The sequence below is a fragment of the Pseudomonas syringae genome, assembly GCF_021606685.1.
Lineage (GTDB): Bacteria > Pseudomonadota > Gammaproteobacteria > Pseudomonadales > Pseudomonadaceae > Aquipseudomonas > Aquipseudomonas syringae_R.
This window is the reverse complement of record NZ_WKCB01000051.1, coordinates 1-41,138: the sequence shown is the minus strand read 5'-3', so window position 1 is coordinate 41,138 and position 41,138 is coordinate 1. Positions and strand designations below refer to the sequence as shown.

The 41,138-nt window shown below is 61.3% G+C and carries 41 protein-coding genes; 24 read left to right on the top strand and 17 right to left on the bottom strand.

From position 1 onward, the window contains the following. Positions 1-336 precede the first annotated feature (336 nt). The 8 genes from prfB (at position 337) to GIW02_RS18770 (ending at position 7,665) form a co-directional block, all read left to right on the top strand. Positions 337-1,432, top strand: a protein-coding gene (gene prfB, locus GIW02_RS18805; protein WP_095943132.1) for a peptide chain release factor 2 whose coding sequence is annotated in 2 segments (ribosomal slippage) — positions 337-408 and positions 410-1,432 — 1,095 coding nt in all. Because the reading frame shifts where the segments join, the coding sequence is not laid out codon by codon here. 95 nt (positions 1,433-1,527) lie between these two features. Then, positions 1,528-3,027, top strand: a complete 1,500-nt coding sequence (lysS, locus tag GIW02_RS18800; RefSeq protein WP_236411836.1) for a lysine--tRNA ligase — start codon at positions 1,528-1,530, stop codon at positions 3,025-3,027. 106 nt (positions 3,028-3,133) lie between these two features. Further along, positions 3,134-3,850, top strand: coding sequence for a TetR family transcriptional regulator (locus GIW02_RS18795; protein ID WP_236411837.1), 717 nt, complete (start codon positions 3,134-3,136; stop codon positions 3,848-3,850). Between the two features lie 128 nt (positions 3,851-3,978). Beyond that, positions 3,979-4,524 carry a hypothetical protein gene (locus GIW02_RS18790; protein ID WP_236411838.1) on the top strand — a complete coding sequence of 182 codons (546 nt, stop codon included), beginning with the start codon at positions 3,979-3,981 and terminating at the stop codon, positions 4,522-4,524. A 21-nt stretch (positions 4,525-4,545) separates the two neighbouring features. Next, positions 4,546-5,823: a flavohemoglobin expression-modulating QEGLA motif protein gene (locus tag GIW02_RS18785; protein ID WP_236411839.1), complete on the top strand. Its 1,278-nt coding sequence runs from the start codon at positions 4,546-4,548 to the stop codon at positions 5,821-5,823. A 177-nt stretch (positions 5,824-6,000) separates the two neighbouring features. Then, the gene (locus tag GIW02_RS18780) at positions 6,001-6,906 is read left to right on the top strand and encodes an alpha/beta hydrolase (protein ID WP_236411840.1); all 906 of its coding nucleotides are present in this window, start codon (positions 6,001-6,003) and stop codon (positions 6,904-6,906) included. Further along, positions 6,903-7,229 (top strand): hypothetical protein, encoded by a 327-nt coding sequence (locus tag GIW02_RS18775; protein WP_236411841.1) that lies wholly within the window; start codon positions 6,903-6,905, stop codon positions 7,227-7,229. Before GIW02_RS18780 ends, GIW02_RS18775 begins: the two co-directional genes overlap by 4 nt. A gap of 124 nt (positions 7,230-7,353) precedes the next feature. Continuing rightward, positions 7,354-7,665 carry a hypothetical protein gene (locus GIW02_RS18770; protein WP_236411842.1) on the top strand — a complete coding sequence of 104 codons (312 nt, stop codon included), beginning with the start codon at positions 7,354-7,356 and terminating at the stop codon, positions 7,663-7,665. A gap of 52 nt (positions 7,666-7,717) precedes the next feature. Here the strand turns inward: GIW02_RS18770 and GIW02_RS18765 are convergent, their stop codons facing one another. Continuing rightward, on the bottom strand, positions 7,718-8,503 hold the full coding sequence (locus GIW02_RS18765; protein ID WP_012722563.1) for an OmpA family protein: 786 nt from the start codon (positions 8,501-8,503) through the stop codon (positions 7,718-7,720). A gap of 55 nt (positions 8,504-8,558) precedes the next feature. Further along, positions 8,559-8,969, bottom strand: a complete 411-nt coding sequence (locus tag GIW02_RS18760) for a DUF4398 domain-containing protein (protein ID WP_173390380.1) — start codon at positions 8,967-8,969, stop codon at positions 8,559-8,561. Between GIW02_RS18760 and GIW02_RS18755 the strand changes: the two genes are divergently transcribed. After that, positions 8,956-9,123, top strand: a complete 168-nt coding sequence (locus tag GIW02_RS18755; protein WP_236411843.1) for a hypothetical protein — start codon at positions 8,956-8,958, stop codon at positions 9,121-9,123. The genes GIW02_RS18760 and GIW02_RS18755 overlap by 14 nt on opposite strands. A 145-nt stretch (positions 9,124-9,268) precedes the next feature. Here the strand turns inward: GIW02_RS18755 and GIW02_RS18750 are convergent, their stop codons facing one another. Continuing rightward, entirely contained in the window at positions 9,269-9,613 is a 345-nt protein-coding gene (locus GIW02_RS18750) for a pilin assembly protein (protein ID WP_236411844.1), read from the bottom strand. Positions 9,614-9,778: 165 nt separating this feature from the next. Between GIW02_RS18750 and ppc the strand changes: the two genes are divergently transcribed. From ppc to GIW02_RS18715, 7 genes are all read left to right on the top strand, one after another. Continuing rightward, complete coding sequence (gene ppc, locus GIW02_RS18745) at positions 9,779-12,424, top strand: phosphoenolpyruvate carboxylase (RefSeq protein ID WP_236411845.1); 2,646 nt, start codon at positions 9,779-9,781, stop codon at positions 12,422-12,424. Positions 12,425-12,723: 299 nt separating this feature from the next. Further along, entirely contained in the window at positions 12,724-13,371 is a 648-nt protein-coding gene (gene adk / locus GIW02_RS18740; protein WP_101267187.1) for an adenylate kinase, read from the top strand. 89 nt (positions 13,372-13,460) lie between these two features. Continuing rightward, complete coding sequence (gene tsaB / locus GIW02_RS18735) at positions 13,461-14,144, top strand: tRNA (adenosine(37)-N6)-threonylcarbamoyltransferase complex dimerization subunit type 1 TsaB (RefSeq protein WP_236411846.1); 684 nt, start codon at positions 13,461-13,463, stop codon at positions 14,142-14,144. 232 nt (positions 14,145-14,376) lie between these two features. Further along, a complete protein-coding gene (locus GIW02_RS18730) occupies positions 14,377-14,667 on the top strand; it encodes a hypothetical protein (protein ID WP_236411847.1) in 291 nt (96 codons plus the stop codon). After that, the gene (locus GIW02_RS18725; RefSeq protein WP_236411848.1) at positions 14,667-15,527 is read left to right on the top strand and encodes a DUF72 domain-containing protein; all 861 of its coding nucleotides are present in this window, start codon (positions 14,667-14,669) and stop codon (positions 15,525-15,527) included. The genes GIW02_RS18730 and GIW02_RS18725 overlap by 1 nt, the downstream gene beginning before the upstream one ends. 27 nt (positions 15,528-15,554) lie before the next feature. After that, complete coding sequence (locus GIW02_RS18720) at positions 15,555-16,382, top strand: isocitrate lyase/PEP mutase family protein (protein ID WP_236411849.1); 828 nt, start codon at positions 15,555-15,557, stop codon at positions 16,380-16,382. A 3-nt stretch (positions 16,383-16,385) separates the two neighbouring features. Beyond that, entirely contained in the window at positions 16,386-17,084 is a 699-nt protein-coding gene (locus GIW02_RS18715) for an extensin family protein (protein ID WP_236411850.1), read from the top strand. 2 nt (positions 17,085-17,086) lie between these two features. Here GIW02_RS18715 and GIW02_RS18710 read toward each other — a convergent pair whose 3' ends face one another. Next, positions 17,087-17,707: an energy transducer TonB gene (locus tag GIW02_RS18710; RefSeq protein WP_236411851.1), complete on the bottom strand. Its 621-nt coding sequence runs from the start codon at positions 17,705-17,707 to the stop codon at positions 17,087-17,089. A gap of 96 nt (positions 17,708-17,803) precedes the next feature. Between GIW02_RS18710 and GIW02_RS18705 the strand changes: the two genes are divergently transcribed. After that, positions 17,804-18,586 carry a class I SAM-dependent methyltransferase gene (locus tag GIW02_RS18705; protein ID WP_236411852.1) on the top strand — a complete coding sequence of 261 codons (783 nt, stop codon included), beginning with the start codon at positions 17,804-17,806 and terminating at the stop codon, positions 18,584-18,586. A gap of 218 nt (positions 18,587-18,804) precedes the next feature. On the opposite strand, the gene GIW02_RS18700 is transcribed toward GIW02_RS18705, so the two are convergent. Next, a complete protein-coding gene (locus GIW02_RS18700) occupies positions 18,805-19,440 on the bottom strand; it encodes a TetR/AcrR family transcriptional regulator (protein ID WP_236411853.1) in 636 nt (211 codons plus the stop codon). Between the two features lie 93 nt (positions 19,441-19,533). Here GIW02_RS18700 and GIW02_RS18695 point away from each other — a divergent pair, with 93 nt between their 5' ends. The 4 genes from GIW02_RS18695 (at position 19,534) to GIW02_RS18680 (ending at position 24,729) form a co-directional block, all read left to right on the top strand. Next, positions 19,534-20,634, top strand: coding sequence for an efflux RND transporter periplasmic adaptor subunit (locus GIW02_RS18695; protein WP_236411854.1), 1,101 nt, complete (start codon positions 19,534-19,536; stop codon positions 20,632-20,634). 6 nt (positions 20,635-20,640) lie between these two features. Then, a complete protein-coding gene (locus GIW02_RS18690) occupies positions 20,641-23,706 on the top strand; it encodes an efflux RND transporter permease subunit (RefSeq protein WP_236411855.1) in 3,066 nt (1,021 codons plus the stop codon). A 2-nt stretch (positions 23,707-23,708) separates the two neighbouring features. After that, positions 23,709-24,302: a threonine transporter RhtB gene (locus GIW02_RS18685; RefSeq protein ID WP_236411856.1), complete on the top strand. Its 594-nt coding sequence runs from the start codon at positions 23,709-23,711 to the stop codon at positions 24,300-24,302. 145 nt (positions 24,303-24,447) lie between these two features. Further along, positions 24,448-24,729, top strand: a complete 282-nt coding sequence (locus GIW02_RS18680; RefSeq protein ID WP_236411858.1) for a hypothetical protein — start codon at positions 24,448-24,450, stop codon at positions 24,727-24,729. Positions 24,730-24,787: 58 nt separating this feature from the next. On the opposite strand, the gene GIW02_RS18675 is transcribed toward GIW02_RS18680, so the two are convergent. The 3 genes from GIW02_RS18675 to plsB form a co-directional block, all read right to left on the bottom strand. Continuing rightward, entirely contained in the window at positions 24,788-25,477 is a 690-nt protein-coding gene (locus tag GIW02_RS18675; protein WP_236411860.1) for a DUF4197 domain-containing protein, read from the bottom strand. A 67-nt stretch (positions 25,478-25,544) separates the two neighbouring features. Further along, positions 25,545-25,946: a YbaY family lipoprotein gene (locus GIW02_RS18670; protein ID WP_236411863.1), complete on the bottom strand. Its 402-nt coding sequence runs from the start codon at positions 25,944-25,946 to the stop codon at positions 25,545-25,547. Between the two features lie 51 nt (positions 25,947-25,997). Then, positions 25,998-28,502: a glycerol-3-phosphate 1-O-acyltransferase PlsB gene (gene plsB, locus GIW02_RS18665; protein ID WP_236411864.1), complete on the bottom strand. Its 2,505-nt coding sequence runs from the start codon at positions 28,500-28,502 to the stop codon at positions 25,998-26,000. A 192-nt stretch (positions 28,503-28,694) separates the two neighbouring features. Here plsB and GIW02_RS18660 point away from each other — a divergent pair, with 192 nt between their 5' ends. After that, complete coding sequence (locus tag GIW02_RS18660) at positions 28,695-28,904, top strand: cold-shock protein (RefSeq protein WP_032891681.1); 210 nt, start codon at positions 28,695-28,697, stop codon at positions 28,902-28,904. Between the two features lie 146 nt (positions 28,905-29,050). Here GIW02_RS18660 and GIW02_RS18655 read toward each other — a convergent pair whose 3' ends face one another. The 4 genes from GIW02_RS18655 to GIW02_RS18640 form a co-directional block, all read right to left on the bottom strand. Continuing rightward, a complete protein-coding gene (locus tag GIW02_RS18655) occupies positions 29,051-29,428 on the bottom strand; it encodes a hypothetical protein (protein ID WP_078731861.1) in 378 nt (125 codons plus the stop codon). A 54-nt stretch (positions 29,429-29,482) separates the two neighbouring features. Continuing rightward, a complete protein-coding gene (locus tag GIW02_RS18650) occupies positions 29,483-30,292 on the bottom strand; it encodes a putative RNA methyltransferase (RefSeq protein ID WP_236411865.1) in 810 nt (269 codons plus the stop codon). Beyond that, positions 30,292-31,443 (bottom strand): succinyl-diaminopimelate desuccinylase, encoded by a 1,152-nt coding sequence (gene dapE / locus GIW02_RS18645; protein ID WP_177111036.1) that lies wholly within the window; start codon positions 31,441-31,443, stop codon positions 30,292-30,294. Before dapE ends, GIW02_RS18650 begins: the two co-directional genes overlap by 1 nt. 247 nt (positions 31,444-31,690) lie before the next feature. Next, positions 31,691-34,282, bottom strand: coding sequence for a glycosyltransferase (locus GIW02_RS18640; protein ID WP_236411866.1), 2,592 nt, complete (start codon positions 34,280-34,282; stop codon positions 31,691-31,693). A 217-nt stretch (positions 34,283-34,499) separates the two neighbouring features. Between GIW02_RS18640 and tcdA the strand changes: the two genes are divergently transcribed. Continuing rightward, the gene (tcdA, locus tag GIW02_RS18635) at positions 34,500-35,309 is read left to right on the top strand and encodes a tRNA cyclic N6-threonylcarbamoyladenosine(37) synthase TcdA (RefSeq protein ID WP_456361671.1); all 810 of its coding nucleotides are present in this window, start codon (positions 34,500-34,502) and stop codon (positions 35,307-35,309) included. A 67-nt stretch (positions 35,310-35,376) separates the two neighbouring features. Here tcdA and GIW02_RS18630 read toward each other — a convergent pair whose 3' ends face one another. The 4 genes from GIW02_RS18630 to GIW02_RS18615 form a co-directional block, all read right to left on the bottom strand. Beyond that, positions 35,377-35,820: a SufE family protein gene (locus GIW02_RS18630; protein WP_236411868.1), complete on the bottom strand. Its 444-nt coding sequence runs from the start codon at positions 35,818-35,820 to the stop codon at positions 35,377-35,379. Beyond that, complete coding sequence (locus GIW02_RS18625; RefSeq protein WP_236411869.1) at positions 35,817-37,022, bottom strand: cysteine desulfurase; 1,206 nt, start codon at positions 37,020-37,022, stop codon at positions 35,817-35,819. Before GIW02_RS18625 ends, GIW02_RS18630 begins: the two co-directional genes overlap by 4 nt. 64 nt (positions 37,023-37,086) lie before the next feature. Then, positions 37,087-38,121, bottom strand: coding sequence for a 2,3,4,5-tetrahydropyridine-2,6-dicarboxylate N-succinyltransferase (dapD, locus tag GIW02_RS18620; protein ID WP_236411870.1), 1,035 nt, complete (start codon positions 38,119-38,121; stop codon positions 37,087-37,089). A 32-nt stretch (positions 38,122-38,153) separates the two neighbouring features. Then, positions 38,154-38,462, bottom strand: a complete 309-nt coding sequence (locus tag GIW02_RS18615) for an arsenate reductase (RefSeq protein WP_229999207.1) — start codon at positions 38,460-38,462, stop codon at positions 38,154-38,156. 281 nt (positions 38,463-38,743) lie between these two features. On the opposite strand from GIW02_RS18615, the gene GIW02_RS18610 reads away from it, so the two are divergent. After that, a complete protein-coding gene (locus tag GIW02_RS18610; protein ID WP_236421976.1) occupies positions 38,744-40,408 on the top strand; it encodes a Na+/H+ antiporter in 1,665 nt (554 codons plus the stop codon). A 15-nt stretch (positions 40,409-40,423) separates the two neighbouring features. Here GIW02_RS18610 and GIW02_RS18605 read toward each other — a convergent pair. Continuing rightward, a partial coding sequence (locus GIW02_RS18605; RefSeq protein ID WP_236421975.1) for a M12 family metallopeptidase occupies positions 40,424-41,138 on the bottom strand: 715 nt, incomplete at its 5' end.

Below are 41,138 nucleotides of genomic sequence, written 5' to 3'. Positions count from 1 at the left end.
TAACCCGGCAGGACGCCGGGTTAGCCGCGCTGGGCCAAGGATGGCCCATCGCGGCGGCCCACGGATTCAAGGCTGCGTGCGGGCACACCGAGCCGGAGGCGAGGTGCCGAGTGGTGGGGCAAGAGCCCTTTTGGTTACTTTTGGGGCTCTTTTCCAAAAGTGACCCGCCGTAAGGGCGGAACCATACTCAGCCGTTACCCCAGCAACGGATATGCCCCCAATCCAATCCAATCCAACCTCCACCCTCGAGCCTTTTCGCCCAGCGGGCTGCCGCTCCCCCCCATTTGCCGTTATACTCGCCGGCTTTCAAAAGTTCGCCAACGAGTGCTGCCCGCCATGGAAATCAACCCGATCCTTAACACCATCAAGGACCTGTCCGAGCGCTCCGAAACTATTCGGGGGTATCTTTGACTACGATCAAAAGCACGAGCGTCTGACCGAAGTCAATCGCGAGCTTGAAGATCCTGCTGTCTGGAACAAACCTGAATACGCCCAAGAGTTGGGCCGCGAGCGCGCTGCGCTGGCACAGATCGTCGACACCCTCGACGAACTGAACACCGGTCTGGCCGATTGCCGTGACCTGCTGGACATGGCCGTCGAAGAAAACGACGAAGGCGCAGTGGGCGATGTCGTCGCCGAGCTGGCCCGTCTCGAGGAAAACCTCGCCAAGCTTGAATTCCGTCGCATGTTCAGCCACGAAATGGACCCGAACAACGCCTACCTGGACATCCAGGCCGGTTCCGGCGGCACCGAAGCTCAGGACTGGGCCAACATCCTGTTGCGCATGTACCTGCGCTGGGCCGACAAACGCGGTTTCGACGCCACCATCATGGAGCTGTCGGCCGGTGAAGTCGCCGGCATCAAAGGCGCGACCGTGCACATCAAGGGTGAATACGCCTTCGGTTGGCTGCGCACCGAGATCGGCGTGCACCGCCTGGTGCGCAAGAGCCCGTTCGACTCCGGCAACCGTCGCCACACCTCGTTCTCTGCAGTGTTCGTCTCGCCAGAGATCGACGACAAGGTGGAGATCGAGATCAACCCGGCCGACCTGCGTATCGACACCTACCGTTCCTCCGGTGCCGGTGGTCAGCACGTAAACACCACTGACTCGGCCGTACGTATCACCCACGTACCGACCAACACCGTGGTCAGCTGCCAGAACGAACGTTCCCAGCACGCCAACAAGGACACCGCCATGAAAATGCTGCGGGCCAAGTTGTACGAGCAGGAAATGCAGAAGCGCAACGCGGCTTCGCAGGCGCTGGAAGACACCAAGTCGGATATCGGCTGGGGTCACCAGATCCGTTCTTATGTGCTCGATGCGTCGCGGATCAAGGATCTGCGCACTAACATCGAACGCAGCGACTGTGACAAGGTACTCGACGGCGATATCGACGAATACCTGGAAGCCAGCCTGAAATCAGGCCTGTAACACCCTCTGTGGGAGCGGGGGGGACGCCTAGTCCTTGCCCCGCGATCCCCAGCCACAGGCTGGGGCAACGAACCTGTGATGGAAAATTTAAAGACATGAGCGACCAACAACTCGACCAGGCCCTGCAACAGGAAGAAAACTCCCTGATCGCCCTGCGCAAGGAAAAGCTTGCTGCCGAGCGCGCCAAGGGTAACGCCTTCCCCAACGACTTCCGCCGCGAAAACTACTGCGATGCCTTGCAGAAACAGTACGCGGACAAGACCAAGGAAGAGCTGGCAGAGGCTGCGATCCCGGTCAAGGTGGCAGGTCGCATCATGCTCAACCGTGGCTCGTTCATGGTGATCCAGGACATGACCGGGCGTATCCAGGTCTACGTCAACCGCAAAACCTTGCCTGAAGAAACCCTGGCCTCGGTGAAAACCTGGGACATGGGCGACATCATCGCCGCCGAAGGCACCCTGGCCCGTTCCGGCAAGGGCGACCTGTACGTCGAGATGACCAACGTGCGCCTGCTGACCAAGTCGCTGCGCCCGCTGCCGGACAAGCACCACGGCCTGACCGACACCGAGCAGCGCTACCGCCAGCGCTACGTTGACCTGATCGTCAACGAAGACGTGCGTCAGACCTTCCGCGTGCGTTCGCAGGTTATCGCGCACATCCGCAGCTTCCTGATGGCGCGGGACTTCCTCGAAGTGGAAACCCCAATGCTGCAAACCATCCCCGGTGGTGCTGCAGCCAAGCCGTTCGAAACCCACCACAACGCGCTGGACCTGGAAATGTTCCTGCGTATCGCGCCAGAGCTGTACCTCAAGCGCCTGGTAGTGGGTGGCTTTGAGAAAGTCTTCGAGATCAACCGCAACTTCCGTAACGAAGGCGTCTCGACCCGTCACAACCCGGAATTCACCATGTTGGAGTTCTACCAGGCCTACGCCGACTACGAAGACAACATGGACCTCACCGAAGAACTGTTCCGCGAATTGGCGCAGCTGGTTCTGGGCAGCACCGACGTGCCGTACGGCGACAAGGTGTTCCACTTCGGCGAGCCGTTCGTGCGTCTGTCGGTGTTCGATTCGATCCTCAAGTACAACCCTGAGCTGGCCGCCGACGACCTCAACGACATCGACAAGGCCCGCGCGATCGCCAAGAAAGCCGGCGCCAAGGTGCTGGGCTTCGAAGGCCTGGGCAAACTGCAGGTGATGATTTTCGAAGAGCTGGTGGAGCACAAGCTGGAACAGCCGCACTTCATCACCCAGTACCCGTTCGAAGTGTCGCCGCTGGCCCGTCGCAACGACGACAACCCGAACGTCACCGACCGTTTCGAGCTGTTTATCGGCGGTCGCGAAATCGCCAACGCCTACTCCGAGCTTAACGACGCGGAAGACCAGGCCGAGCGCTTCATGGCCCAGGTGGCCGACAAGGACGCCGGCGATGACGAAGCCATGCACTACGATGCCGACTTCGTCCGCGCTCTGGAATACGGCATGCCGCCAACGGCCGGTGAAGGTATCGGTATCGACCGCCTGGTGATGTTGCTGACCAACTCGCCGTCGATCCGCGATGTGATCTTGTTCCCGCACATGCGGCCACAAGCGTAACCGTAGCGATATCCCAAGCCGCCTTTTATAAGGCGGCTTTTTTATGCGGCGTTTATAAGCGTCAAGCAAACAGCGCCAGGTTTTGATCTATTCAAGGATGTGTGTGGTGAACCGCGTAATCGCTCAAGAAGGCGCCGCCGGCATTGCCGCTGCCGTGGCTGAAAGCGTCCAGTACCAGGGCCGCAAGGCCAGTCGTCGGGGCAGCGAGCAACGCAGGCAAGACATTCTCGATGCGGCCATGCGCATTGTGGTGCGCGAGGGCGTGCGCGCCGTGCGCCATCGCGCGGTGGCGGCGGAGGCGGGGGTGCCGTTGTCGGCCACCACCTACTATTTCAAGGATATCGATGACCTGCTCACCGATACCTTCGCTCAATACGTGGAACGCAGCGCCGCCTTCATGGGCAAGCTCTGGGTGCGCAATGAAGGCCTGCTGCGCGAGATGGTCGCCTACGGCGATGGCAGCGCGGCGTCGCGCTCGCAATTGGCCGACGATATTGCGCGGCTGACCGCCGATTACGTGCAGCGCCAACTGAGCAACCGTCGCGACCACCTGATGGCCGAGCAGGCCTTTCGCCAGGAAGCCTTGCTCAACCCGCGCCTCGCGGAGTTGGTGCGTTCCCATCAGCAGATCCTGTTGCAGGGCACCGGGCAGTTTTTCCAGGTATTGGGCTCGCGCGAGCCGCAACAGGATGCCAAAGTGTTGACGGCGATAATCGGTCGGATGGAATATCAGTGCCTGTTGGGCGGAGCAGAGCCTCTGACCGCTGACGAGATGCTTGAGATCCTCAAGCGTTACATGCATTTGGTGTTGGCCTCGGTCTAGCCAAGCCTATGCGCGATCTGCTTTATGTGGGAGCTGGCTTGCCTGCGATAGCATCACCTCGGTTTACCTGAAGTATCGAGGTGCCTGTATCGCAGGCAAGCCAGCTCCCACACCTGATGGGGTGTTCAATGAAAACCTGGCGTGTCGCGCTAATCGCCGTGTTCCTGCTGTTGAGCGGTTGCCTCGTGACCTTCAAGGACCCGCTGCCCGCGCGCGAGGCCGCGCCGGATGAACTGCTGGGCCAGTGGGCCAGCAAAAATGCCTGGGGCGAACCGCTGAACCTGCAGATCACCCGTGCGGGTAAACACCACTACAAAGCCGTGAGCTACCCTACAGCCAAGCCGGGCCAGCGTGATGAGTACCTGTTTACGGTGTCGCGCCATGGCAGTCGCTGGTATTTGTCGGCGCCGTTGCCCGCCAAGCTCGGCGGGCAGTTCATCCTGGCGGGATTTGAAATCGACGAAAAACACGAATTGGTGGTCTACAACCTGGACCTGGAGCAGGTCCACCAAGCCATAGGCCAGCAGGCGTTGCGCGGCCATACCGTGGAAACCGTCGAAGGCGACGGGGTGTTGATCGATAGCCCGATGAGCCAGGTATTTGCCTACCTGGATGACCCGGCCAACGCCGATGTGTTCGTTGAAGCCGTGCGCTACCGGCGCGCGGGCAAATAACGTTTTAAGAGGAAGCACCGGGTGGACGATTACCAGCAGACGATACGCACCTTGTCTGATCGCATTGTGCTGGCACAAACACCGATTCGCGTCCTCGACGCCGTGAAGTGGGACGAGAACATTCGCCAGGGATTCCTCAAGGGCAAGGGCAAGGAAATGCCCAAGGTGGACCGCGACTATTACCTGAACCGCCCGCTTGCCTTTGACTCCAGCGCAGTCAAGCTGGAGTTCCAGAACATCGAACGCGACATCACCCGCCGCCTCGGCCAGTTCAGCCCGGTGGGGCAGATCATGCGCCGCATGTGCCGTGAGTACCGCATGGTGGTGCGTATGCTCGAAGCGCGCGGCACCGAGGACTTCGGCCTGATCTCCCAGGAACTGTATGGCGCCGCCTCCGATGCCTTCCACGCGGGCGACCCGACCCTGGCTGACCTGGGCCTGATGCTCTCCGACTACCTGAACAATATCGACGGCCGTGGCGACCTCAAGGACGAAGCCAAGACTCTCACCGCCAAAGACGCCGTGGCGTTGCTGCAAACCCGACTGAACAAGGTATTTGGTGAGGCTGAAGAGACCATCCGCGTGTTCGAGTCCGACGGTATCGTCGCCGACGCCGCGGCGGGGGCCGACTACATCAAGATCCGCGCCGATGCGATGTTCAACGACCGCGACGTGCGCGCCCTCGAAGTGCACGAGGGCCTGGTGCACGTGGGCACCACGCTCAATGGCCAGAACCAGCCGATCTGCACCTTCCTGTCCAAGGGGCCGCCGTCGTCCACCGTGACCCAGGAGGGCCTGGCGATCTTGATGGAGATCATCACCTTTGCCTCCTACCCGAGCCGCCTGCGTAAATTGACCAACCGTACCCGCGCCATCCATATGGTGGAGGAGGGCGCGGATTTCCTGCAGGTGTTCGAGTTCTTCCGCGAGCAAGGCTTTGAAGTGGCCGAAAGCTACGGCAATGCCAGTCGGGTTTTCCGCGGCTCTGTGCCGAACGGCCTGCCGTTCACCAAGGACCTGTCCTACCTCAAGGGCTTTATCATGGTCTACAACTACATCCAGCTGGCCGTGCGCAAAGGCAAGCTGGAACAAGTGCCGCTGCTGTTCTGCGGCAAGACCACCCTGGAAGACATGCGCACCCTGCGCCAACTGGTGGACGAGGGCCTGGTGGTGCCGCCCAAGTACCTGCCGGAGCAGTTCCGTGACATGAACGCACTGGCGGCGTGGATGTGTTTCTCAAACTTCCTCAACCACCTGAGCCTGGACCGGATCGAGGCGGATTACTCGAATATTCTTTAAATGGATTTTCCGGGCGAAACCGGATCAAAAATGTGGGAGCGGGCTTGCTCGCGAATGCGGTGGGTCAGCGCCGAATATGTTCGCTGACACACAGCATTCGCGAGCAAGCCCGCTCCCACATTTGATCTCCACTAGCCTGTAAGATCGATTACCCACCCATTCACGAGGCTTCAACGGATGAGAATCCTCGGCATTCTGTGCCTGCTACTCACCTTGAACGGCTGCAGCTCGCTGCTGTTCTACCCCGAGCCCGGCCTGCCGTTCACGCCGGAAAAAGCCCACCTGCAGTACCGCGACGTCACCCTCACCACTGCCGACGGTGTGAAGCTGCACGCGTGGTGGCTGCCGGCCAAATCCGGCGTGCCGCTCAAGGGTACGGTGCTGCACCTGCATGGCAACGGCGGCAACCTGGCCTGGCACCTGGGCGGCAGTTGGTGGCTGCCGGAGCAGGGCTATCAGGTCTTGCTGCTGGACTATCGCGGTTATGGGCTGTCGGAAGGCAAACCCTCGTTGCCGGCGATTTACCAGGACATTGACGCCGCGTTCAGCTGGATCGACAAGGCCCCCGACACCCAGGGCCAACCGCTGATCGTCCTCGGCCAAAGCCTGGGCGGTGCGTTGGCGGTGCATTACCTGGCGGCCCACCCGGAGCGACAGGCGCAGCTCAAGGCGCTGGTGCTGGACGGCGTGCCGGCCAGTTACCGTGACGTAGGACAATTCGCGCTGAGTACCTCCTGGTTAACATGGCCCTTGCAGGTGCCGTTGTCCTGGCTGGTGCCGGACGCTGACAGTGCGATCCATGCGATGCCCCGCCTGACCGGCGTGCCCAAGCTGCTGTTTCACAGCCTGGATGACCCGATCGTGCCCGTGGCCAATGGCATCCGCCTGTACCAGGCCGCGCCGCCGCCACGGGTGTTGCAGTTGACCCGGGGTGGGCATGTGCAGACCTTTGCCGACAAGACCTGGCAAACCGTGATGCTGCGTTACCTGGATGACCCGCAGCACTTCAACGGCCTGCGCCGCCTGGGCGAAATCCCGAATTACCCACGTCCCAATGTTGATTCATCAGAGAACCCGCAATGAGTGAAGAACGCAACATGATCCCGCTGATCCTCACCGGCATCGGCACCATCATCGGTACCGTCGGTTGCCTCTGGTACTACGGCTACCTGCACTTCGCCAAACCCCAAGATGCGTTGCTGCTCAGCGACTTCACCCTGCTCAAGACCGTGCCGGGCGAGGACTACAAAATCTCGCTCACCCCGGCCGCCCAAGTGGCGCAGTGCGTGGATGGCGTGCTGGTGATGTTTGATACCGAGCAGAAGGGCTTGAGCGGTGTTCTGGTTAATAACAAGAAGCAGGCTGTGCGCTGCTTGGGTCAGGAAACCCCGCAATTGCAGCAGTAGCTCGCCCGTCAGCCACCACGCCTCATTGCGGAAATATCTGGAACCGTATCGCGTAAGAAGCCACTGACTGGTTTGTCAGTGTTGCTGATGGTTTCTTACGAATAACGAATCTTGGAGCGTAATGATGGACATTGGTGCTATCGGCAAAATGTTGGGCATGGCCAGGGGGCAAGAAAGCCTGGAGCAGGGCGGCGCGCAAGGCAAGCAAGGTGCTGAAGAGAAAGACAAACTGGACCCCATGAAGATGCTGATGGAGATGTTGTCGAAGGCTGCTGGCGGCGCTCTCGGCGGCGGTGGCGGTTCGCAAGGCTCTGGCGGTTCTGGCGGTTCTGAAGGTCAGATGGACCCAGAGATGCTCCAGAAGCTGATGGCCGGTCGTCAAGGCATGGAAGCCATGATGCCGGACGATGACACCGGCCGCAAAGTCGGCGGCTGACAGGCAAAAAAAACCCACCGTAAGGTGGGTTTTTTTATCCCGCGTCAATCCATCAGTTAGCGACGGAAGAACGTGGTTTAACCGGCTGGTTGTCGTTGGAGATGGTCACTTCAACGCGGCGGTTCATGGCGCGGCCCGACACGCTGCCGTTATCGGCAACCGGGTATTCCTTGCCATAGCCCTGGGTCACGATGCGCGAGATGTCCACGCCTTGCTGAGCCAGTGCACGTTGTACAGAGGCTGCACGACGCTCGGACAGGCTCTGGTTGTACGAATCGGAACCGGTGCTGTCGGTGTAGCCTTCGACGATCACTTTACGGTCCGGATTATCGCGCAGGAACTGCGCCAGCTTGGTGATGTTCACCAGGCCGCTGGATTTCAGGTCGGACTTGTTGGTGGCGAACAGCACGTCACCGAAGGTTACCAGCGTGCCGCGATCGGTCTGCTTGGCGTTCAGGCTGTCTTGCAGCTGCTTGATCTGCGCATCACGGGCGTCCAGCAGGGCGCGGGCACGTTCGTCGCCAGCGTTTTTCAGCTTGGCTTCGGATTCGCGCAGCACGATGGTGTCTTTGGCCACTTCAACACGCTGGTTGGTCAGGTAGGCCAGCTGGTCGACTTTCTTCTCGTCTTCCTTGTCGCGGTAGGCCTTGTCTGCCTTGTCCAGCCATTCGCTGGCGTCCTTGGTTTCAAGGGCGGCGAGCTTGGTGGCTTGCGGGTTGGTTTGCAGGGCCGAGAAGTTGGTCCGTGCGTTTTCCAGGTTCGCGTTCGGCGGGGTGGAGCAGGCCGCCAAGGCAACGCTCATCGCCAGCAGGGCAGGGATCATCAATTGTTTACGCATAGTCGTGTCGTCCTTTCAATTCGATATCAGGTGCGATGCAGTCAGGGCAAGCGGCTTATTTCTGCTGGATAGCAGCCGGGCGCATGCCTTCCTTACGCAGCTCGTCAACTGCCTTCTGGGAATCCTTCACAGCCTGTTCAGCCTTGGCGGCCTGGGATTTACGCTCTGCGACGCGAGCGTCCCACTCGGCTTGTTCAGCCAGGCGACGGGCTTCGTCGTAGTTCTTGTCGTGCATGGCAATCTCGGCTTGCTTGAGCTTGTCCTGAGCCGACTTCATTTCAACTGCTGCGTACTCGGTGCCGCCGGCGCTGACCGCGCTGTTTACAGCCGATTGAGTCACGGCGTATTGCTCGGTCGGTGGGTTGCCGGCGCAGCCAGCCAAAACGAAGCTGGTGCCGATTGCCAGCGCGGCCAATTTGAGCCCGCGCAGGTGGTTAAACGAGGATTTGGCAGTGCTGGTCTTCATCGTCTTCAACTCCATTGGATTACTCCTGAAAAACATCAAAATCCATCGTAAAGGGTCAGCGGCGGCGGGCCTGGCGGTTAAGCGTGGGGCACCTGTTCAAACGGCCGTTCCAAGTGATGGCTTACTGGCTGTGACCGGAGGCTTTTTTGAATAGTTCAGAGAAGATGGCGATTTGCCTAAAAAAATATCTGACTGAATGGTCAGCGTTTAAAAGTTGGAACTTTTACCACGCGCAACGGTACCCCGAGCCTGTGAAAGGCCCGGAATACAAGGGGATTACCAGGATGTAGAGCGGCGTGTCAGTGCTTGGATTCGTCGGCACTGGCCGCCAGATCGTGTAGATAACGACGTGACAGCGTCAGAAATCGTGGGGTAGGGCCGACGTCTTCGTACAACGGGTCGCCCTCTTCGTCGGTGGCGATTACCTGTTGGCCCTTGACGTAGGGGAAGCTCGCTTCCAGCTCTTCAAGGGCGGCGCCGATCAGCTCGCCGAGCAGTTCTTCGGTGTTGCGCTTGGGGTACATTTCGGCGATGGCCGCCAACCGCGCGGCAGCTTCGACATCCAAGTGGATCGCGTAGTCGGTTTTGGTCAGGCGACCCTTCGCGTTCTCTTCCCAATGCTGGGCCAGTTCTCGAATTTTCATGGCAACCTCAAGGGTGATGAGTGACCAGCCGCTTGCGTGGCTAAACGCGGCGACTCAGTGTTGAGACTAGCTGCAACTCACAAGGTTTAAAGTCTTGTCATAAAACGATGCTGGCGGCACTCTGGCAGACCTGCGCGTCCCGGATTTCTGGCTGGAGATTGGCTGATGAGTGATATCGATGCACGCTTGCGTGAGGATGTTCACCTGCTGGGTGAGCTGTTGGGCAACACCATTCGAGAGCAGTACGGCGATGATTTTCTCGACAAGATCGAGCAGATCCGCAAAGGCGCCAAGGCTGATCGACGCGGCGCCGCTGCGGAGAAAGCCGCTGGCGATGAACTGAGCGCCAGCCTCAACCAGTTGCAGGAAGACGAGCTGCTGCCCGTGGCCCGGGCGTTCAACCAGTTCCTCAACCTGGCCAATATCGCCGAGCAGTACCAGTTGATCCACCGGCGTGATGAGTCGCAACCGGCGCCATTCGAGTCGCGCGTGTTGCCGGAGTTGCTGGCCCGCCTGCAAAGCGAAGGTCACAGCAATGAGTCCCTGGCCCGTCAATTGGGGCGCCTGGAGATCGAACTGGTGCTCACCGCCCACCCCACTGAAGTGGCGCGCCGCACCCTGATCCAAAAGTACGATGCGATCGCCGCACAACTGGCGCTGCAGGATCACCGCGACCTCACCACCGCCGAGCGCGAGCAGATCCGCCAGCGCCTGCAACGGTTGATCGCCGAAGCCTGGCACACCGAAGAAATCCGCCGCACCCGGCCCACCCCCGTGGACGAAGCCAAATGGGGCTTTGCGGTGATCGAGCATTCGCTGTGGCATGCCATCCCCAACTACCTGCGCAAGGCTGACCAGGCCTTGCATGCCGCCACCGGCCTGCGCTTGCCGCTGGAAGCGGCGCCGATCCGATTTGCATCGTGGATGGGCGGCGACCGCGACGGCAACCCGAATGTCACCGCGCCGGTTACCCGCGAGGTGCTGTTGCTGGCGCGCTGGATGGCCGCCGATTTGTACCTGCGCGATATCGATCACCTGGCCTCTGAGCTGTCGATGCAGCATGCCAGCGCGGCGTTGCAGGCTCAGGTAGGCGACAGCGTCGAGCCTTATCGCGCGCTGCTCAAGCAGCTGCGCGAGCGCCTGCGTGCAACCCGCCAATGGGCACACACCTCGCTCACCGCCAGCACCCCGGCGCCTGCGGCGGTGTTGCAGAACAACCGCGACCTGCTGGACCCGCTGGAGCTGTGCTACCAATCGCTGCACGAATGCGGCATGGGCGTGATTGCCGATGGCCCGTTGCTCGATTGCCTGCGCCGCGCGGTGACGTTTGGTTTGTTCCTGGTGCGCCTGGATGTGCGCCAGGATTCCAGCCGTCACTCGGCGGCCATGACCGAAATCACCGATTACCTCGGCCTGGGGCGTTACGAGGATTGGGACGAAGACACCCGTATCAGCTTCTTGATGAAGGAACTGGCCAACCGTCGTCCGCTGCTGCCGGCCTATTTCAAGCCATCGGCCGATACCGCCGAAGTGCTCAACACCTGTAAGGAAGTGGCTGCCGCGCCAGCGGCGTCGCTCGGTTCCTATGTCATTTCCATGGCCGGTGCGGCGTCGGACGTGCTGGCGGTGCAACTGCTGCTTAAAGAGTCGGGCGTGCAACGGCCGATGCGCGTGGTGCCGTTGTTTGAAACCCTGGCCGACCTGGATAACGCAGGTCCGGTTATCGAACAACTGTTGCTGCTGCCCGGCTACCGTTCACGGTTGCAGGGCCCGCAGGAAGTGATGATCGGCTACTCCGACTCGGCCAAGGACGCCGGCACCACGGCCGCCGCCTGGGCACAGTACCGGGCTCAAGAACGCCTGGTGGATATCTGCCGCGAGCAGCAGGTGGAACTGTTGTTGTTCCACGGTCGCGGTGGCACCGTCGGGCGTGGCGGCGGCCCGGCCCACGCGGCGATCCTGTCGCAGCCGCCGGGTTCGGTGGCGGGGCGGTTCCGTACCACCGAACAGGGCGAGATGATCCGATTCAAGTTCGGCCTGCCGGACATCGCCGAGCAGAACCTCAACCTCTACCTGGCCGCAGTGCTGGAGGCGACCCTGTTGCCGCCGCCCCCTCCTGAACCGGCCTGGCGCCATTTGATGGACGAATTGGCGGCGGACGGTGTCAGCGCTTACCGCGCCGTGGTGCGGGAAAATCCGCAGTTCGTCGAGTACTTCCGCCAATCGACACCGGAGCAGGAATTGGGTCGCTTGCCCCTGGGCAGTCGCCCGGCCAAGCGCCGTGCGGGTGGGATTGAAAGCTTGCGGGCTATCCCGTGGATCTTCGGCTGGACCCAGACGCGCCTGATGCTGCCCGCCTGGCTTGGCTGGGAAGCCGCGCTGAGCAAGGCTTTGGAGCGTGGGGAAGGTGAGCTGCTGGGGCAGATGCGCGAGCAGTGGCCCTTCTTCCGCACCCGCATCGACATGTTGGAAATGGTGCTGGCCAAGGCTGACGCGGATATCGCGCGGCTGTATGACGAGCGCCTGGTGCAGCCGGACCTGCTGCCATTGGGTGCGCACTTACGCGACCTATTGTCGCAGGCATGCCGTGTGGTGCTTGGCTTGACTGGCCAGTCGCAACTGCTGGCGCATAGCCCGGACACGCTGGAGTTCATCCGCCTGCGTAATACCTACCTCGACCCACTGCACCTGTTGCAGGCCGAGTTGCTGGCGCGCTCGCGCCAACAAGACGCCGAGCAGGGCAGCCCTCTGGAACAGGCGCTGCTGGTGTCCGTGGCAGGTATTGCCGCCGGATTACGCAACACCGGTTAAGATTTTTTGCGTGTTCTCAACGGCTTGCAGAAGAACCACGACGGTCGCCCGGAAACGGGCGGTCGGCGTTTGCGCAGCCGGTTGCACTCAGGCACACCCAACCTGTGACGCATGCGCGGCGTGGGTTCCTGCGACTTTCGGCGGCTTGTGTGCTTTGGGCCCGCTGTGTATCTTGATCAGCCTTTGGCCGTTTGGGCGGCTTGGGCCCGTATGTTTTTACGAGCCACCTATTTATTACGAGATTGGCCCCACGCGGCGAATCCGAGCGTCATCTCTATAAAAAATTGAGGAGCACATCGATGCGCGTCATTCTGCTGGGAGCTCCCGGGGCCGGTAAAGGTACTCAGGCAAAGTTCATCACTGAAAAATTCGGCATTCCACAAATCTCCACCGGTGACATGCTGCGCGCTGCGGTAAAAGCCGGCACCGAGCTGGGCGTTCAAGCCAAAAGCATCATGGATGCCGGTGGCCTGGTGTCCGATGATCTGATCATCGCCCTGGTCCAGGACCGTATCGCGCAACCAGACTGCGCCAACGGCTTCCTGTTCGACGGCTTCCCGCGCACCATTCCCCAGGCTGAAGCCCTGGTGACGGCCGGTGTCGAGCTGGACGCCGTGGTCGAAATCGCCGTTGAAGACGAAGAAATCGTTCAGCGTATCGCCGGTCGTCGCGTTCACGAAGGCTCGGGCCGCGTGTACCACGTGGTCTACAACCCGCCTAAGGTTGAAGGCAAGGACGACATCACTGGTGAAGAACTGGTACAGCGCAAGGACGACACGGAAGAAACCGTGCGCCATCGCCTGTCGGTCTACCATTCCCAGACTAAGCCGCTGGTGGATTTCTACCAGAAGCTGTCCGCTGCCCAGGGCAAGCCCAAGTACAGCCACATCCCGGGCGTTGGCTCCGTAGAAGCCATCACCGCCAAGGTGTTGCAAGCACTGAGCTGATCAATGCCTCGGCTGCATGCTAACGGCCCGCTTGCGGGCCGTTGTTGTTTATACTGGCGCACTTTTTTTCAACTTGGACACCCACACCGATGAGCACCCTGCTGGCCCTGGACACCGCGACTGAAGCTTGCTCCGTTGCCTTGCTGCACGATGGCAAGGTAACCAGCCACTACGAGGTGATCCCGCGCCTGCACGCGCAAAAGCTGTTGCCGATGATCAAGCAACTGCTGGAAGAGGCAGGGACCACCCTGGCGGCGGTCGATGCCATTGCCTTTGGCCGTGGCCCGGGGGCGTTTACCGGGGTGCGTATTGCCATCGGCGTGGTGCAGGGCCTGGCCTTTGCGCTGGAGCGTCCGGTTTTGCCGGTGTCCAATTTGGCAGTGCTGGCCCAGCGCGCATTGCGCGAACACGGCGCTTCCCAAGTGGCGGCCGCGATTGATGCGCGCATGGATGAAGTCTACTGGGGCTGCTACCGCGAAACCGCCGGCGAAATGCGCCTGGTGGGCGTTGAGGCCGTGCAACCGCCAGAAGCCTCGGTAGTGCCGGAAGGCGCCAGCGGTGACTGGTTCGGCGCTGGCACCGGCTGGGGCTATGGCGAGCGTATCGGCGTGTCACCCGTGGGCCAGGACGCGGCAATGCTGCCCCATGCGGAAGATTTGCTGACCTTGGCGCGCTTCGCGTTTGAGCGCGGCGAGGCGATCCCTGCCGACCAGGCTGCACCGGTGTATCTGCGCGATAAAGTCGCGCAAACCAAAGCCGAGCGCGGCCTCTAAATCTGATGCGCGGGCTTGTCGTGGCGAGCGGGCTTGCCCGCGTTGGGCTGCGAAGCAGCCCCCTCAGACTAGAAGCCAATTGATATCAAACGCGCCGCGAACTGCGCCAATCGTCAGAATTTGCCCCCTGCTTTAAACCTTTTTCAAATTATGTGTTCTAGTTATCACCAGAGCATTTGCGCGCTACGGATTGCGCCACTAAAATGCCATTACTGATAGCGAGTTCGCGCCTATGCGTATTGATGGTTTTTCCTCACAGTCCTACCCAATCAAGCGCAAGCCGCGTAAGGCAAACGCCACGGTGGACGATTCCGTCGAGGACTCGCCGGACTTCATCGAAGTCCAAGCCGATGCGCAACCCAGCTCCCAGGCACGTATCAGCGGCCTTCCGGCCCGTCAGCAGGACATGGTCTTCCCACGTTCCATGAGCAAAAGCGTTGCGACCGCCCTGGCCAGTTACCTGACCACCGCCGGCTTTGTCGAATGGGATATGGAAGTGCTGGGCCTCGACATTCACATCTGATGCCTTTGCCTTATTTCATCGGTTGCCCGTCCTGGAGCGAAAACGCCTGGCGCGAGTACCTGTACCCCGCCGATGCCCGCTCCAACGACTACCTCGCCCTCTATTCCCAGGTCTTCAACGCCGTTGAAGGCAACACCACGTTCTATGCCCGACCCTCGGCCGCCACTGTGCAGCGCTGGGCCGAGATCATGCCCGAGGATTTTCGCTTCACGGCCAAATTCCCAGGAGATATCAGCCACAACGGCGATTTGCGTGAGCAGCTACCGGCAGCGGAAAGCTTCGTCGGCCTGATGAGCCCGTTGGGTGAGCGCGTCTCACCGCTGTGGCTGCAGCTCTCGGCGAATTTTACGCCGCAGCGCCTCGGCGAACTGGCGGGTTTTATCGATGGGCTGGACCGGCCCCTGGCAGTCGAGGTGCGCCACCAAGAGTTCTTCGCCAAAGGCGACGCCGAGCGCATGCTCAACCGCCTGCTGCGCGACCGTGGCGTTGAACGTATCTGCCTCGACTCTCGCCCTCTGTTCAGCTGCACCTCCACCGCGGCCGCCGTGCTGCATGCCCAATCGAAGAAGCCCAAGGTGCCACCGCGCCCGGCGGCGCTGACCCTGTTCCCCCAAGTGCGTTTTATCGGCCATCCGGAGCTGACGGCCAATGACCCGTTCCTGATCCCCTGGGTGGAAAAAATCGCTGGCTGGATCGAAGAGGGGCGCACGCCCTACGTGTTCCTGCACACCTCCGATAACCGCCTCGCCGCGCAACTGGCGCTGCGCTTTCACGGCATGTTGATGGCGCGTTTGCCAGGCTTGCCGGCGTTGCCGACCCTGGATCGAGAACCCGCAGCGGAGCAACTGGGGTTACTCTAGGCGTTCATTGCCCGCCAGGAGTCAGTCATGGATGCCCAAACCCTTCGCGCCGAAACCTTCAAGGCCTTGCATGAGCGTGATCGCGCATTTGTGATGCCCAATCCGTGGGATGCCGGCTCGGCGATCATGCTGGCCAGCCTGGGTTTCGAAGCCCTGGCCACCACCAGCGCGGGGTATGCGTTCAGCCTGGGGCGGCCGGATGCCGAGGGCGCGCTGTCGCTGGAGGACACGTTGGCCAATGCTGGCTCGATTGTCCGCGCGACTGCGTTGCCGGTGGCCGCCGACCTGGAAAACGGTTTCAGCGATACCCCCCAAGGCTGCGCCCAAACCATCCTGCGCGCCGCTGCCTGCGGTATCGTCGGTGGCTCCATCGAAGATGCCACCGGTATCGCGGTCGACCCGATCTATCCCTTTGACCTGTCGGTTGAGCGCGTGGAAGCCGCCGTCGCTGCCGCCCGCAGCCTGCCTTTTGCCTTTACGCTGACAGCCCGCGCGGAAAACCTCCTGCATGGCCGCCTGGATTTGCCCGACACCATCCGCCGCCTGCAGGCCTACGCCGAAGCGGGTGCCGACGTGCTGTATGCGCCCGGCCTGCGCAGTGCCGAGGAAGTGCTGGCGGTGGTCAAAGCCGTCGCGCCCAAGCCGGTTAACGTGTTGATGTCCGGCGGCTTGAACCTCAGCGTGGCGCAGTTGAGCGCGATGGGCGTGCGGCGTATCAGTGTCGGCTCGGCCATGGCCTTGGCGGCGTATGGCGAGTTCTACCGGGCGGCGCAGGAGGTTTATGAACTGGGCACGTTCACGTTCACCGAACGCAAGATGCCGTTCAGTCAGGCCAAACAGTTCTTCAAGGACTAAACAGTGCGTTTTTCCAAAGTGATCGGTGTGCTGCTGTTGCTCGGCGGCGCTTTCGCCGTGGGTGTGTGGCGCGGTTGGGTGCCGTTGCCGGCTGAGTGGAACCCTTGGGCGCCGCTGGACGTGCGCGACAGCCCGAACCTGTTGACGCGTTTCAAGCTGGGGCGTTTACAGAATGACCCGGCGCTGTGCGACCAGGTGCTGAAAACCTCCGGCCTGCGCGTCAGTCATCAAGCGGATACGGCGGACGATGCCGCGTGCCCATTGCGCAATGTCTTGCGCGTGCAGGGCGCTGAGGTGGCGTTGAGCAGCAGCTTTCTCGCCAGTTGCCCGCTGGCCGTCGCGTTTGCCCTGTTCGAGCGCCATAGCCTGCAACCGGCGGCCCAGGCGGTGTTTGGTCAGGCGGTGACGCGGGTCGAGCACTTGGGCAGCTTTGCCTGTCGCAATGTGTATAACCGTGCCGAGGGGCGACTCAGCCAGCACGCTTCGGCGAATGCCCTGGATATCGCCGGCTTTCGCTTGGCGGACGGGCGCAGTATCAGTGTGCTCAAGGATTGGCCGGGGCAGGGCGATAGCGCGCGGTTTCTGCGTCAGGCGCGTGACGGGGCCTGCGACGCTTTCAATGTCGTATTGAGCCCGGACTACAACGCCGCGCATCGCAACCACTTTCATCTGGATATGGGCCGTTGGGGCGTGTGCCGCTAGGCTTATGCGGCAAGGCGCAGGTTGTTGGCGATCAATGGGCGAGCCCAGTAGTAATCGAAATCCAGGGCTTTCTGCTGCGCGATCAGTTCTTCGGTCGGGTACGGCGTGGCAGCCGGCGGGAGCAGGTCCAGTTCAAATTCGGCAATCGGCAGGTGCAGCGGGCGTGGTTCCGGCGCCGGGCCTGGCTCTGGCACAGGCTGGCCGGCGGTCAGCACGATAGGGCGGACCCAGCCGCTTTCGAAATTCTGTTGGCGTTGCTGGGCGACGATTTCTTCTTCTGGGAATGGCGTAGCGGCCGGAGGCAGCAGCTCAGTCTCAAACTCGGCAATCGGCAGGAACAGCGGCTCAGGCGGGGCGATCTCGGTGTCGGTTACATCGCACTCACGCTGGGTGAGGATCTGCGACAACAGGTCAGCGCCCTCACTCGGCTCTACCGTCGGGTCTGCTGGCGCAGGGGCCTTGGCGGCGAGCGCGTCCGGCGTTTCACCGAGCTGCTCGGCCAGCGCCCGGGCGAAGAAGTCCTGCCACACATGGCTCACCCCGGCCAGCGCTTGAGTATTGCGCAGGCCGTAGTGGTTGTGGGTCGGCAGTACACCGATGGTTAGGGGAAGAATGTCTGACATTTTTCTCGGTCGACGCTCAGCTCTGGCAAAATACCTGACTGTTGTTTTTATCGGCCGCTTTTTGCCGATCCTTAATATTTTTGAGCGTAGTGATTGATGAGCGAACAACCCGCGGCCAGCCGCATCCAGGTCGAGGCCTTGGCCGAAGGTTTCCAGGCGCGCGCCGAGCAGTGGGCGGCGCTGCTGGGCTTGCCTCTCCAGCTCGCCGATGCGGATTTTTCCCTGCAAGTCGGTGAGCAAGGCCTACAGCTGCAACAGCTTGGGCCTGACGCGCCAGGGCCGGTGCGGGTCGACTTTGTGGAAGGCGGCGCAGCGCATCGACGTTTGTACGGCGGTGGTAGCGGGCAGATGATCGCCAAAGCCGTGGGCATCGCCCAAGGCGTACGCCCGCGGGTGCTGGACGCCACGGCGGGGCTGGGCAAGGACGCGTTCGTGCTGGCCAGCCTGGGCTGCGAGATGAGCCTGATTGAACGTCAGCCGCTGATCGGCGCTTTGCTGGAAGACGGCCTGGCACGAGCGTCGGAGGATTTCGAGGTGGCGCCGATCGTGGCGCGCATGACGCTGCTCAAGGGCAACTCCATCGACGTAATGCTCAACTGGCAAGGCGAGCCGCCCCAGGTGATCTACCTCGACCCGATGTTCCCTCACCGTGAGAAAACCGCCCTGGTGAAGAAGGAAATGCGCCTGTTCCGCCCGCTGGTCGGTGATGACCCGGACGCACCGTCCTTGCTCGCTGCGGCCCTGGCCCTGGCCAGCCACCGCGTGGTGGTCAAGCGTCCGCGCAAAGCACCGTGTATCGACGGGCCCAAGCCGAGCCATGCGCTGGACGGTAAATCCAGCCGCTATGACATCTACCCGAAAAAAGCCCTCAAACCCTGAAGATCACGCGTGTTGCGGCAAGCGGGCCTAGCGGGCTTATTGTGGCGAGCGGGCTTGCCCGCGTTGGGCTGCGAAGCGGCCCCAAAACCAAGCACCTCGGTCTACACGAGCAAACGCGGCGCTCTTAACGGGGGCCGCTTCGCGGCCCAACGCGGGCAAGCCCGCTCGCCACAACAGGCCCGCTTGCCACAACAGGCTCGCTCGCCACGGGATGTCGGTCAGGGCGTGTAGGCCCGCATGAACAACCCCACCACTTCCTGCACATGAGCTTCAGCCTCGGCCTCGCTCAGTTGGCCGCCACAGCCATACAACAGGCAGAAATTCGCCGTGCCCTTGAGCAGGCAGAAGAAGTGTTCGGCGGCCTTGAACGGCTTGTCGATGCTCAGCGCGCCGCTGCGGTCGATGTTGCCAAGCAGGCGCTCCATGCCTTGCAGCATGCGCATCGGGCCGGCTTCGAAGAAGATCTGTGAAAGTTTCACGTCCTGATTCCCGGTGGTCATCATCAGACGATGCAGGTTCACTGACTCTTCGCTGTTGATCAGGCGATGGAACCGTCGCGCGATATTCAACAACACCGTCTCTACAGGTACGTGTTCCGGCAGCTCGAAGTACATCACCGGTAACTGCTCTTCGCATGTGGCGACCACGGCGGCGGTGAACAGGGTTTCCTTGTCGGTGAAGTGGCTATAGACGGTCAGCTTCGACACGCCGGCCTCAAGGGCCACGGCATCCATGCTGGTACTGGCGTAGCCATTGCTCAAAAACAGCACTTTTGCTGCCTGGAGGATAGCCTGGCGTTTCGCCATGTCCTTGGGACGCCCGGGGCTATTGGTGTTTACAGGATTGTCGGACATTTTTACCTTTAATACTGGACTGGCGAGTTTGGTATTAATAACATACTGGCCAGTATAATTATTCCAAGCTCCCTTTGCGAAAGGTCCCTGAGCATGCGCAGTACTTTCCTGCCCTTTGCGTTGCCTGCCAGCCTGATTTTCCTCTTGGCCGCCTGCGGTCATGAAGAAGCGGCTCACACCCCTGTTCGGCCGGCCATGGTGGTGCAGCCGCAGCCCTCGGCGCTGGCGATGGACAGTTTCCCTGGCGAAGTGCGGGCCCGTTACGAACCGGACCTGGCCTTTCGCATCGGTGGCAAAGTCAGCAAACGGCTGGTGGAGGAGGGTGAGCGCGTCAAGGCCAACCAGCCACTGGCCGAACTCGACCCTCAGGATGTGCGCCTGCAACTGGAGGCTACGCGTGCGCAGGTGGCCGCCGCCGAGGCCAACTTGAGCCTGGTGCGCGCCGAGCGCGATCGCTACAAGACCCTGATGGACCGTCAGATGGTCAGCCGTTCCCAGTACGATAATTCCGAAAACCTCTACCGATCCGGCGAAGCGCGCCTCAAGCAGATCAAGGCTGAGTTCAACGTGTCCAGCAATCAGGCCGGTTACGCCGTGCTGCGCGCGCCACAGGACGGTGTGGTTGCCAAGCGTGCGGTGGAAGTCGGCCAGGTGGTTTCCGCCGGGCAAACAGTATTCACCCTGGCCACCGATGGCGAGCGCGAAGTGCTGATCAGCTTGCCGGAGCAGGGTTTTGGCCGCTTCAAGATAGGCCAGCCGGTCGCCGTCGAGCTGTGGAGCCAGCCGGGCCAACGCTTTGCCGGGCGCATTCGTGAGCTGTCGCCCGCAGCCGATCCCAAGTCGCGCACCTTTGCTGCGCGTGTTGCCTTCACCGGCGGCAAAGTTCCGGCAGAGCTGGGCCAGAGCGCCCGTGTGTTCATCCAGGCCGATGGCGTCATTGCGCTGTCGGTGCCGCTGTCTGCCCTCAGTGCAGAGAACGGTGCTGCCTACGTCTGGCGCGTACAGCCGGACAACACCCTCAAGCGCACACCGGTGCGTATTGGCGCCTTTGGCGAAAACACCGTACCGGTGCTCGAAGGCTTGAACCCCACTGATTGGGTAATTGCCGCCGGCGTGCATGTGCTCCACGAGGGCCAGCAAGTGCGCCCGGTGGATCGCTCCAACCGGGTGGTGAATCTGGCGGCCAAGGAGTAGTCCCCGATGGGTTTCAATCTTTCCGAATGGGCGTTGCGTAATCGCCAGATTGTTCTGTTCCTGATGATCCTGCTGGCCGTAGTCGGCACCTTGTCCTACACCAAGTTGGGACAAAGTGAAGACCCGCCCTTTACCTTCAAGGCCATGGTCATCAAGACCAACTGGCCCGGGGCCACAGCCCAGGAAGTCTCGCGCCAGGTCACCGAGCGTATCGAGAAAAAACTGATGGAGACCGGTGAGTACGAGCGCATCGTTTCGTTCTCGCGGCCGGGCGAGTCCCAGGTCACCTTCATCGCTCGCGACTCCATGCACTCGGCGCAGATTCCCGAGCTGTGGTACCAGGTGCGCAAGAAGATCAGCGACATCCGCCAGACCTTGCCGCCGGATATCCAGGGCCCATTTTTCAACGATGAATTCGGCACTACCTTTGGCAATATCTACGCGCTGACCGGCGACGGTTTCGACTATGCGGTGCTCAAGGACTACGCCGACCGTATCCAGATTCAGCTGCAACGCGTGCCGGATGTGGGCAAGGTCGAGTTGCTTGGCCTACAGGACGAGAAGATCTGGATCGAGTTGTCCAACCTCAAGCTCGCCACCCTCGGTCTGCCATTGGCCGCCGTGCAGCAGGCGTTGCAAGAGCAGAACGCGGTGTCCACCGCCGGCTTCTTTGAAACCCCGAGTGAGCGCGTGCAATTGCGCGTGTCGGGCAACTTCAAGACGGTGGAAGAGATCCGCAATTTCCCGATTCGTGTCGGTGATCGCACTTTCCGTATCGGCGACGTGGCTGACATCCACCGTGGCTTCAACGACCCGCCGGCACCGCGCATGCGCTATATGGGCGCCGACGCCATCGGCCTGGCCGTGGCCATGCGCGACGGTGGCGACATTCTGGTGCTGGGCAAGGCGCTTGAAGGCGAATTCGCACGCCTGCAGAAGAACCTTCCGGCAGGTATGGAACTGCGCAAGGTGTCGGACCAACCGGCAGCGGTAAAAACCAGCGTCGGAGAATTCGTCCAAGTGTTGGCAGAGGCACTGGCCATCGTCTTGCTGGTGAGTTTCTTCTCCCTGGGTGTGCGCACCGGCATGGTGGTCGCCCTGGCGATTCCGCTGGTGCTGGCGATGACCTTTGCGAGCATGTATTACCTCGGTATCGGCTTGCACAAGATCTCACTTGGCGCGTTGGTGTTGGCCCTGGGACTGCTGGTGGATGACGCGATCATCGCCGTGGAAATGATGGCGATCAAAATGGAGCAGGGGTACGACCGGCTTAAAGCCGCGAGTTTCGCCTGGACCAGTACCGCCTTCCCGATGCTCACCGGTACGCTGATCACGGCGGCAGGCTTCCTGCCGATTGCCACTGCGCAATCGAGTACCGGCGAATACACCCGTTCGATCTTCCAGGTGGTGACCATTGCGTTGCTGGCGTCGTGGGTCGCAGCCGTGGTGTTTGTGCCGTACCTGGGGGAAAAACTCCTGCCGGATCTGGCGAAGATTCACGCAGCCAAGCACGGCACCGACGGTCCGGATCCCTACGGCACACCTTTCTATCAGCGAGTAAGGCGTTTGGTGGAGTGGTGTGTGCGTCGGCGCAAAACCGTGATCGTGTTGACCCTGCTGCTGTTTATTGGCTCGGTCGCGCTGTTCCGCTTTGTGCCGCAGCAGTTCTTCCCGGCCTCCGGGCGCCTGGAGCTGATGGTTGATCTCAAGCTCGCCGAGGGCACTTCCCTGAGCAATACCGCCGATCAGGTTAAACGCCTGGAGGCGCTGCTCAAGGAGCACGCCGGTATCGACAACTACGTGGCCTACGTGGGCACCGGTTCGCCGCGCTTCTACCTGCCGCTGGACCAGCAGCTGCCAGCGGCCAGCTTTGCGCAATTTGTGGTGCTGGCCAAGACCATCGAAGAGCGCGAAAGCCTGCGCACCTGGCTGATCGAAACCCTCAACGAACAGTTCCCGGACCTGCGCTCGCGGGTCACGCGCCTGGAGAACGGCCCGCCCGTGGGCTATCCGGTGCAATTTCGAGTAACCGGCGAACACATCGAAGAAGTCCGCGCCCTCGCACGGAAAGTGGCGGCCAAGGTTCGCGAAAATACCCACGTGGTCAACGTGCACCTGGATTGGGAAGAACCGAGCAAAATCGTGTACCTGAATATCGACCAGGACCGCGCCCGCGCCCTTGGCGTGAGCACCGCCAACCTGTCGAAATTCCTGCAGAGTTCTCTGACCGGCTCCAGCGTCAGCCAATACCGGGAGGATAACGAGTTGATCGAAATCCTCCTGCGCGGCACGGTCCATGAGCGCACCGAGTTGTCCCTGCTGCCGAGCTTGGCCGTGCCGACCGACAACGGCACAAGCGTAGCGCTGTCACAGATCGCCACCCTGGAGTACGGCTTCGAAGAGGGCATTATCTGGCACCGTAACCGCCTGCCGACGGTCACCGTTCGCGCCGACATCTACGGCAAGGACCAACCGGCGACCCTGGTTCAACAGATTCTGCCGACGCTTGAAGGCGTGCGCGCTGAACTGCCGGACGGTTACCTGCTGGACGTTGGCGGCACCGTCGAAGACTCCGCCCGTGGGCAGAACTCGGTGAAGGCTGGCGTGCCGCTGTTTATCGTGGTGGTACTGACCTTGTTGATGCTGCAACTGCGCAGCTTCTCACGCACGGCGATGGTGTTTCTGACGGCGCCCCTGGGCCTGATTGGTGTAACGCTGTTTTTGCTGGTATTCCGCCAGCCCTTCGGCTTCGTGGCCATGCTGGGCACCATCGCCTTGTCGGGCATGATCATGCGTAACTCGGTGATTCTGGTGGACCAGATCGAACAGGACATCAAGGCCGGCCTGGCGCCGTGGCAGGCGATCATCGAAGCCACCGTCCGTCGCTTCCGTCCGATTGTTCTTACAGCCCTGGCGGCGGTGCTGGCGATGATCCCGCTGTCACGCAGCGTATTCTTCGGGCCGATGGCGGTGGCAATCATGGGCGGGTTGATTGTGGCGACGGCGTTGACCCTATTGTTCCTGCCGGCCCTGTATGCTGCGTGGTTCCGAGTGAGGAAGGACGTCGCGTAATCATGCTGGCCACTGTTTCAGCCCTGATCTTGTTGTTGCTGGCCCCCGGCCCGACCAACACCCTGCTATTGCGTGCCGGAGTGTTGTTCGGGTATCGGGCTTCGTGGAAGCTCGCCTTTGTCGAGTGCTTGGCGTACCTGCTGCAGGTATCGCTGTGGGGAGTGGCGTTGCTGCATCTGGCGACCTATTCGCCGGGCGCGTTGAAAGCCACGCAATTGGCGGCGGCCTGCTACCTGCTGTATGTCTCGTTCAAGCTGTGGCAGCGCAAAAGCACGGATATCACCCCCGCGGGCGACCGTTTTTCCGGCTTGTATTTCTTCTGGCTCACGGTGATGAACCCCAAAGGCTTGCTGATCGTTTCGTTTATCGCGCCGATCAGCGCGTTCGCCTCGCTGCAGGGGTATGCCGCGTTCATGGCCACGCTCGCGGTGGTGGTGATACCGGTGGGGTCTGCCTGGATCGTGCTGGGCAGCCGCTTCGAAGGGGTTCAGAAAGCGTGGCTCACGCCGTTGAAGATCAACCGGGTAACGTCCGTGGCGATCTGCTGTTTTGCCACGCTCATGATGGGTCGCCTGGCGGACTCGGTGATTCATTGATTTACATGCCGATGCAAGTCGGCAGCGAACCAGATGGAACGTTAGTATTTTTTTACTCCACTCAGAAAAGCCTGATGGACAGGCACAGGTTTTGACTTGCGCAGTGAGCGGTCGAGCCTATTTCAATGAGTTTATGGAGTGTTATATGACCTTTTTTTCTACTATTGCCAATGTCAAAGGTGCGTTTATCGGAGCCCTGCTGGGCAACAATTCACAGCGTAACGAGTGTGGTTTCACCAAACCTTGCAGGCCGGTGTACGTGAAAACGGTTACTCACAATCATCATCTGCATCCAGCCAAGCCAACTGTTTGCCAGACCCAGACCACTCACCCATGTAACAGCCATCCGCATCCGCACCCGCACTCGGTCAATGACTATTCACAACAGTGCATTCCGTCGTACCCGCTGTGTTCGCTGAGTCGTTAAGAGGCTTAGTCTGAAGCAGCTGTGCCCAGGGTTGCCCTGGGCACAGTGAGAGAAGGGGTTACAGCGCGCCAAAGACCTTTTTGGCCAGGCTGGTGGCTGCCGCCGCCGGGTTCTTGCGAATGGTTTCTTCCTGCTGCGCAATCATCTTGAACAACCCGTCCAGCGCCTGTTCGGTCACGTAGTTTTCGACATTGGCGCTCTTGGCGTCTACTGCGCCGAAGGCCGCAGCCTTGCCGGCGAGGGCGTTGTATTGCTGGGCGACACCGACCTTGTCGGTAGCTGCCTTGACGATCGGCAGAAACTTGGCGCGGATCTCTTCGCGACTGCTTTTGTTCAGGTATTGAGTCGCCGAATCCTGGCCGCCGCTGAGGATTCCCTTGGCGTCCGTCACACTCATGTTCTTCACCGCGTTGACCAGGATCGGTTGAGCCTGGGTCACAGCCGTTTCGGCCGCCTTGTTCATGCTGGTTTCCAGCTGCGTGACTTGATCGCCCATACCAAACATCTTCAGCTTGTCGGCGACTTTGCCCAGTTTGCCGGGAAGGCCGATTTTTACTTCTGGGTTATTGCTGAAACCACCGGGTACGCCCAGTTGTTTCACGGCGATCTGGGCGCCTTGGGTCAGTGCGTCCTTGAGGCCGCCGCTGGCGTCGCCCTGGGACAGGCTGCCAAGGTCCAATGCCATAGCGTTGGCACCGAGCAGCAGGCCGGCACACAGGGCAGTGAGGCGAAGAGAGTTACGGAGCATGGGCGCTTCCTTATGTTCGTAAAGTCAGTGTTCGTAGGTTCAGTGTTCGTCGCTCAGTGTTCGTCGCTCAGTGTGCGACCGCATCAACCCGCAGGCGCAGTGGCTGTGGGTCCTGGCCATTGAGCTGCACGGTGTGTCGTTCGGTGGTGATAAACAGTAGCTTGCCATCCAGCTCGATGCGAGCACTCACCGAGTAAGTGTGGCCGGGTTTCACGTGCGCCGGGTCGTAGCTCAGGTGAAACGGCAGCGGCACCTGGCCTTTGACCGGGCCTTTCTGCTCCGCGAGCGTGACAGCCGGGACATCCATCAGCGATACGTCCTGCAGGCTGACGCTCAGGGTGGCAGCCGGCGGCAGGGCGATGCGTTGCAGGTAGAACACTTCGCCGTCGAGGCTGGCCGTGGGGGCGGGGTTCATGGATTGGCAGGCTCCGAGCAGGGCAGTGAGGCCCACGAGGATGATCTTTTTCATGGTACAGCTCCTTTTCAACGGCGCCGGCATCCAACCGGCGCCTGCTTAAATCTAGCGGCTTTCCTGAGGTTCGACAGGCGCTTCAGCCGCGCCATCGACACGGTGCAGGGCCACCTGGCGGATCGACAGGCGAATATCTGCCGGCAACACGCGCTTGGCCGCGCCTTCGGCCAGCTCGCCGAGCAGGTCGTGGTAGCTCAGCTTGCCGGCCTCATCGCGGCGCAGCACATCTTGCTCCAGCAACGTTTGGATAAAATGTCGGAAAAGGCTCTTATCGAAGAATTCTGGCGCGTTGAGGCCATGCAGGATCGACAGGCGCTGGGCCATGATCGTGCACAGGTCTTCCAGCTCTTCGGCGCTGATGCTGTTCTGGCCGCTGTTGAGCAGCAGCGAGATCGCCATGTAGAAGCGTTGCAGGGTCTGGGCGATGCTCTTGGACAGCAGCGTCAGCAGCACAAAGTGCCGCGAACTCGGCGCCGGGCGCAGGTACACGTTGTTCTCGAAGCGCAGCAGGCCCTGTTCGACAAAGGCCTCCAGCCACTGGTCGATCACGGCGTCCAGTTCCTCCAGCGACCAGCGGATAAACAGCTCCGATTGCAGGTACGGGTACAGGGCATGGGTGTAGCGCAGGATCTGCTCGCGGCTCATCCGCGAGCTGCTCTGGAAGAAGCTCGCCAGCAGCGCCGGCAGCGCGAAGATATGCAGCACGTTGTTGCGGTAGTAGGTCATCAGGACGGCGTTCTGCTCGTCCAGGTACACAATCTTGCCCAGGGCATCACTCTGCTCCGAGAGCAGGTCCATGTCCTTGACGTGCTTGATCAGCGCCAGGCCATCACCCTCGGGCAGGGTGGTGTGCGGCGAGTAAGGCACGCGGCGCAGCAGCGCCAGGTACAGGTCCAACTGACGGGCCATGGCCTGTTCGTCCAGGGCCAGGCGCGTGGTCGACAGCAATGCCAGGGCCACCAGGTTCACCGGGTTCACCGCCGCCGCTTCGTTCAAATGGCGCGCCACCTGCTCGCCGAGGCGGTGGGTGGTGTCGTGGAGCCAGTCCGGCTTGTAGTTCGGCCCCAGCTCCTGGGTGCGCCAGTCGGGTTGTTCGCTGTCGAGGAATTCGGCCAGTTTGATCGGTTCGCCGAAGTTGACTGCAACCTGGCCAAAGCGCTGCTTGAGCGCGCCGACCACTTTGAAAATATCGAAGATCGACTCTTTCTTCTTGCTCGCCCCGCGCAACTCGCCGAGGTAGGTGCGGCCTTCGAGCACACGCTCATAGCCGATATACACCGGCACGAACACGATTGGCATGCGCGAGGAGCGCAGGAAGCTGCGCAGGGTAATCGCGAGCATCCCGGTCTTCGGCTGCAGCATGCGCCCGGTACGCGAGCGCCCGCCTTCGACGAAGTACTCCACCGGGAAACCCTTGGTGAACAGGGTGTGCAGGTATTCGTTGAACACCGAGGTGTACAGCGGGTTGCCCTTGAAAGTGCGGCGCATGAAAAACGCACCGCCACGGCGCAGCAGGCTGCCGATCACCGGCATGTTCAGGTTGATCCCGGCGGCGATGTGCGGCGGGGTCAGGCCATTCTTGAACAGCAGGTAGGACAGCAGCAGGTAGTCGATATGGCTGCGGTGGCACGGCACGTAGATCACCTCGTAACACTGGGCAACCTTTTGCACACCTTCGATGTTATTGACCTTGATGCCGTCGTAGATCTTGTTCCAGAACCAGCTCAACACCACTTCCAAAAAGCGAATCGCGGTGTAGGTGTAGTCCGAGGCGATCTCATTGCCGTAGCGCAGCGCCTGGGCCTTGGCTTTTTCCGGGGCGATTTTTTCGCGCTCGGCTTCATCCAGGATGGCCTGGCGCACCAGCGGCATATTCACCAGGCCCTTCACCAGATTGCGCCGGTGCGACAGGTCGGGGCCGATGACCGCGGTCTTGAGGTTACGAAAGTGCACACGCAGGATGCGTTGAGCCATGCGCACAGTCCGTTCGTGACCTTTATTGTGCTCGATCAATTCACGCAGGTTGATTGGCGCAGAGAATTGCACACGGGTCTTGCGCCCCAGGATCAGGATGCTCAACAAGCGGCGCAGGCGCCCGGTAACGGCCCAGCTGTCGGCAAACAGCAGCTTCCAGGGGCTGGACTCGCTTGCCGGGGTTTGCCCCCAGAACACGCTGACCGGAATGATTTGTGCATTCTCTTCGGCGTGTTCGCTCAGGGTGTTGACCAGCCGGGTCAGGGTCGGCGGCGCGCCGCGCTTGTCCTGGCGGCCAAGCCAGTCCGGCTCGGGGGTGAGGTAGAAGAACGCCGCGGGTTCCATCAGCGGGCCCACCGATACCGGCAGCACCGGGCGCGGCAGGCCGGCCTTGGTGCACTCGGCATCGACCACCGCCAATTCACTGAGCGAGGGCGATTGCAGGACGTAGAACACCGGCCGGCTGCGGTCCAGGTTAAGGGTAAGGGACGACTGGTTGATCGTCTCCGAGCGGACCCAGAGGTACAACAGTCGGCGCAAGGTGCCAAACACTAGACGGCGGAACGGGGAGCGGGTCATAGGCGAGCTGCTTCAAGTGGAAAAAACCGAGCAGGCGCTCGGGCGGGTAGTGTGCCGTATTCGCCGAAAATCGGCAAAAAAGCAGCGATGTAAACTTGAGTTGATCGTTTTTGAGCCTGTCTTATACTCGGCAGTTCAACCGCTACGACTCAACAATAAACGTACTTATAAAAAGCATGTGGGAGTAAACAGATGGCAACGCGCGAAACCGGCAATGTGAAGTGGTTCAACGATGCAAAGGGTTATGGATTCATTCAGCGCGAAGACGGCAAGGATGTGTTTGTGCACTACCGCGCCATTCGCGGTGACGGCCACCGCTCGTTGGCCGAGGGCCAGCAGGTGGAATACGCCGTGGTGACCGGCGAGAAGGGGTTGCAGGCGGAGGATGTGGTGGGGTTGTAACACTCGATTTTTGCAACACCGCTGACCCCATGTGGGAGCGGGCTTGCTCGCGAATACGGTCTGTCAGTTGATACATCTGTTGACTGATCCACCGCATTCGCGAGCAAGCCCGCTCCCACATTTTGATTGGGTTCACAATCCAAGGGTTATGCAGTTTTCCAGGTGATCTGCTCTTCACCGTCTGCGCTGATGCGAATCCAGGTGTCGGCGCTTTCCTCACCTTCTTCCTCGACCCAGGTCCCCGGCGCGCAACGCACTTCAACGTTCAGCGCGGCAAACGCAGCGCGGGCGCAGGCGATGTCGTCGTCCCACGGCGTCTGGTCGCTTTCCAGGTACAGGCTGTTCCACTTGCCGACGGCTTTTGGCAGCCAGGTCACAGGCACGTTGCCGGCCTTGCACTTGTAGGTCTGGCCCTTCTGGACCCAGTCGGTGCACGGGCCCAGAGCGGCGCCCAGCCAGGCGGCGATGGCCTTGTAGTCGACGTCGGCGTCCTTGAGGTAAATCTCGATATCAGGTTGGCGCATGGATATTCCTCGTTGCGGGATTCGAAAATCCATTCGCGGATACTTAAAAGTCGGTTATTGAAGCACGAAATAATCGTAGCGCATCGACACAGTGACCTGCAGCGGCTCGGCGGCCTCGATCACTTGCGCGCGGCGCTCGGCACTGGCACGCCAGCCGTGTGGCGTCATCGCCAGCAGGTTGGCGCGGTCCTGGGGCTCGGCGAGGCTCAGGGTGAATTCCAGGGTTTCGCTGTGCGCAAGGCTCATGCCGTCCGGCACCAGGGCCAGATGCTTGTCGTCGGTGTACTCGCGCACTTCGTCGTACAAACGCTCGCGCAACTCCATCAGATGGCCACTGGTAGGTCCGACTTTCATCAAGCCGCCGCCAGGGCTGAGCAGGCGTTTGGCTTCGTCCCAATCCAATGGGCTGAAAACGCTCGCGAGAAATTGGCAACTGCCCGACGCCAACGGTACACGGGCCATGCTGGCGATCAACCAGCTGACGGCCGGGTTGCGCTTGCACGCACGCTTGACGGCCTCCTTGGAGATATCCAGGGCGTAGCCGTCGGCGTGGGGCAGGGCGTCGGCGATTTGCGCGGTGTAGTAGCCCTCGCCACAGCCGATGTCCACCCAGCGTTGGGGCGCGCGCTCGGCGGCCAGTTCGGCCAGGCGCTTGGCCACTGGGGCGTAGTGCCCGGCATTGAGGAAGTCACGGCGCGCCTCGACCATGGCGAGGTTATCGCCAGGGTCGCGGCTGTTTTTGTGCTGCACCGGCAACAGGTTCAGGTAACCCTGGCGCGCGCGGTCGAAACGGTGCCCGGCCGGGCACGCCACGCCATTGTCCACCGCATGGAGCGGGGCGCTGCAAAGGGGGCAGGCGAGCATCAGGCGAGCAACTTGATCAGGGTCTGGTAGTAGATTTCGGTCAGCACATCGAGGTCGCTCGCCAGGATGCGCTCGTTGACCTGGTGGATCGTTGCGTTGACCGGGCCCAGCTCGACCACTTGGGTGCCGAGGGTGGCGATGAAACGTCCATCGGAGGTGCCACCGCTGGTGGATGCCTGGGTCTCGCGCCCGGTGATCGCCTTGATGCTCGCCGACACTGCATCGAGCAACGCGCCCGGTTCGGTGAGGAACGGCAGGCCCGACAGCGCCCACTCCACGTGCCAGTCCAGGCCGTGCTTGTCGAGGATCGCCGCGACGCGCTGTTGCAGGCCTTCGACGGTGGACTCGGTGGAAAAACGGAAGTTGAACACCGCCGTCAGGTCGCCGGGGATCACGTTGGTGGCGCCGGTGCCCGAGTTGAGGTTGGAAATCTGGAAGCTGGTCGGCGGGAAGAAGGTGTTGCCGTCATCCCAGTGCTCGGCGGCCAGTTCGGCCAGGGCCGGGGCGGCGAGGTGAATCGGGTTCTTCGCCAGGTGCGGGTAGGCCACGTGGCCTTGCACGCCGCGCACGGTCAGGGTGGCGCCGAGGGAGCCGCGACGGCCATTCTTGACCACGTCGCCGACCAGGGTGGTGCTTGACGGTTCGCCGACGATGCACCAGTCCAGGCGTTCCTTGCGGGCGGCCAGGCGTTCGATCACGGCCTTGGTGCCATGGTGCGCCGGGCCTTCTTCATCGCTGGTGATCAGGAAGGCGACCGAGCCCTTGTGGTCCGGGTAGTCGGCGACAAAACGCTCCGAGGCGACCAGCATCGCGGCCAGGCTGCCTTTCATGTCGGCGGCGCCACGCCCGCAGAGCATGCCGTTTTCGTCGATCAGCGCGTCGAACGGGTCGTTCTGCCAGGCCTGTACCGGGCCGGTCGGCACCACGTCGGTGTGGCCGGCAAAGCACAGCACCGGGCCATCGTGTTTGCCATGGGTGGCCCAGAAGTTGTCGACATCTTCGATTCGCATCGGCTCCAGCGCAAAACCGGCGTCGCCCAGGCGCTGCATCATCAGCTTCTGGCAGTCGGCATCGATCGGCGTCACCGAGGGGCGACGGATCAGGTCGATGGCAAGTTGAAGGGTCGGCGAGAGGTCGGCATGGGCCGTCATGGGAAAACTCCGGGAAGCGTGTAATGGGCGCTGGACGAATGTGCTGAAACGGCGCAGATCCAATGTGGAAGAGGGCTTGCTCCCGATTGCAGTGGGTCAGCCAACATGAATGTCACTGACTTGCCGCCATCGGGAGCAAGCCCCCTCCCACCTAAGGCAATTGGCGCTTGCCTGATCCAACAAAACGGCCGTTATCTTATAGCAAAACGGCGGCCAGAGGCCGCCGTTTAGTGCATTGCGCAAGTTTTTACGCGGCCGGCGCGGGTTCCGGCGCCGGCGCTGGTTTAGGCAGCGACGACAGGAACGCCATGATCAGCGCCGCCACGTACGGCAGCGATTGCACCAACAGCATCACCACCCAGAAGCGCATGTCATTGCTCGGCAGGCCTTGCACCAGGTAGATCCCCAGCGCTGCGCCCCACAACAGCAGCATGATGAACATTTCTTCGCGGGCTTCGGAAATCGCTACCCAGAAGCCGTGGTTATCCGCGTTTTTCGGTGTACGAAAGAACGGAATACTGGTGGTGAAGAAGCCATACAGCACCGCCTTGGCGATGGTGTGGGACAACGCCAGCCCAGCCAGGGCCGCGCAGAACGCGTCCTTGAGGTTCACACCCACGGCACGGCGGTACAAGAAGATGATCTTGCCCACCTTGAACACGAACAACGCCAACGGCGGGATCGCGAAAATCAGCAGCGGCGGGTCGACCCGGGTCGGCACGATGATCATCGCCGCCGACCACAACAGCGCGCCGACGGTGAAGAAAATGTTCATGCCATCGGCCACCCACGGCAACCAGCCCGCGAGGAAGTGGTAGCGCTGGCCACGGGTCAGCTCGGTGCCCTTGCCGCGCAAGAGGCTTGCGGTATGACGCTTGATGATCTGTATCGCACCATAAGCCCAGCGGAAACGCTGTTTCTTGAAGTCGATAAAGGTATCCGGCATCAGGCCTTTGCCGTAGCTGTCGTGGTAATACGCCGCCGACAGGCCTTTCTCGAACACGCGCAGGCCCAATTCGGCATCTTCACAGATACACCAGTCGGCCCAGCCGAGTTCTTCGAGCACCGAACGACGGGTCATGGTCATGGTGCCGTGCTGGATGATCGCGTCACGGTCGTTGCGGGTGACCATGCCGATATGGAAGAAGCCTTTGTATTCCGCGTAGCAAAGCTTCTTGAAGGTGCTTTCGTTCTGGTCGCGGTAATCCTGCGGCGATTGCACCACGGCGATTTTCGGGTCGGCGAAGTGCGGCACCATGTGCTTGAGCCAATTGGGCGATACGCAGTAGTCCGAGTCGATCACCGCGATCACCTCGGCGTCCTTGGCCGTGTGCGGGATCAGGTAGTTCAGCGCGCCGCCCTTGAAACCAGCCAGGGGCGCGACGTGGAAGAACTTGAAGCGCGGGCCGAGGGTTTCGCAGTAGTCGCGCACCGGCTCCCAGACGGCCGGGTCCTTGGTGTTGTTGTCGATGATCAGGACTTCGTAGTCCGGGTAATCGAGGGCGGCCAGGGCGTCGAGGGTCTGTTTGACCATGTCCGGCGGCTCGTTGTAGCAGGGCACATGGATCGACACTTTCGGGCGGTAGTCCGAATCCCCTTCAACCGGCAGGAATTCGCGCCTGCGCTTGTGGGTCCAGACCGCTTCGGCCAATTCGTGCGCTTCGGTCAGCAACACGATAAACACACCGAGCGCGCCGAGTGCCAGCAGGAAACCTACCGTCAGGCTGAACCAGGTGCTGTATTGCTGGCTGTAGTCGTAGCCGATCCACACCAGCACCGAACCGCAAAGGAACGCGATAAAGGTCAGGAAGGTGCGGCCACGTTGACGCAACGCGGAGCCGTCGATCATCAGCAAGGTCAGGGACAGCAGCGCAAGCACCACCGAGCCGATCGCCAGCACGCGCCATTGCGGAATCGCGACCACCGGGCCTTCGAAGTTGAATTTTTGCTGGCGCGCACCGTTGAACACACCCCAGTAAGCGCCGGCCGAGCCTTCGTCGCTGACCTTCCACGGCTGGTCGAACGCCTCGATCACGAAGTAGTTGTAGCCCTGACGGTTCAGCTTGTTTACCAGCGTGCGCAGGTAAATCGCTTGATCCGCCGGCGATGTTTCATTGCCCCCGCGCATGCGTCCGTTGCTCGGCCAGCCAACTTCCGACAGCAGCAGCGGCTTTTTCGGGAACAGTTTCTTCAGATCCTTGGCGCGGTCGAGTACGTACTGGCCGGCCTTATCCATCGGAATATATTCCCAGAACGGCAGGATGTGCGCGGCGATCAGGTCGACGTGCTTGGCCAGTTGCGGGTTCTTTTCCCAGATGTCCCATTGCTCGGATGTGGTGACCGGCACTTTTACGGCAGCGCGCACCCGGTCCAGCAGCACGATCAGTGCTTCAGGAGTGATGTCCTTACGGAACACGGCTTCGTTCCCCACCACCACCCGCACCACACTGCGCGAGTTGTTGGCGATCTCGATGGCGCGCTGGATTTCACGTTCGTTGCGCTCCAGGTCCGGGCTGATCCAGATCCCCAGGGTCACCCGCAGGCCAAACTCTTCGGCCAGCTTGGGAATATCGCCCAACGTGCCGTCGACCGAGTAGGTACGAATGTTGTCCGTCAGCTTGCTCATGATCGCCAGGTCCTGGCGCATCTGTTCGTCAGTCGGGAACTGGTTTTTCTGTGGGAACTGACCCTGCTGGAACGGCGAGTAGGAAAAACCGGAGATCTGCTCAGGCCAGTTAGGGGTGGTGACCGGGCGATTGATCAGCGCCCAGAAGCCGGTGAACAGCGCGGCGATTGCCAGCACCACCACCAGGTTGAGTCCAAATTTACGCGATGACATGGCTATTTCGGGTTCCAAAGGGTGTGGAACGAAAAGAGGTGTCGGCCTACGCCGAACGGCGCGCATCCTACACCGGCCTTTCCCCGAGCGTACAGCAGACAGAGAAAAGCCGGACGTTAGTCAGCGAAAGACCATCTAAGTTCTTTACTTGTAGCTGGAAGCTTCGAACTTGTCGCGTGTGGCCCTATAATGCGCGCCGGTTTTTGGGGTAATGGTCATGAGCACAGAAGATCCGCGGTTTGCAGGCGTCGCCCGCTTGTATGGCATTGAGGGGCTGGAACGCTTGAAAGCCGCCCATGTGGCGATCGTCGGCGTCGGCGGCGTAGGCTCGTGGGCGGCGGAAGCCATCGCCCGGTGCGGGGTGGGGGAGATCTCACTGTTTGACCTGGACGATGTCTGCGTCAGCAACAGCAACCGCCAGTTGCACGCCCTGGACACTACCGTGGGCAAACCCAAGGTCGAGGTGATGGCCGAGCGCCTGCGCGGTATCAACCCGGATTGCACGGTGCACGCGGTGGCAGACTTCGTGACCCGTGACACCATGGCCGACTACATCACGCCCAACATCGACTGCGTGATCGACTGCATCGACGCCGTTAACGCCAAGGCCGCGCTGATCGCCTGGTGCAAGCGCCGCAAGATCCAGATCATCACCACCGGTGGCGCCGGCGGGCAGATCGACCCCACGCTGATCCAGGTCTGCGACCTGAACCGCACCTTCAACGACCCGCTGGCCTCGAAAGTGCGCTCCACCTTGCGCCGCGATTACGGTTTCTCGCGCACGGTGACCCGTCATTACAGCGTGCCGTGCGTGTTTTCCACCGAGCAACTGCGCTATCCCAAGCCGGACGGCAGCATCTGTTTGCAGAAGAGTTTTGTGGGGGATGGGGTCAAGCTTGACTGCGCCGGTGGGTTTGGCGCGGTGATGATGGTCACGGCCTCCTTTGGCATGGTGGCGGCGACCAAGGCGGTGGACAAGATTGTGGCTGGGGTGCGCAGACCTTCCGAGCGGATCAAACCCGCCTAGATCTCACTGCTGAACATAGATCCAAATGTGGGAGGGGGCTTGCCCCCAATTGCGCTGTGTCAGTCAGCTAATCTGTTGATGATCCACCGCCATCGGGAGCAAGCCCCCTTCCACATAGGTCTTGCATGCGTTGCAAGACTGCATTCAGGCCGTTGCTGCGCGACGGTGACAGCTGGCGGGAAAGCCCCAGTTGAGCAAACCAGTCGGGCAAGTCAACCGCCTGCAACTCAGTCGCCGACAACCCATTGACCCGCGCCAGCAGCAACGCCACCAGCCCGCGAATCATCCGCGCATCGCTGCTCGCGGCAAACTGCCAGTGGCCGTTCTGCAAACGTCCCACCAACCACACCAGGCTTTCGCAGCCGTGCACCAGGTTGGCGTCGACTTTTTCGTCATCCGCCAATGCCGGCAGGCGCTCGCCCCATTGCATCAACATTCGCGCGCGCTGCTCCCAGCTGCCGACGGCCTGGAACGCTTGCAACGCGGCGGCGGCATCCGGTGGCAGGCTCATCGCAACATATCCAGGGCCTGGTCCAGCGCTTCAAAGAAGCGCTCCAGGTCGTCTGAATCGTTGTACAGCGCAAGGGACACGCGGATTGCCCCCGACAAATGCATCGATTTGAGCAGCGGCATCGCGCAATGATGGCCTGCACGCACGGCAATACCTTGCTCGGTCAGCAGGTGGGCGAGGTCGGCGTTATGCACGCCCTCGACGACAAAACTGACCAGCGCCACCTGCGGCGAGCCCAATACGCGCACGCCGTTGCGCGCGTTCAGCCCGCGCAGCAGGTAATCGTGCAGCGCGGCTTCGTGGGCGATCACGGCGCTTTGATCCAGCGAACTCAGGTAGTCCAGGCTGGCACCCAGGCCAATCACGCTGGCGATCGGCGGCGTGCCCGCCTCGAAACCCAGTGGCGCGGGGCGAAAGCTGGCGCTGTGGTAATCCGCCTGTTGCACCATTTCGCCGCCAAACTGCCAGTGGCGCAGGTGGTGCAGCGCCTGGTCGCGCCCGAACAGCACGCCAACGCCGTCCGGGCCATAGAGTTTGTGGCTGGAAAAAACATAAAAATCACAGCCCAGCGCCTGCACGTCGTGGCGGCCGTGGACGATGCCCTGGGCGCCATCGACCACGGTCAACGCGCCGTGTGGCCGGGCCAGCGCCAGCAGTGCCTCGAGCGGCTGCCAGGTGCCGAGCACGTTGGACAACTGGCTCACCGCCAGCAGGCGTGTGCGCGGGCCGATCAGCTCGGCGGCGGCGTGCAGGTCGATCACGCCGTCAGCGTTCAGCGGCACGACCACCAGCGTGGCGGCGCGACGTTTGGCCAGTTGCTGCCAGGGCAGCAGGTTGGCGTGGTGTTCCAGGGCGCTGATGACAATTTCATCGCCCGCATTGAATAAGTGCTCAAGGCCATAGGCCAAGAGGTTCAGCGCAGAGGTCGCGCCGTGGGTAAATACGATTTGCCCGCTGTCACCTGCATTCAACCACTGCGCGACCTTGCTGCGACTGTCCTCAAAGGCCTGGGTCGCATGGGCGCCCGGCAAATGCTGCGCACGGTGCACGTTGGCGGCGCCATTGGCGTAGTAATGGCCGATCGCATCGAGCAGGGCTTGAGGTTTTTGCGTGGTGGCGGCGTTGTCCAGGTAGGTCTGGTCTTGCCGTTGCAGGGTGGCGATGGCCGGGAAATCGGCGCGCCAGGGGGAGGGCACAAGCATGGTAATCAAGACTCGTATAAGCGAGCCCCGTATGTGGGGCCCGCTAGTGGCATCGAGTGGCTGCTTAGTTGTGAGCGTGCAGCGCTTCGTTCAGTTCGATGGCCGATTTGTGGGTTTTGCACTCCACGGCACCGGTTTCGGAGTTACGGCGGAACAGCAGGTCCGGCTGGCCGGCCAGTTCACGTGCCTTGACCACTTTGACCAATTGGTTTTTCTCGTCCAGCAGGGCAACCTTGGTCCCGGCAGTGACGTACAGGCCCGACTCCACGGTGTTGCGGTCGCCCAACGGGATACCGATACCGGCGTTGGCGCCGATCAGGCAGCCTTCGCCGACCTTGATCACGATGTTGCCGCCGCCCGACAGGGTGCCCATGGTGGAGCAACCGCCGCCCAGGTCCGAACCTTTGCCGACGAACACGCCAGCCGACACGCGGCCTTCGATCATGCCCGGGCCTTCGGTACCAGCGTTGAAGTTGACGAAACCTTCGTGCATCACGGTAGTGCCTTCGCCCACGTAGGCACCCAGGCGGATGCGCGCGGCGTCAGCGATGCGCACGCCCGTCGGGACCACGTAGTCGGTCATTTTCGGGAACTTGTCTACCGAGAACACTTCCAGCAGCTCGCCACGCAGGCGTGCTTCCAGTTGGCGTTCGGCGAGTTCATTGATGTCGATCGCGCCCTGGCTGGTCCACGCTACGTTCGGCAGTTGCGGGAATACACCGGCCAGGCTCAGGCCGTGCGGCTTGACCAGACGATGGGAGAGCAGGTGCAGCTTGAGGTAGGCCTCAGGCGTGGAGGTCAGTGCGGCGTCTTCGGCCAGCAGGGTGGCGACCAGCGGGGTGTGGCTTTCAGCCAGGCGGCTGAGCAGCGCGGCTTGGGCAGCGTCGACGCCTTTGAGCGCGTCGGCCAGTTGCAGGGCCTGGGTCACGGTGAAGGTGATCGCCTGGTTGCCTTCGCTGTAGCCGAGGATCGGCGCGATGGCCGCGACGATTTCAGCCGACGGGTTGAGCAGCGGTTGTGCGTAAAACACTTCCAGCCAAGCACCTTGGCGGTTCTGAGTGCCGACGCCGAAGCCCAGGCTGAACAGGGAATTGGACATGCTGTTACCTCTACAAAAATGGAATGGCTGGCCTACTTGAGGGCCGCCGAATAACTATCTGGCTTGAAGCCAATCAGGGTTCTGTCACCGAGATCAAGCACCGGGCGCTTGATCATCGAAGGTTGTGCGAGCATCAATTCAATGGCTTTCGACTGATCGAGATCGGCTTTGCGTTCGTCTTCGAGTTTGCGAAAGGTGGTGCCCGCACGGTTCAAAACCACCTGCCAACCGTGCTCATTGCACCATTGGGTCAAGTGTTCGCGGTCGATACCGGCCGTTTTGTAGTCGTGGAACTCATAGCTCACGCCGTGCTCATCGAGCCAGGTGCGCGCCTTTTTCATGGTGTCGCAGGCTTTGATGCCGAAAAGGTGCAACGTTTTGCTTGAAGCGGTCAAGGAATTGCCCCCTTTTGGATGAATAGGAAATGAAAGGTCACGGATTATGCCACGACCAGCGGGTTTGGGTGCCGCCCGTCAGCACCGTGCGACTTTTGTGCAAACGCCAGCGGGTAACATAGCCGAGTAACATAGCCGGGTAACATAGCCGGGTAATATGGCACTTCAACGGGCAGTTGTTGCCTGATGTGTGTCGTTGCAAGTCGATTGTCCGGGAACCCCGCGTTATGCAAACCGCCTACACCGTTCTTATCCTGCTGATGCTGGTCAGCGTTTCGCGTCTTGTCGGGCGTGTCATCCCCCTGCCGTTACCCCTGGTGCAGATCGCCGCCGGTGCCTTGCTGGCCTGGCCGACCCTGGGGCTGCACGTGGCGTTGGACCCGGAGCTGTTCCTGTTTCTGTTTCTGCCGCCGCTGCTGTTCTCCGATGGCTGGCGCATGCCCAAGCGTGAGTTGTGGCGCCTGCGCGGGCCCATCCTGACGCTGGCCGTGGGGCTGGTGCTGTTCACCGTAGTCGGCGCCGGTTACTTCATCCATTGGTTATTGCCGACGATCCCGCTGCCGGTGGCCTTCGCCCTGGCGGCTGTTTTATCACCGACGGACGCGGTGGCGGTGTCGGCCATTTCGCAGAATCGTCTGCCAACGCCGCTGATGCATATGCTCCAGGGCGAAGCCTTGATGAACGATGCCTCGGGCCTGGTGACCTTCAAGTTTGCCTTGGCGGCGGCGTTGACCGGAGTGTTTTCCCTGGCGGATGCCAGCCTGACTTTTGTGCTGGTAGCCGTGGGCGGGCTGGCGGTTGGTGTGGCGTTGAGTTGGTTGGTGGGGCGCCTGCGCGCCTGGATGATCGCGCGGGGCTGGGACGACCCGGCGACGCACGTGGTGTTCATGTTGCTGCTGCCGTTCGCCGCGTATGTGCTGGCTGAACGCTTGGGCGCATCGGGGATTTTGTCGGCGGTTGCGGCGGGCATGATGCAAAGCTGGCTCGATTTGCTGCCACGCCAGACCAGCACGCGCTTGCTCAATCGCAGTGTCTGGTCGCTGTTGGAGTTTGCTTTCAACGGTCTGATCTTCCTGCTGCTGGGCCTGCAACTACCGGACATCATCAAGGCCGTGGTCAGCCATGAGCCGACGCTGTGGCCTACCTTGTTGTATCGCTGCCTGGACGTGATTGCGATTTTTCTGGTGCTGGTGGTGTTGCGCTTTATCTGGGTGCAAAGCATCTGGCGTCTCTCGGGCCTGTTGCGGCGGTTGCGTGGCAAGAGCGAGCTGACCCTGGTGCCAACCGCACGCTCCTGCTGGTTATTGACCGTCGGCGGGGTGCGCGGGGCGGTGACGCTGGCGGGTGTGATGTCGGTGCCCTTGTTGCTGGCGCCTGGCCAGGATTTTCCCGAACGCGACCTGCTGATCTTCATCGCCGCCGGGGTGATTCTGCTGTCACTGGTTGCCGCGTGCATCGCGCTGCCCCTGCTGTTGCGTGGTATCGAAAAGAGCCCGGATGAAAAGCGTCACAACGAAGTCCGTGAGGCGTGGAAAAAGACCGCTGTGGCCGCCATCCATGCCCTTGAAACCGAGGAACCGGCAGAGGTCGAAACCCCGGACGCCGCCCAGGCCGCACTGGCGGCTGAGCTAAAGGCGCGCTTGATGTCGGAGTATCGGCACCAGTTGGACGTGTTCAACGACTCGGCCGAAGCCCAGGCGCTGGCGCAGCAGATGGACCTGCTTGAGCGCAAGCTGCGGCTCAAGGCCCTGCGCGCGCAACGCTTGGAGTTGTATAGCTTGAGCCGCCATCACCAGATTGGTGATGACGTGTTGAGGGAAGTGTTGGCGGAGTTGGATATGAGTGAGGCGAACCTGGGCGTCGGCGCCGCGCGCTCCTCTGCTGCCAAATAGCCCGCGGTGGTTGGGTTATTGCGCTGGAGTGGGTTCGGTGCCTTGAAAGCGCCCCGGTGTGTACAGCGTGCGGATGATTTCTTTGTCACCTTTTGACAGCGTGTAGTTTTCCGGGACCCCTCTTGCATCTTTTGTGAGGTCCGGATCAATCATGTAATGCATGACGGATTTCGGGTCGTAGTTTTTGACCAGCAGTTGGCTGCCGGTAGGAAGCGCAAAAAAGTTATTGTAAATGACCCCTCTATCGACGCCCGGGCCCTCGTAGCCCTTATAGATGAAGCCTTTCTTCCAATTTATGTCGTTTTCTGGATGCTGATGTTCATGTGTCAGGCCCAGGGCATGACCGAATTCGTGCAACACGGTTTGACGAAACTCTTTCGAGTCTTCGTTTCTGTCCACATGCAGGGTAGGGACATGCAGAGGCACTTTTTTAGCCGCAGTGCCGACTGAGGACCAATTACCCTGACGCTCTGCGCTGTCGGATATTCGGATATCGCCCTTTTTGCCACTGACAATCTGAAGTCGAAGCCCGGGTATGTGATGGGCCCATTCCGTGATCGCATCCAGTACCAGTGCTGTGCTTTTGCGATCGGCCAGGTCCAGTGCAACAGTAAGTTCGCCGTCTGGCCAGCGACGGCTGGTATCTGCAATGCCTCTTTTTTCTCGCGCGACAGGTTCGGGCGCAGATGTTTCGCTATTGAAGAGGGGCGGGTACGAGGGGGGCGTTGCA

Bases quoted from the DNA above. Each gene is read 5' to 3' on its own strand.
- lysS (WP_236411836.1), top strand. From the start codon at position 1,528: ATGAGCGACCAACAACTCGACCAGGCCCTGCAACAGGAAGAAAACTCC.
- GIW02_RS18790 (WP_236411838.1), top strand. From the start codon at position 3,979: ATGAAAACCTGGCGTGTCGCGCTAATCGCCGTGTTCCTGCTGTTGAGC.
- GIW02_RS18780 (WP_236411840.1), top strand. From the start codon at position 6,001: ATGAGAATCCTCGGCATTCTGTGCCTGCTACTCACCTTGAACGGCTGC.
- GIW02_RS18775 (WP_236411841.1), top strand. From the start codon at position 6,903: ATGAGTGAAGAACGCAACATGATCCCGCTGATCCTCACCGGCATCGGC.
- GIW02_RS18770 (WP_236411842.1), top strand. From the start codon at position 7,354: ATGGACATTGGTGCTATCGGCAAAATGTTGGGCATGGCCAGGGGGCAA.
- GIW02_RS18765 (WP_012722563.1), bottom strand. From the start codon at position 8,503: ATGCGTAAACAATTGATGATCCCTGCCCTGCTGGCGATGAGCGTTGCC.
- GIW02_RS18760 (WP_173390380.1), bottom strand. From the start codon at position 8,969: ATGAAGACCAGCACTGCCAAATCCTCGTTTAACCACCTGCGCGGGCTC.
- GIW02_RS18750 (WP_236411844.1), bottom strand. From the start codon at position 9,613: ATGAAAATTCGAGAACTGGCCCAGCATTGGGAAGAGAACGCGAAGGGT.
- ppc (WP_236411845.1), top strand. From the start codon at position 9,779: ATGAGTGATATCGATGCACGCTTGCGTGAGGATGTTCACCTGCTGGGT.
- adk (WP_101267187.1), top strand. From the start codon at position 12,724: ATGCGCGTCATTCTGCTGGGAGCTCCCGGGGCCGGTAAAGGTACTCAG.
- tsaB (WP_236411846.1), top strand. From the start codon at position 13,461: ATGAGCACCCTGCTGGCCCTGGACACCGCGACTGAAGCTTGCTCCGTT.
- GIW02_RS18730 (WP_236411847.1), top strand. From the start codon at position 14,377: ATGCGTATTGATGGTTTTTCCTCACAGTCCTACCCAATCAAGCGCAAG.
- GIW02_RS18725 (WP_236411848.1), top strand. From the start codon at position 14,667: ATGCCTTTGCCTTATTTCATCGGTTGCCCGTCCTGGAGCGAAAACGCC.
- GIW02_RS18720 (WP_236411849.1), top strand. From the start codon at position 15,555: ATGGATGCCCAAACCCTTCGCGCCGAAACCTTCAAGGCCTTGCATGAG.
- GIW02_RS18710 (WP_236411851.1), bottom strand. From the start codon at position 17,707: ATGTCAGACATTCTTCCCCTAACCATCGGTGTACTGCCGACCCACAAC.
- GIW02_RS18705 (WP_236411852.1), top strand. From the start codon at position 17,804: ATGAGCGAACAACCCGCGGCCAGCCGCATCCAGGTCGAGGCCTTGGCC.
- GIW02_RS18700 (WP_236411853.1), bottom strand. From the start codon at position 19,440: ATGTCCGACAATCCTGTAAACACCAATAGCCCCGGGCGTCCCAAGGAC.
- GIW02_RS18695 (WP_236411854.1), top strand. From the start codon at position 19,534: ATGCGCAGTACTTTCCTGCCCTTTGCGTTGCCTGCCAGCCTGATTTTC.
- GIW02_RS18690 (WP_236411855.1), top strand. From the start codon at position 20,641: ATGGGTTTCAATCTTTCCGAATGGGCGTTGCGTAATCGCCAGATTGTT.
- GIW02_RS18685 (WP_236411856.1), top strand. From the start codon at position 23,709: ATGCTGGCCACTGTTTCAGCCCTGATCTTGTTGTTGCTGGCCCCCGGC.
- GIW02_RS18680 (WP_236411858.1), top strand. From the start codon at position 24,448: ATGACCTTTTTTTCTACTATTGCCAATGTCAAAGGTGCGTTTATCGGA.
- GIW02_RS18675 (WP_236411860.1), bottom strand. From the start codon at position 25,477: ATGCTCCGTAACTCTCTTCGCCTCACTGCCCTGTGTGCCGGCCTGCTG.
- GIW02_RS18670 (WP_236411863.1), bottom strand. From the start codon at position 25,946: ATGAAAAAGATCATCCTCGTGGGCCTCACTGCCCTGCTCGGAGCCTGC.
- plsB (WP_236411864.1), bottom strand. From the start codon at position 28,502: ATGACCCGCTCCCCGTTCCGCCGTCTAGTGTTTGGCACCTTGCGCCGA.
- GIW02_RS18660 (WP_032891681.1), top strand. From the start codon at position 28,695: ATGGCAACGCGCGAAACCGGCAATGTGAAGTGGTTCAACGATGCAAAG.
- GIW02_RS18655 (WP_078731861.1), bottom strand. From the start codon at position 29,428: ATGCGCCAACCTGATATCGAGATTTACCTCAAGGACGCCGACGTCGAC.
- GIW02_RS18650 (WP_236411865.1), bottom strand. From the start codon at position 30,292: ATGCTCGCCTGCCCCCTTTGCAGCGCCCCGCTCCATGCGGTGGACAAT.
- dapE (WP_177111036.1), bottom strand. From the start codon at position 31,443: ATGACGGCCCATGCCGACCTCTCGCCGACCCTTCAACTTGCCATCGAC.
- GIW02_RS18640 (WP_236411866.1), bottom strand. From the start codon at position 34,282: ATGTCATCGCGTAAATTTGGACTCAACCTGGTGGTGGTGCTGGCAATC.
- tcdA (WP_456361671.1), top strand. From the start codon at position 34,500: ATGAGCACAGAAGATCCGCGGTTTGCAGGCGTCGCCCGCTTGTATGGC.
- GIW02_RS18630 (WP_236411868.1), bottom strand. From the start codon at position 35,820: ATGAGCCTGCCACCGGATGCCGCCGCCGCGTTGCAAGCGTTCCAGGCC.
- GIW02_RS18625 (WP_236411869.1), bottom strand. From the start codon at position 37,022: ATGCTTGTGCCCTCCCCCTGGCGCGCCGATTTCCCGGCCATCGCCACC.
- dapD (WP_236411870.1), bottom strand. From the start codon at position 38,121: ATGTCCAATTCCCTGTTCAGCCTGGGCTTCGGCGTCGGCACTCAGAAC.
- GIW02_RS18615 (WP_229999207.1), bottom strand. From the start codon at position 38,462: ATGAAAAAGGCGCGCACCTGGCTCGATGAGCACGGCGTGAGCTATGAG.
- GIW02_RS18610 (WP_236421976.1), top strand. From the start codon at position 38,744: ATGCAAACCGCCTACACCGTTCTTATCCTGCTGATGCTGGTCAGCGTT.